At 49.7% G+C, this 57,671-nt stretch carries 40 protein-coding genes (1 of these 40 running past the window's edge); 29 read left to right on the top strand and 11 right to left on the bottom strand.

Annotated elements, in window-relative coordinates:
- Nucleotides 1–228, top strand: the final stretch of a protein-coding gene (gene ubiA / locus ACLJZ5_RS17560) for a 4-hydroxybenzoate octaprenyltransferase (RefSeq protein WP_000455249.1). 645 nt of this gene lie to the left of the window's left edge; the window shows 228 of its 873 coding nt (coding positions 646–873); its start codon lies beyond the left edge, outside the window; the stop codon is at nt 226–228.
- A 98-nt stretch (nt 229–326) separates the two neighbouring features.
- Here the strand turns inward: ubiA and plsB are convergent, their stop codons facing one another.
- Nucleotides 327–2,747: a glycerol-3-phosphate 1-O-acyltransferase PlsB gene (plsB, locus tag ACLJZ5_RS17565; RefSeq protein WP_000017360.1), complete on the bottom strand. Its 2,421-nt coding sequence runs from the start codon at nt 2,745–2,747 to the stop codon at nt 327–329.
- A 170-nt stretch (nt 2,748–2,917) separates the two neighbouring features.
- Between plsB and ACLJZ5_RS17570 the strand changes: the two genes are divergently transcribed.
- From ACLJZ5_RS17570 to ACLJZ5_RS17590, 5 genes are all read left to right on the top strand, one after another.
- Nucleotides 2,918–3,286, top strand: a complete 369-nt coding sequence (locus ACLJZ5_RS17570; protein ID WP_000002900.1) for a diacylglycerol kinase — start codon at nt 2,918–2,920, stop codon at nt 3,284–3,286.
- 108 nt (nt 3,287–3,394) lie between these two features.
- Nucleotides 3,395–4,003 (top strand): transcriptional repressor LexA, encoded by a 609-nt coding sequence (gene lexA / locus ACLJZ5_RS17575; RefSeq protein ID WP_000646079.1) that lies wholly within the window; start codon nt 3,395–3,397, stop codon nt 4,001–4,003.
- 178 nt (nt 4,004–4,181) lie between these two features.
- Entirely contained in the window at nt 4,182–5,507 is a 1,326-nt protein-coding gene (gene dinF / locus ACLJZ5_RS17580; protein WP_001128113.1) for an MATE family efflux transporter DinF, read from the top strand.
- Nucleotides 5,504–5,617 (top strand): hypothetical protein, encoded by a 114-nt coding sequence (locus ACLJZ5_RS17585; protein WP_010989093.1) that lies wholly within the window; start codon nt 5,504–5,506, stop codon nt 5,615–5,617. The genes dinF and ACLJZ5_RS17585 overlap by 4 nt, the downstream gene beginning before the upstream one ends.
- Nucleotides 5,618–5,638: 21 nt before the next feature.
- Nucleotides 5,639–5,848 (top strand): CsbD family protein, encoded by a 210-nt coding sequence (locus ACLJZ5_RS17590; protein ID WP_001030592.1) that lies wholly within the window; start codon nt 5,639–5,641, stop codon nt 5,846–5,848.
- A 99-nt stretch (nt 5,849–5,947) separates the two neighbouring features.
- On the opposite strand, the gene zur is transcribed toward ACLJZ5_RS17590, so the two are convergent.
- Nucleotides 5,948–6,463, bottom strand: a complete 516-nt coding sequence (gene zur, locus ACLJZ5_RS17595; RefSeq protein WP_000416271.1) for a zinc uptake transcriptional repressor Zur — start codon at nt 6,461–6,463, stop codon at nt 5,948–5,950.
- Between the two features lie 246 nt (nt 6,464–6,709).
- On the opposite strand from zur, the gene ACLJZ5_RS17600 reads away from it, so the two are divergent.
- From ACLJZ5_RS17600 to pspG, 3 genes are all read left to right on the top strand, one after another.
- Entirely contained in the window at nt 6,710–8,020 is a 1,311-nt protein-coding gene (locus ACLJZ5_RS17600; protein ID WP_001039337.1) for a conjugal transfer protein TraF, read from the top strand.
- 87 nt (nt 8,021–8,107) lie between these two features.
- Entirely contained in the window at nt 8,108–9,106 is a 999-nt protein-coding gene (dusA, locus tag ACLJZ5_RS17605) for a tRNA dihydrouridine(20/20a) synthase DusA (RefSeq protein WP_001182234.1), read from the top strand.
- A gap of 167 nt (nt 9,107–9,273) precedes the next feature.
- The gene (gene pspG / locus ACLJZ5_RS17610; RefSeq protein ID WP_000891414.1) at nt 9,274–9,516 is read left to right on the top strand and encodes an envelope stress response protein PspG; all 243 of its coding nucleotides are present in this window, start codon (nt 9,274–9,276) and stop codon (nt 9,514–9,516) included.
- 174 nt (nt 9,517–9,690) lie between these two features.
- Here the strand turns inward: pspG and ACLJZ5_RS17615 are convergent, their stop codons facing one another.
- A complete protein-coding gene (locus ACLJZ5_RS17615; protein ID WP_000235555.1) occupies nt 9,691–10,674 on the bottom strand; it encodes a quinone oxidoreductase in 984 nt (327 codons plus the stop codon).
- A 64-nt stretch (nt 10,675–10,738) separates the two neighbouring features.
- On the opposite strand from ACLJZ5_RS17615, the gene dnaB reads away from it, so the two are divergent.
- The 6 genes from dnaB (at nt 10,739) to ACLJZ5_RS17645 (ending at nt 16,448) form a co-directional block, all read left to right on the top strand.
- Complete coding sequence (dnaB, locus tag ACLJZ5_RS17620; RefSeq protein WP_000918353.1) at nt 10,739–12,154, top strand: replicative DNA helicase; 1,416 nt, start codon at nt 10,739–10,741, stop codon at nt 12,152–12,154.
- 31 nt (nt 12,155–12,185) lie between these two features.
- A complete protein-coding gene (gene alr, locus ACLJZ5_RS17625) occupies nt 12,186–13,265 on the top strand; it encodes an alanine racemase (protein ID WP_001147297.1) in 1,080 nt (359 codons plus the stop codon).
- A gap of 185 nt (nt 13,266–13,450) precedes the next feature.
- A complete protein-coding gene (gene tyrB, locus ACLJZ5_RS17630; RefSeq protein WP_024797334.1) occupies nt 13,451–14,644 on the top strand; it encodes an aromatic amino acid transaminase in 1,194 nt (397 codons plus the stop codon).
- A gap of 186 nt (nt 14,645–14,830) precedes the next feature.
- The gene (aphA, locus tag ACLJZ5_RS17635; protein ID WP_000724436.1) at nt 14,831–15,544 is read left to right on the top strand and encodes an acid phosphatase AphA; all 714 of its coding nucleotides are present in this window, start codon (nt 14,831–14,833) and stop codon (nt 15,542–15,544) included.
- Between the two features lie 128 nt (nt 15,545–15,672).
- Entirely contained in the window at nt 15,673–16,089 is a 417-nt protein-coding gene (locus tag ACLJZ5_RS17640) for a secondary thiamine-phosphate synthase enzyme YjbQ (RefSeq protein WP_000270392.1), read from the top strand.
- Between the two features lie 2 nt (nt 16,090–16,091).
- The gene (locus ACLJZ5_RS17645) at nt 16,092–16,448 is read left to right on the top strand and encodes an MmcQ/YjbR family DNA-binding protein (RefSeq protein WP_000155665.1); all 357 of its coding nucleotides are present in this window, start codon (nt 16,092–16,094) and stop codon (nt 16,446–16,448) included.
- On the opposite strand, the gene ACLJZ5_RS17650 is transcribed toward ACLJZ5_RS17645, so the two are convergent.
- From ACLJZ5_RS17650 to uvrA, 3 genes are all read right to left on the bottom strand, one after another.
- Nucleotides 16,449–16,787 (bottom strand): hypothetical protein, encoded by a 339-nt coding sequence (locus ACLJZ5_RS17650; protein WP_024797335.1) that lies wholly within the window; start codon nt 16,785–16,787, stop codon nt 16,449–16,451.
- Nucleotides 16,774–17,229: a hypothetical protein gene (locus tag ACLJZ5_RS17655; RefSeq protein WP_000432211.1), complete on the bottom strand. Its 456-nt coding sequence runs from the start codon at nt 17,227–17,229 to the stop codon at nt 16,774–16,776. The genes ACLJZ5_RS17650 and ACLJZ5_RS17655 overlap by 14 nt, the downstream gene beginning before the upstream one ends.
- 131 nt (nt 17,230–17,360) lie before the next feature.
- A complete protein-coding gene (gene uvrA / locus ACLJZ5_RS17660; RefSeq protein ID WP_000357725.1) occupies nt 17,361–20,186 on the bottom strand; it encodes an excinuclease ABC subunit UvrA in 2,826 nt (941 codons plus the stop codon).
- Nucleotides 20,187–20,433: 247 nt separating this feature from the next.
- On the opposite strand from uvrA, the gene ssb1 reads away from it, so the two are divergent.
- The 7 genes from ssb1 to siiF all read left to right on the top strand — a co-directional run bounded on the left by ssb1 (nt 20,434) and on the right by siiF (nt 45,406).
- Nucleotides 20,434–20,964 carry a single-stranded DNA-binding protein SSB1 gene (gene ssb1, locus ACLJZ5_RS17665; protein ID WP_000168322.1) on the top strand — a complete coding sequence of 177 codons (531 nt, stop codon included), beginning with the start codon at nt 20,434–20,436 and terminating at the stop codon, nt 20,962–20,964.
- Between the two features lie 1,039 nt (nt 20,965–22,003).
- Entirely contained in the window at nt 22,004–22,636 is a 633-nt protein-coding gene (gene siiA, locus ACLJZ5_RS17670) for an SPI-4 type I secretion system auxiliary protein SiiA (protein WP_024797337.1), read from the top strand.
- On the top strand, nt 22,633–24,021 hold the full coding sequence (locus ACLJZ5_RS17675) for a MotA/TolQ/ExbB proton channel family protein (protein ID WP_024797338.1): 1,389 nt from the start codon (nt 22,633–22,635) through the stop codon (nt 24,019–24,021). The genes siiA and ACLJZ5_RS17675 overlap by 4 nt, the downstream gene beginning before the upstream one ends.
- Complete coding sequence (siiC, locus tag ACLJZ5_RS17680) at nt 24,011–25,330, top strand: SPI-4 type I secretion system protein SiiC (protein ID WP_001670706.1); 1,320 nt, start codon at nt 24,011–24,013, stop codon at nt 25,328–25,330. The genes ACLJZ5_RS17675 and siiC overlap by 11 nt, the downstream gene beginning before the upstream one ends.
- Complete coding sequence (gene siiD / locus ACLJZ5_RS17685; RefSeq protein WP_023262289.1) at nt 25,327–26,604, top strand: SPI-4 type I secretion system protein SiiD; 1,278 nt, start codon at nt 25,327–25,329, stop codon at nt 26,602–26,604. Before siiC ends, siiD begins: the two co-directional genes overlap by 4 nt.
- Nucleotides 26,605–26,620: 16 nt before the next feature.
- A complete protein-coding gene (gene siiE, locus ACLJZ5_RS17690; protein WP_024797339.1) occupies nt 26,621–43,300 on the top strand; it encodes a non-fimbrial adhesin SiiE in 16,680 nt (5,559 codons plus the stop codon).
- A gap of 39 nt (nt 43,301–43,339) precedes the next feature.
- Complete coding sequence (siiF, locus tag ACLJZ5_RS17695) at nt 43,340–45,406, top strand: SPI-4 type I secretion system protein SiiF (protein ID WP_000358571.1); 2,067 nt, start codon at nt 43,340–43,342, stop codon at nt 45,404–45,406.
- A 278-nt stretch (nt 45,407–45,684) separates the two neighbouring features.
- Here siiF and ACLJZ5_RS17700 read toward each other — a convergent pair whose 3' ends face one another.
- Complete coding sequence (locus ACLJZ5_RS17700; protein WP_024797340.1) at nt 45,685–45,966, bottom strand: YjcB family protein; 282 nt, start codon at nt 45,964–45,966, stop codon at nt 45,685–45,687.
- 561 nt (nt 45,967–46,527) lie between these two features.
- Between ACLJZ5_RS17700 and ACLJZ5_RS17705 the strand changes: the two genes are divergently transcribed.
- The gene (locus ACLJZ5_RS17705; protein WP_024797341.1) at nt 46,528–48,129 is read left to right on the top strand and encodes an EAL domain-containing protein; all 1,602 of its coding nucleotides are present in this window, start codon (nt 46,528–46,530) and stop codon (nt 48,127–48,129) included.
- Here ACLJZ5_RS17705 and soxS read toward each other — a convergent pair.
- Nucleotides 48,117–48,440, bottom strand: a complete 324-nt coding sequence (soxS, locus tag ACLJZ5_RS17710) for a superoxide response transcriptional regulator SoxS (protein WP_000019483.1) — start codon at nt 48,438–48,440, stop codon at nt 48,117–48,119. The two genes, ACLJZ5_RS17705 and soxS, sit on opposite strands and share 13 nt — an antisense overlap.
- 86 nt (nt 48,441–48,526) lie before the next feature.
- Between soxS and soxR the strand changes: the two genes are divergently transcribed.
- The 4 genes from soxR to ACLJZ5_RS17730 all read left to right on the top strand — a co-directional run bounded on the left by soxR (nt 48,527) and on the right by ACLJZ5_RS17730 (nt 53,438).
- Complete coding sequence (gene soxR, locus ACLJZ5_RS17715; RefSeq protein WP_000412686.1) at nt 48,527–48,985, top strand: redox-sensitive transcriptional activator SoxR; 459 nt, start codon at nt 48,527–48,529, stop codon at nt 48,983–48,985.
- A gap of 292 nt (nt 48,986–49,277) precedes the next feature.
- Nucleotides 49,278–49,946: a glutathione S-transferase family protein gene (locus ACLJZ5_RS17720; RefSeq protein ID WP_024797342.1), complete on the top strand. Its 669-nt coding sequence runs from the start codon at nt 49,278–49,280 to the stop codon at nt 49,944–49,946.
- A gap of 346 nt (nt 49,947–50,292) precedes the next feature.
- Complete coding sequence (ghxP, locus tag ACLJZ5_RS17725; RefSeq protein ID WP_000106907.1) at nt 50,293–51,642, top strand: guanine/hypoxanthine transporter GhxP; 1,350 nt, start codon at nt 50,293–50,295, stop codon at nt 51,640–51,642.
- Nucleotides 51,643–51,791: 149 nt separating this feature from the next.
- Nucleotides 51,792–53,438: a Na+/H+ antiporter gene (locus ACLJZ5_RS17730; protein WP_000402189.1), complete on the top strand. Its 1,647-nt coding sequence runs from the start codon at nt 51,792–51,794 to the stop codon at nt 53,436–53,438.
- A 94-nt stretch (nt 53,439–53,532) separates the two neighbouring features.
- Here the strand turns inward: ACLJZ5_RS17730 and ACLJZ5_RS17735 are convergent, their stop codons facing one another.
- Nucleotides 53,533–54,420 carry a LysR family transcriptional regulator gene (locus ACLJZ5_RS17735; protein WP_000354962.1) on the bottom strand — a complete coding sequence of 296 codons (888 nt, stop codon included), beginning with the start codon at nt 54,418–54,420 and terminating at the stop codon, nt 53,533–53,535.
- A gap of 103 nt (nt 54,421–54,523) precedes the next feature.
- Between ACLJZ5_RS17735 and ACLJZ5_RS17740 the strand changes: the two genes are divergently transcribed.
- Complete coding sequence (locus ACLJZ5_RS17740; protein WP_000257347.1) at nt 54,524–54,934, top strand: CidA/LrgA family protein; 411 nt, start codon at nt 54,524–54,526, stop codon at nt 54,932–54,934.
- Nucleotides 54,927–55,616, top strand: coding sequence for an LrgB family protein (locus ACLJZ5_RS17745; protein ID WP_024797343.1), 690 nt, complete (start codon nt 54,927–54,929; stop codon nt 55,614–55,616). Before ACLJZ5_RS17740 ends, ACLJZ5_RS17745 begins: the two co-directional genes overlap by 8 nt.
- A 38-nt stretch (nt 55,617–55,654) precedes the next feature.
- Here ACLJZ5_RS17745 and actP read toward each other — a convergent pair whose 3' ends face one another.
- Together actP and ACLJZ5_RS17755 are read right to left on the bottom strand one after the other, a co-directional pair.
- Nucleotides 55,655–57,304, bottom strand: coding sequence for a cation/acetate symporter ActP (actP, locus tag ACLJZ5_RS17750; RefSeq protein WP_000832536.1), 1,650 nt, complete (start codon nt 57,302–57,304; stop codon nt 55,655–55,657).
- Nucleotides 57,301–57,615 carry a DUF485 domain-containing protein gene (locus ACLJZ5_RS17755; RefSeq protein ID WP_000999620.1) on the bottom strand — a complete coding sequence of 105 codons (315 nt, stop codon included), beginning with the start codon at nt 57,613–57,615 and terminating at the stop codon, nt 57,301–57,303. The genes actP and ACLJZ5_RS17755 overlap by 4 nt, the downstream gene beginning before the upstream one ends.
- Nucleotides 57,616–57,671 lie beyond the last annotated feature (56 nt).

Consider the following 57,671-nt stretch of genomic DNA (forward strand, 5'->3'; position numbering starts at 1 on the left):
GGGATTCTGCAGCTTGGCGTCATGGCGTTAATGGCGCTGATCGGCTGGTTGAATGGTCTGGGATGGGGATATTACTGGGCTGTGCTGGTGGCGGGCGCGCTTTTTGTCTACCAGCAAAAACTGATTGCGAACCGTGAACGTGAAGCCTGCTTTAAAGCCTTTATGAACAATAACTACGTTGGCCTGGTGCTATTTTTAGGGCTGGCGATGAGTTACTGGCACTTCTGATGTCATGCCGGGCGAACCCGGCCTGCAAAGCCAAAATTTTCAATACGTCATATCAGTCGCCCGATGAGCTTACGCCATCGGGCATTTCAGGCACTGGCTTACTCGCCCTGCGTCGCGCTTTCAATCGTCAGACGGACATCAGAGGTAATCAGATCGGCAAGCATCTGATATATCTTCATCGTTTCTGCCGGTTCGGCATCGCCCGTATCACTGATATAACCCTCATCCCGTAGCGTCAACACGAGTGAACTGAACACCGCTTTGTCGAAAAACTCCGGCGCGTTAATACCGTGCAGGACAGACAGACGTTGCGCCACGGTACGGCTTTCTTTCTCCAGCGTACTGCGGTTGATGGACGGATTGGCGCTCAACAGCCAGAACGTAATGGCATAACGCTGTAGCGTTTCGCGCGCGCCTGCCGCCAGCAGTTGCAGCGTACGGGAATGCGTCGGGTTGATATGCAGTTCATCATCCTGCAGGGTAATTAGCCCCTGACGCTGCATTTCACTGGCCAGCGCGTCAATGACCGAGGCTAACTCCTCGCGCTCCCAGCGCAGGAACAGCTCCGCTTTTAACATCGGATAGAGCGCTTCAACATGCTGCTGCAACGCATCACGCGAAATGCGACGATGCTGGGTGATAATCGCCGCCATCAGCGAAGGCATAATCAACATATGCGCGATATTGTTACGATAATAGGTCATCAACACCGCCTGCTCGCGCGGCAGGATGATGATATCGCCAATGGTGTCTTTCTCGACCTCAAACTTATTCATCTGCAGCGCGTGAGCGATGAGCTCGCCAGCGCTGGCGGCAGGAACGGTTGAGTCTGTGGAATAAGGGACATTGCGCATCAGATCGAGATAGCAATCAAGCTGCTCGGTGAGCTGCTCGCGGGTGAGCGAGCGCTGACGCGACGCTAACAGCGCGGTACAACACAGGTTCATCGCGTTTGCCGCGCCAGCGTTGTTAATACGCACCATCAGATCGGCGGCGATACTATTTACCGTCGGCGTCAGCCAGGCTGGGCGTATGGCCTCTATAGGGTCTATAGATTCGCGCCACTCCGGCACATGCTGGTTCAGGTACGTCATGAGCGGCATCGGTTCGCCAAAGTTAACGTAGCCCTGACCCAGATTGCGCAGCTTGCTCAAGCCTTTCAGCATCTGCGGCAGGCTCTCTTTCTCTTTTGTCGCGCCGCGCAGTTCTTTCGCATAGGTGCCCACTTCCATGACGTGCTCATAGCCGATGTAAATAGGCACTAACGTAATTGGACGGGTACCGCCGCGCAGCATCGCCTGGATAGTCATCGACAGGGTGCCGGTTTTCGGGTCTAACAAACGTCCGGTACGCGAACGTCCTCCTTCGACAAAATACTCAACCGAGTAACCGCGGCTGAACAGCTCGCCCAGGTATTCGCGAAAGACGGTGGAATAGAGTTTATTCCCCTTAAAGGTGCGACGAATAAAGAACGCGCCCAGACGACGGAAAATCGGGCCAGCGGGCCAGAAATTAAGGTTAATACCGGCGGCAATGTGCGGCGGAACCAGTCCCTGATGGTACAGCACATAAGAAAGGAGCAAGTAGTCCATATGGCTGCGGTGACAGGGTACATAGACGATTTCATGCCCGTCGTGCGCCAGTTGGCGTACGCGCTCGGCGTTATGCACGTTAATCCCCTGGTACAGTCGGTTCCAGGTAAACCCCAAAATCCTGTCGGTCAAACGAATCATCTCGTAAGAGAAGTTCGCCGCGATCTCTTCCATCAGCGCAATGGCGTTTTGCTGCGCTTTTTCATGAGAGATTTTTTTACTGCGCGCTTCGTCTTCTACCGCGCGGGCGATCGCTTTCGAGGCCAGCAGTTTGTTAAACAGATCCTGACGGGCGGGCAGGCGTGGGCCAACCGCCGCCAGGCGCTGGCGGGCAAAGTGCATACGCGCCACGCGAGCCAGCTTCTGCGCGATGATTTTATCGGTGCCGTGTTCATCAGCCATGCGACGCAATGAGACGGACGGCGAGAATCGGACAAAGCTATCGCGACCCAGCCAGGAGATGGCAAAGAATTTCTGTACGCCGTTCAGCATACGTAAAGGCGGGTTATCTTCTCCCTTTTCACGACCCGGCGCGCGGCCAAACATCACGGAAACGGGCACCATCTGCACGTCCAAAGCCGGATTACTCCGATGCAGATCGAGATAATCGTGAAAAAGTTTCACCGACTCTTCTTTTGGCGTGTAATAGGTAAAGACACGCGGTCCGCCGTGAATAAATACATAGCGTGGCAGCAGCGCGCCGTCGATCTCCAGCGGCTCCAGCGGATCCGGGAGATCGTGCGCCAGACATTGCGCCCGCAGCGTCAGTAAGTCCGCTTTTGAGTTGTATGGCAAGACATACATAATGGGGCGAGAAGTATCGAGCCCCAATTCCTGGGCGGGTTCCGCCGGAATAGACTTGCTTTTTACCAGTATGCTTAATGGTAAATTCAGTAATTTGTAGTAAATTCGTGGCCAGCCGGACATAAACGATGTAAAGCCTCTGGTTAATAATGCAAATGCGGTGCAAGGATATCAGAAAGTTTAGCGAATTTCTGTTGTATCCCGTCATACTTCGCGCTGCGTTACGGCAGTCCGAATCGTGCAGGGCAACCGTATAATGTCATTGACGTTAATAATGTAAAAAGGTTCTTTTGATGGCCAATAATACCACTGGATTCACCAGAATTATCAAAGCGGCAGGATATTCCTGGAAAGGATTTCGCGCCGCATGGACTCACGAAGCGGCGTTTCGCCAGGAAAGTATCGCGGTATTGCTGGGCGTCATCATCGCCTGCTGGCTGGATGTGGATGCGATTACCCGTGTGTTATTGATAGGTTCCGTTTTACTTATCATGATTGTTGAAATCCTCAACAGCGCTATTGAAGCGGTCGTGGACCGCATCGGTTCTGAATACCATGAGCTTTCCGGCCGTGCGAAAGATATGGGATCGGCTGCGGTGCTACTGTCTATTTTCGTTGCCCTGATGACCTGGGGCATCCTGTTATGGTCACATTTTCGATAAAAGTTCCAAATTTTATAAATCTCTTGTTTTTTGCGCCGTTTGTGGTTCCAAAATCACCTTTAACTGTATATACTCACAGCATGACTGTATATACACCCAGGGGGCGGAATGAAAGCGTTAACGGCCAGGCAACAAGAGGTGTTTGATCTCATCCGGGATCACATCAGCCAGACAGGTATGCCACCGACGCGTGCGGAAATCGCGCAGCGTTTGGGGTTCCGTTCCCCAAACGCGGCGGAAGAACACCTTAAAGCGCTGGCGCGCAAAGGGGTGCTTGAAATCGTTTCCGGCGCATCGCGAGGTATCCGTCTGTTACAGGAAGAAGAGGACGGATTACCGCTTGTCGGGCGTGTCGCGGCGGGTGAACCGCTTCTGGCGCAGCAGCATATTGAAGGCCATTACCAGGTCGATCCTTCGCTGTTCAAACCCAGCGCCGATTTCCTGCTGCGCGTGAGCGGTATGTCGATGAAAGACATCGGTATTATGGATGGGGATTTGCTGGCGGTACATAAAACGCAGGACGTCCGTAATGGCCAGGTGGTTGTCGCTCGCATTGATGATGAAGTGACAGTAAAACGCCTGAAAAAGCAGGGCAATAAAGTGGAGCTGCTGCCGGAAAACAGCGAGTTTACACCGATAGTGGTGGATCTGCGCGAACAAAGCTTTACGATTGAAGGGCTGGCGGTAGGCGTCATTCGCAACGGGGAATGGTTGTAGTCTCTTTTTAATCTCCTTGTAAGCCGTCATCCGGCAATCGTGCAGCCTGATGGCGCTGCGCTTATCAGGCCTACGGGAATGCAGTTCCTGAGATGATTAATTTGTAGGCCGGATAAGGCGTTACGTCGCCATCCGGCAATGCGCTCGTTTCCTTTAACTCCTTGTCAGGCTTTTCTCCATGCCGCTTTTTACCTCCTCTGATAAAGCTCTCTGGCGTCTTGCGCTGCCGATGATTTTTTCTAACATCACCGTCCCCTTACTGGGGCTGGTCGATACGGCGGTGATTGGTCATCTGGACAGCCCGGTTTTCCTGGGCGGCGTGGCGGTGGGCGCGACTGCCACCAGCTTTCTTTTCATGCTGCTGCTATTTCTACGTATGAGCACCACCGGCCTAACGGCGCAGGCATTTGGTGCCAAAAATCCGCAGGCGTTAGCCCGGGCGCTCATTCAACCGTTATTGCTGGCGCTGGGCGCTGGCGTGATGATTGTGCTATTTCGCACGCCGCTTATCGAGCTGGCTTTACATATTGTCGGCGGGAACGACGCTGTCCTGGTGCAGGCGAGACGCTTCCTTGAAATTCGTTGGCTAAGCGCTCCCGCGTCACTGGCGAATCTGGTACTGCTCGGTTGGCTGTTAGGCGTTCAGTATGCGCGGGCGCCGGTTATCTTGTTGGTCGTGGGCAATATTCTCAACATCGCGCTCGACCTGTGGCTGGTGATGGGACTTCATATGAACGTGCAGGGCGCCGCCCTGGCGACGGTCATCGCAGAATATGCCACGTTACTGATCGGCCTCATGATGGTACGTAAAGTTCTCCATCTCCGCGGTGTGTCGCTGGATATGCTAAAACAGGCCTGGCGCGGCAACGTGCGCCGCCTTTTGGCGCTCAATCGCGATATTATGCTGCGCTCATTGCTCCTTCAGCTTTGTTTTGGCGCAATCACGGTGTCAGGCGCGCGGCTGGGCAGCGATATTATCGCGGTAAATGCAGTCCTGATGACCTTACTCACCTTTACGGCCTATGCGCTGGACGGTTTTGCTTATGCGGTGGAGGCGCACTCCGGTCAGGCTTACGGCGCGCGTGACGGTAGCAAGCTACTGGACGTCTGGCGAGCGGCGTGTCGTCAGTCAGGAATTGTGGCCTTGTTGTTTTCCACAGTCTATGCCCTGGCAGGCGAACATATTGTCGCGTTACTGACCTCATTGCCGCAAATACAGCTACTGGCGGATCGGTATCTTATCTGGCAGGTGGTATTACCGCTGGTGGGCGTATGGTGCTATCTGCTCGACGGTATGTTTATTGGCGCGACGCGCGCCGCCGAAATGCGCAATAGCATGGCAGTCGCCGCGGGAGGATTTGCGCTGACGCTCTTCGCCCTGCCGGTATTAGGAAATCATGGTTTATGGCTGGCATTAACCGTGTTCCTGGCGCTTCGCGGTCTGTCGTTGAGCCTTATCTGGCGTCGTCACTGGCGCGAGGGTACATGGTTTGCCAGATCGTGACGGTTAAAAATTCTGAATATAAAACCGAAGGCCGAATTCCTGCCTACAATTATTATCACGTCCAGCAGAAATTGCAGAGCATTTGGGCGAATAACACCTGCTATTCCTAACCGAATGATGAGGACAAGATGATGAATAAAGACGAAGCCGGCGGTAACTGGAAACAGTTTAAAGGTAAAATGAAAGAACAATGGGGCAAACTGACCGATGACGATATGACCGTTATCGAAGGTAAACGCGACCAACTGGTAGGTAAAATCCAGGAGCGTTACGGTTACCAGAAAGATCAGGCGGAAAAAGAGGTTGTTGACTGGGAAACCCGTAACAACTATCGCTGGTAATATGTTTTCCCCTACCAGGAGTACATGGATGTGCTTCCCACTGTTTGCTTATGAATGCGGGCGTGCCCCTCTCTACTGCCGCCCGTTTTTCCGTTCAGGCTAACGCGGTTTTTTCTTCACCAGCACCGAGTGATCGTGACCACAGTCGCCCGGATGGCGACACGCTTCCACTTCTACGCACGCAGGGCACAGACCGTGCGCCTCAATAACGTTATGTCGTAGCGCAAAGCCCATTTTAGCCGCCAGCGTATGCATGATGTCTTCCACGCCCTCGGCACACTCTTCCTTCACCACGCCGCAACGATCGCAGATAAACATGGCCGAGCTGTGCGTCGGCTGGTCGAACAGGTGGCAAACCACATAACTATTGGTGGATTCCACTTTATGGACAAAACCCTGTTCGAGCAAAAAATCCAGCGCGCGGTAGATGGTGGGCGGTTTGGCCTGTGGTTCCGTTTCGCGCAGCAAATCGAGCAAATCGTATGCGCTGATGGCACCCTGTTGCAGACTCATCAGGCGCAGCACTTCGAGGCGCTGAGGCGTCAGGCGCACGTTGCGCTGCGCGCAGAGTTTTTCAGCTTGCGCCAGTAACTCTTGCGTTGTGGTCTTTTCCATGTAGCACCTCGAATGGCATGAAAGTCTAATCCGTTACTTTACCACGAGCTGCTTAAAACTCTGAAATTACCCCGCGACAATATATCGCCTGCTAAGCTTTTCCGCGCCAGTATTCTCATCTATACATAATGAGGGTCGATATTATAACAACAGGATTTAACATCACTATTTCACAGCAATAGTTCGCCTCTGTCCGGTAAAGCGTGGCGGAGGGATTACTTCACCTGATAATAAGATGGGCTAACTGTGAACAAAAACGTCAAACTTTCACTGATTGCTATCGCGGTCTCGCTTTTTATGGCAAAGCAGGCGAGCGCCGCCAATACCTGGACGGAAGCGCGTAATGACGCAATGGGCGGGACGGGCGTTGCGTCCGCGAATTATGGCAGCGGAGTACTATTAAATCCGGCGTTACTGGCAAAAGCCAAACCGGAAGACAATATCACTGTTGTCCTTCCTGCGGTCGGCGTCCAGATTACGGATAAAGACAATCTCCAGGATGAAATTGACGATATCAGCGATAAAGTGGATTACTACGATGAGGTCGTCGATAACCTTACGCTGGGGCAAATTCTGCTCAATCCGCGAGGCGTGCTGAATCAATTTCAGGGCGCCGCGCGCGACCTGGCCGATGAGCTGGAATATCTCAACGGAAAAACCGCCCGCGCCAATGCCGGCGCCGGGTTGGCGGTAAGTATTCCAGGGCAAACGCTTTCCGTGGCGTTTATCGCCAAAGGTTATGCGCATGGGCGCGTGAGTTCGTCCATTGATCAGAACGATATTCAGTATCTGCGCGATATTCAGCATGATGAACGTGTCGCGCTTCGTGAAGCAGGGCGCGCTGCTTTGCTGGGGTCTGACGAAATTACAAAGCATTTAAACTCTACCGCGTCGGGGCGGGTAGCGATTGTATCTGACTACGGTATTGCGCTGGCGAAGCAGTTTGTGGTGGGCGAGGTGCCTGTTTCCATTGGCGTTACGCCAAAACTGCAAAAAACCTGGCTCTATAACTACACCACCTCAATTTATAACTACGACAGTAGCGACTGGAATAGCAGCCGTTATCGCAATGATGATACGGGTTTTAACATTGATGCGGGGCTTGCTGCCGATATCGGTGAAAACTGGACGCTGGGGCTGAGCGGGCAAAATCTGGTATCTCGCGATATCGATACGAAAGATATTTACATCACTAATGGTATGACGGGAGAAACCACCAACTACAAAGATACATACCAAATCCGCCCCCTGGTTACCGCGGGCGTCGCATGGCATAACGATTTGCTGACCGTAAGCGCCGATGGCGATCTGACGGAAACGAAAGGCTTTAAGAGCGAAGACAATTCACAGTACGTTGGCGTCGGCGCTGAAGTTCGACCATTGTCATGGCTGGCGGTGCGCGCAGGGTATCGTGCGGATGTGAAAAATAACGATAGCAATGTGGTTACCGGCGGTCTTGGCTTTGCGCCCTTTAACCGTGTGCATCTCGACTTAATGGGACTGTACGGCGAAGATGAAACCTGGGGGGCTGGCGCGCAGCTTACGATGACATTCTGAGGCGTTTTCACCGGAGGCGCTACGCCTCCAGTTTAGCGTTATGCTATAGTGACGCCCCTTTTTTAACCGGATGCTTATTTATTCGCCATGCAGCCTGAAACCCAGTCCTCCGCTTTACCTGCTTATCGCTTCTCCATCGCGCCTATGCTCGACTGGACGGACAGACATTGCCGCTATTTCCTGCGTTTGCTGTCTCGCCAGACGCTGCTCTACACCGAAATGGTGACCACGGGCGCGATTATTCACGGTAAGGGTGACTATCTGGCTTACAGCGAAGAAGAGCATCCGGTCGCTCTACAGCTTGGTGGAAGCGATCCGGCTCAGCTTGCGCATTGTGCAAAGCTGGCGGAAGCGCGTGGCTACGATGAAATTAACCTCAACGTAGGGTGCCCCTCCGATCGCGTGCAAAACGGTATGTTTGGCGCCTGTTTGATGGGCAATGCGCAACTGGTCGCCGATTGTGTTAAAGCCATGCGTGATGTCGTCTCGATTCCGGTGACGGTAAAAACCCGCATTGGTATTGACGATCAGGACAGTTATGCGTTTCTGTGTGATTTCATCAATACGGTTTCCGGTCAGGGCGAATGCGAGATGTTTATTATCCATGCGCGCAAAGCCTGGCTTTCTGGCTTAAGCCCGAAAGAAAATCGTGAGATCCCGCCGCTGGATTACCCGCGCGTCTATCAGCTAAAGCGGGATTTTCCGCACCTGACCATGTCCATTAACGGCGGCATCAAATCGCTGGAAGAGGCGAAGGAGCACCTGCGCCATATGGATGGCGTCATGGTTGGCCGCGAAGCTTATCAGAATCCGGGTATACTGGCCGCGGTGGATCGGGAGATCTTTGGCGCCGATACCACCGATGCCGACCCGGTTACGGTGGTTCGCGCGATGTATCCCTATATTGAGCGTGAATTGAGCCAGGGAGCGTATCTGGGGCATATCACTCGCCATATGCTGGGGTTGTTCCAGGGCATCCCCGGCGCGCGGCAGTGGCGTCGCTATCTGAGCGAAAACGCCCATAAAGCTGGCGCGGATGTTGCTGTACTGGAGCAGGCGCTAAAACTGGTAGCAGACAAGCGTTAAAAGTTCGCCAAAAATTAGTCAATCTCACCACGCTCTGTGCAGTCTTGCAGGGCGTTTTCTTTATATATCAAGAATATAAATATTGGCATGATTTTTGTAATAGCTTACCTGACCAAACCCGGTAAGCGCCGTGCCGCCGGGCAATGCCATCTCTATGGGGAACGACTATGCTGGAACTACTTTTTGTGCTTGGCTTTTTTCTGATGTTAATGGTGACGGGCGTCTCCTTGCTGGGCATTCTGGCCGCGCTGGTTGTAGCGACTGCCGTCATGTTCCTGGGCGGAATGTTCGCCCTGATGATCAAGCTGTTACCGTGGCTACTGCTGGCGGTGGCTGTGGTGTGGGTGATCAAAGCAGTAAAAACGCCAAAAATCCCACAGTATCAGCGCAATAACCGTCGGTTTTACTAAGGTATTGAGCGGTTCGTCACAACCTGGAACTTTGCCCTCACAGGCAAATAGGAATCGATTATTAAATCTGTCATGATTGCGCAGGTAACGAATTCATCGCGCTGTACCCTACATACAGCCGAACAAAAAAAGAAAGGGCTTCCCGGGTGGAAGCCCAATTTCTTTACAGAGCTATTACGGAATCAGCAGGCTTGAGCCCTGTGTGGCCCGGCTTTCCAGCACCTCATGCGCGCGACGGGCATCTTTTAACGCATAGCGTTGATTTTCAGCCACATCAACTTTAATCACGCCGCTGGCGATCAATGAGAACAATTCATTGCTGGCTTCGGTTAGTTCTTCACGCGTCGTAATATACCCCTGTAGTGAAGGTCGCGTGGCATACAGGGAACCTTTCTGATTCAGAATACCTAAATTCACGCCGGTGACGGGGCCGGACGCATTGCCGAAACTGACCATCAGTCCCCGACGTTGCAGGCAGTCCAGTGAGGCTTCCCAGGTATCTTTCCCCACGGAGTCATAGACCACGCGGACTTTTTTGCCGCCGGTGATCTCTTTTACCCGTTCTACAATGCTCTCCTCACGGTAATTAATTACCTGCCAGGCGCCGGCGTCCAGCGCCCGCTGCGCTTTTTGCGCGCTACCGACGGTACCGATAAGCTTCGCGCCCAGCGCTTTCGCCCATTGGCAGGCGATCAGACCGACGCCGCCCGCAGCGGCATGAAACAGGAAGGGTTCGTCGGGTTTCACTTCATAGGTTTTGCGCAACAGGTAAAAAACGGTCAATCCCTTGAGAAAAGAGGCTGCCGCCTGTTCGAAGGAAATGGCGTCAGGTAAAATCGCGGCTTTATCTGCGGGGACGTTATGGACGGAACTGTAAGCGCCGAGCGTTGACTGCGCGTAGACGACGCGATCGCCCACGCGAATGTGCTCCACGCCGTTGCCGACTTTACTGACCACACCCGCAGCTTCGGTTCCCAGGCCCGCAGGCAACGACGGGGGCGGATAGAGTCCGCTACGGATATAGGTGTCGATGAAGTTGATACCAATGGCTTTGTTCTCAACCTGGATTTCGTGTTCCGCCGGTTCCGTTGGCGTAAACTCCACGGTCTGAAGCACTTCCGGACCACCATGCTTGTGAAATTCAATACGCGTTGCCATGCTTCCTCCAAAAGAAATGTGGTAATCTTTCGACCCAATCACTATCTCGGTAACTCCATTCACTATGGCAGGAAATAAACCCTTCAACAAACCACAGACTGATGCCCGCGACCGCGATCCGCAGGTTGCCGGGATAAAAGTGCCGCCGCACTCGATTGAAGCGGAACAGTCGGTGTTGGGCGGTTTAATGCTGGATAACGAGCGCTGGGACGATGTGGCCGAGCGCGTGGTGGCGGAAGATTTCTATACCCGCCCGCATCGCCATATCTTTACGGAGATGGGGCGCTTGCAGGAAAGCGGCAGTCCTATCGACCTGATTACGCTCGCGGAATCGCTGGAGCGGCAGGGCCAACTGGACAGCGTCGGCGGTTTCGCCTATCTGGCGGAACTGTCTAAAAACACGCCAAGCGCGGCGAACATCAGTGCTTATGCGGACATTGTGCGCGAACGCGCCGTGGTCCGCGATATGATCGCGGTGGCGCATGAAATTGCGGACGCCGGTTACGATCCACAGGGGCGCAATAGCGACGAACTGCTGGATCTGGCGGAGTCGCGCGTCTTCCAGATCGCGGAAAACCGGGCCAACAAAGACGAAGGTCCGAAAAGCATCGACCAGATCCTCGACGCTACCGTGGCGCGTATTGAGCAGTTGTTCCAGCAACCGCACGATGGCGTTACAGGCGTGGATACCGGCTATCAGGATCTCAATAAAAAGACGGCAGGGTTACAGCGTTCGGATTTGATTATCGTCGCGGCGCGTCCCTCCATGGGTAAAACCACTTTTGCGATGAACCTCTGCGAAAATGCGGCGATGTTGCAGGATAAACCGGTACTGATCTTTAGTCTGGAGATGCCCGGCGAACAGATCATGATGCGTATGCTGGCCTCGCTGTCCCGCGTCGATCAGACACGTATTCGTACCGGTCAACTCGATGATGAAGACTGGGCGCGAATCTCCGGCACGATGGGCATTCTGCTGGAAAAACGCAATATGTATATTGACGACTCCTCAGGTCTTACGCCGACAGAAGTCCGTTCGCGCGCGCGGCGTATTTTCCGCGAACATGGCGGGTTAAGTCTGATCATGATCGACTACCTGCAATTGATGCGCGTGCCGTCGCTTTCTGATAACCGTACTCTGGAAATCGCCGAAATTTCCCGCTCGTTGAAAGCGCTGGCGAAGGAACTCCAGGTGCCGGTCGTGGCGCTATCGCAGCTTAACCGCTCTCTGGAACAACGCGCGGATAAACGTCCGGTGAACTCCGACCTGCGTGAATCCGGCTCTATTGAACAGGATGCCGACTTAATTATGTTTATCTACCGTGATGAGGTTTATCACGAGAACAGCGACTTAAAAGGCATTGCTGAAATTATTATTGGTAAGCAACGTAACGGTCCTATCGGTACGGTTCGTCTGACGTTCAATGGTCAGTGGTCGCGCTTCGATAACTATGCGGGACCGCAATACGATGATGAGTAACTCTCCGTCATTCTTTTAACAAGGAATTCAAATGCAAGCGGCAACAGTCGTCATTAACCGCCGCGCTCTGCGACACAACCTGCAACGTCTGCGTGAACTGGCGCCTGCCAGCAAGCTGGTTGCGGTGGTGAAAGCGAACGCTTATGGACACGGTCTTCTGGAGACCGCGCGAACGCTCCCTGATGCTGACGCTTTTGGCGTGGCGCGTCTTGAAGAGGCTCTACGTCTGCGAGCGGGCGGGATCACGCAGCCTATCCTGCTGCTGGAGGGTTTTTTCGACGCCGCCGATTTGCCGACCATTTCCGCGCAATGTCTGCATACCGCCGTACATAATCAGGAGCAGCTTGCCGCCCTGGAGGCGGTGGAGCTGGCGGAGCCGGTAACGGTCTGGATGAAACTGGATACCGGTATGCATCGTCTCGGCGTGCGTCCCGAAGAGGCGGAGGCGTTCTACCAGCGTCTGACGCACTGTAAAAATGTACGCCAGCCGGTGAATATCGTCAGCCATTTTGCCCGTGCGGATGAGCCGGAATGCGGCGCTACCGAACATCAGCTCGACATTTTTAATGCCTTCTGTCAGGGTAAACCCGGTCAGCGCTCTATTGCCGCGTCTGGCGGTATTCTGCTGTGGCCGCAGTCTCACTTTGACTGGGCGCGTCCGGGCATCATTTTGTATGGCGTATCGCCGCTGGAACACAAACCCTGGGGGCCGGATTTTGGTTTTCAGCCGGTGATGTCCTTAACCTCCAGTTTGATCGCGGTGCGTGACCACAAAGCGGGCGAACCGGTGGGCTACGGCGGGACATGGGTGAGTGAGCGCGACACGCGCCTGGGCGTGGTGGCGATGGGGTATGGCGATGGCTACCCACGAGCGGCGCCTTCCGGTACGCCAGTACTGGTCAATGGCCGTGAAGTCCCGATTGTCGGGCGGGTGGCGATGGATATGATTTGCGTGGATTTGGGGCCAAACGCGCAGGATAACGCGGGCGATCCGGTGGTCTTATGGGGTGAAGGTCTGCCGGTTGAACGTATCGCTGAAATGACAAAAGTAAGTGCTTACGAACTTATCACGCGCCTGACCTCAAGGGTGGCGATGAAGTATATTGATTAAATACGCGGCGGGCCGGGTGGCGCTTGCGCTTATCCGGCTTGTATCGCGCATTGGCTGCAGGCCGGATAAGACGTTCACGCCGCTATCCGGTAATATGCGCATCCACCACAACATCCTCTCGATCTTCTCGTCCTTCCGGTTTATTGTGTTATTTCCTGCCCTCTGTAAACCTGGAGAACCATCGCGTGTTTCAAAAAGTTGACGCCTATGCCGGCGATCCGATTCTTTCACTGATGGAGCGTTTTAAAGACGACTCCCGTCACGACAAAGTAAATCTGAGCATTGGCCTGTATTACAACGAAGACGGGATTATCCCACAGCTTAAAACGGTGGCCGAAGCCGAAGCCCGGCTTAACGCGCAGCCGCATGGCGCTTCGCTGTACCTGCCGATGGAAGGACTCAATACTTATCGCCATACTATCGCGCCTTTGCTCTTTGGCGCCGATCACCCGGTTCTTCAGCAACAGCGCGTGGCCACTATCCAGACATTAGGCGGTTCCGGCGCGCTGAAAGTGGGCGCGGATTTCCTGAAGCGTTATTTCCCCGACGCAGGCGTATGGGTGAGCGACCCCACCTGGGAAAACCATATTGCGATATTTGCCGGGGCAGGATTCGAAGTGAGTACTTACCCCTGGTATGACGACGCGACTAACGGCATCCGTTTTAACGATCTGCTGGCCACGCTGAATACGTTACCTGCGCGCAGTATCGTGTTGCTGCACCCCTGTTGTCACAACCCGACCGGGGCGGATTTAACGCCTTCGCAATGGGATGCGGTGATTGAAATAGTGAAAGCGCGCGATCTGATTCCGTTCCTTGATATTGCCTATCAGGGATTTGGCGCAGGCATGGACGAGGATGCTTACGCTATTCGCGCCATTGCCAGCGCCGGGTTACCTGCGTTAGTCAGTAATTCTTTTTCGAAGATTTTCTCGCTGTATGGCGAGCGCGTCGGCGGCCTGTCCGTGGTGTGTGAAGATGCCGAAATCGCCGCGCGGGTTCTGGGACAGCTAAAAGCGACGGTGCGCCGAATTTACTCCAGTCCGCCGTGTTTCGGCGCTCAGGTGGTCGCTACGGTCCTGGGCGATGAGGCGTTAAAAGCGAGCTGGCTGGCGGAAGTCGACGCGATGCGTAACCGCATTATATCGATGCGCCAGACGCTGGTGAAGGAGCTGAAGGCGGAGATGCCTGACCGCAACTTTGATTACTTGTTACAGCAGCGCGGTATGTTCAGCTATACCGGGTTAAGCGAGGAGCAGGTCGAGCGGTTGCGCGATGAGTTTGGCGTTTACCTGATTGCCAGTGGCCGCATGTGTGTCGCCGGGCTTAATACTTCAAATGTACACCGCGTGGCGAAGGCATTTGCCGCTGTCATGTAATATTCAGGCCGGACGGCGATAACAGTGCCCTCCGGCCTGACAATAGCTGTTGTGATCATCCTCTTTTTTCGTAACAAAACCGCAGATAATCCTTCCTTTTGACCGTTACTGGCGTTATGGTCAGATAGTTTTTTGAGCAAAGACTCATCTTGATAATTATAATATTTTGAATTTTAAGGGAAAAGTATGAAAAAAATAACCCTGGCGCTGAGTGCCGTCTGTTTATTGTTTACGCTAAACCATTCCGCGAATGCGTTAGTATCTTCCCCTTCGACGCTCAATCCGGGCACTAACGTTGCAAAACTCGCGGAACAAGCGCCTGTCCATTGGGTCTCTGTCGCCCAGATTGAAAACAGCCTCACCGGACGACCGCCGATGGCGGTCGGCTTTGATATTGACGACACCGTGTTATTCTCCAGCCCCGGATTCTGGCGCGGAAAGAAAACCTACTCCCCGGACAGCGACGATTATCTGAAAAATCCGGCCTTTTGGGAAAAAATGAACAACGGCTGGGATGAGTTCAGTATTCCAAAAGAAGTGGCCCGACAACTCATTGATATGCATGTTCGTCGTGGCGACAGTATTTACTTTGTCACTGGTCGTAGTCAGACGAAAACGGAAACCGTGTCGAAAACGCTGGCGGATAACTTCCATATTCCGGCGGCGAATATGAATCCGGTGATTTTCGCCGGCGATAAACCGGGACAAAATACGAAAGTTCAGTGGCTGCAGGAGAAGAACATGCGTATCTTCTACGGCGATTCGGATAACGATATTACTGCGGCTCGTGATTGTGGTATCCGCGGTATTCGTATCCTGCGCGCGGCTAACTCCACCTACAAACCGCTGCCGCAGGCAGGAGCGTTTGGCGAGGAAGTCATTGTCAACTCGGAGTACTAAAAATCAGGAGAGCGACAGGCTCTCCTTTTTTGCATGATTTTTGCACAAACTTGCCCCGCTGGCTTTTACCTTTTCCAGACTTGCTGCACACTATTCAGGAGACGTTTGTTTTTAGGAAGGAGCAGCCTATGTGGTATCAGCGCACCATTACACTGAGCGAGAAGCCGCGCGGGTTTCATCTGATAACAGATGAAATTATCGATAAATTGTCTGGCTTACCGCCTGTCGAAACGGGTTTGCTGCATCTGTTGTTGCTACACACCTCGGCCTCGCTGACGCTAAACGAAAACTGCGATCCCACCGTGCGCGCTGATATGGAGCGCCATTTCCTGAAAACCGTTCCCGATAATGCGGCGTATGAACATGATTACGAAGGCGCGGATGACATGCCTTCGCATATTAAGTCGTCAGTATTGGGCGTCTCGTTGCTGCTGCCTGTACGCCAGGGGCGTTTACAGTTAGGAACATGGCAAGGTATCTGGTTGGGAGAGCACCGTATTCACGGCGGTCCACGTAAAATCATCGCGACACTACAAGGGGAATGATAATGACCATTTCGGAATTACTGCAATACTGCATGGCAAAACCTGGCGCAGAGCAGAGCGTCCACAGCGACTGGAAAGCGACGCAAATTAAAGTGGAAGATGTACTTTTCGCGATGGTAAAAGAAGTTGAAGGACGCCCGGCAGCCTCTCTCAAAACCAGCCCGGAACTGGCAGAGTTGTTACGCCAGCAGCACAGCGATGTACGACCGAGTCGGCACCTTAATAAAGCGCACTGGAGCACGGTCTATCTGGACGGATCGCTGCCGGATTCACAACTCTATTATCTGGTCGATGCCTCTTATCAACAGGCGGTAAATGCGCTGCCGGAAGATAAACGCAAGCAGTTGCCGCAGTCCTGATTATAGCGCGCCGACCGACAACGCCAGGGCGATATCAATGAGGCGGATGACCGTAGACCGGATACGGCTGCCGAGGGCGATTTGCGCATTATTGGCGCGTAGCCTGGCGAGGTCCCGCTGTCCTTCCAGCAGAATAATCATATCGTCGTCGTCCAGCCAGCCGCGAGCATGTTCCTGAAGCGCGCGGGCGATAAACGCGGCGGACTCGCGGATAGCGTCGTCGCTGTCTTCTCTTGCCTGCTTATACGCCTGGATAAACTCGGCCATCGTCGAGGAGGCTACAGGGTGTTCGGCCCGGGCGGTGGTCATCAGGTTATGTATTTCGTTAATAGACGCCATTTTCTTCTCCCTGAGTACAGCGTGCGCCCCAATGCAGACACTCACCCTGTATGGCTAATTTCCAGACCTGATTATTTTGCTGTTGGTATCTCTCAGCCTGGATGTAAGTAAGTGGTTGCTTACGTTGCATAACCCGCGCATAAAGACGCAAATAGTGATTTTTCAGCAGCGCCAGATTATCGAGTCGGTGTTTATCCCCACCTTGACAGGCGACCCGCTCAGCCTGAAAAAATGTCTGGCGGATATCGCGGTCATCCTTGAGCAGTGTCTCTTTTTGCCACGGTATTCGCGCCGCGTCCTGCAGGAAGCGGGTTGAGCGCGCTTGTAATAGCGTCAGTTGTTGAAAAGCCACGGCGCTAAAGCGGTCAGGCAGCGTACAGGCGGATAAAAACAGGCACAGCAGTAGTGTGATTGCGTAGGGCAACTTCATGGTGTTTTCCATAACAGACCGTTTGCGCTATCACATGTCAGAGCGAGGCGGCACGCAAATCACAAATGCTCAACACGGATACAATGAGGTGGGATGAGGAAAAATGATGCCGCTTCCCGGCGAATCGGAAAGCGGCGTGAAGGTTATTTGAGCATAGGTTTAAGGAAGCGGGCGGTATGCGACGCCTCGCACTCCGCCACGGTTTCCGGCGTACCGGAGACGAGAATTTCGCCGCCGCCGCTGCCGCCTTCCGGGCCGAGGTCGACAATCCAGTCCGCCGTTTTAATGACGTCCAGGTTGTGTTCGATCACCACGATGGTGTTGCCCTGATCGCGCAACTGATGCAGAACGTCAAGCAACTGCTGAATATCGGCAAAGTGCAGGCCGGTGGTCGGCTCGTCGAGAATATACAGCGTCTGCCCGGTGCCGCGCTTCGACAGTTCGCGTGCCAGCTTCACGCGCTGGGCCTCGCCGCCGGAAAGCGTCGTCGCCGACTGACCAAGACGAATATAGGTCAGCCCCACGTCCATCAGCGTCTGCAGCTTACGCGCCAGCGCCGGAACCGCATCAAAGAACTCACGCGCTTCTTCAATGGTCATATCCAGCACTTCGTGGATGGTCTTGCCTTTGTACTTAATCTCCAGCGTTTCCCGGTTATAGCGCTTGCCTTTGCACTGGTCGCACGGCACGTAAATATCCGGCAGAAAGTGCATTTCGACTTTAATGACGCCATCGCCCTGGCACGCTTCGCAGCGACCGCCGCGCACGTTGAAGCTGAATCGCCCTGGCGTATAGCCGCGCGAGCGAGACTCCGGCACGCCAGCAAAAAGCTCGCGAACCGGGGTAAAGACGCCCGTATAGGTCGCCGGGTTGGAGCGCGGGGTACGGCCGATCGGGCTCTGGTCGATATCGATCACTTTATCGAAATGTTCCAGCCCCTGAATATCCCGATACGGCGCCGGTTCGGCGATAGTCGCCCCGTTTAACTGACGCTGGGCGATGGGGAACAGTGTGTCGTTAATCAGCGTCGATTTACCGGAACCTGAGACGCCGGTGATACAGGTAAACAGCCCTACCGGTAGCGTAAGGGTCACATCTTTCAGGTTGTTGCCGCGCGCGCCGGTGAGTTTGAGCACTTTTTCTGGATTTGCCGGCACGCGTTGTTTCGGCACTTCAATTTTGCGTTTACCGCTCATGTACTGGCCGGTCAGTGATTCCGGTACCGCCATAATGGCTTCCAGCGGGCCTTCCGCCACCACCTCGCCGCCGTGAACGCCCGCGCCGGGGCCAATATCAATCACATGGTCGGCGGCGCGGATGGCGTCTTCATCGTGTTCCACCACAATCACGGTATTGCCAAGATTGCGCAGATGAATCAACGTACCCAGCAGCCGTTCGTTATCGCGCTGGTGCAGACCGATGGACGGTTCATCCAGCACATACATCACGCCGACTAACCCGGCGCCTATCTGGCTCGCCAGACGAATACGCTGGGCTTCGCCGCCGGAAAGCGTTTCTGCCGAGCGGGAGAGCGTGAGATAGTTCAGGCCGACGTTCACCAGAAACTTGAGGCGATCGCCGATCTCTTTTAGCACTTTTTCGGCGATTTTCGCCCGTTGCCCGGAAAGCTTGAGATTAGTGAAAAAATCCATCGCATGGCCAATGCTCATATCGGAAATAGCAGGCAGCGGCGTATTTTCCACAAATACATGGCGCGCTTCGCGATTCAGTCGCGTTCCTTCACAGCTGGCGCAGGGGCGATTACTGATGAATTTCGCTAGCTCTTCGCGCACTGCGCTGGATTCCGTCTCTTTATAACGGCGCTCCATATTATGCAGCACGCCTTCGAACGGATGGCGGCGCACGGAGGTATCGCCGCGATCGTTCATATATTTAAATTCAATATTCTCTTTGCCGGAACCGTATAGCACGACTTTATGTACGTTGGCGCTGAGGCTTGCCCACGGCGCATCCACGTCGAACTTATAGTGTTCCGCCAGCGACTTGAGCATTTGAAAGTAGTAAAAATTGCGACGATCCCAACCACGAATCGCGCCGCCTGCCAGCGACAGGTCGGGATTCTGGATCACGCGGTCCGGATCGAAATATTGCTGAACGCCGAGCCCGTCACAGGTCGGGCAGGCGCCTGCCGGGTTGTTGAACGAGAACAGACGCGGTTCCAGCTCGCGCATACTGTAGCCGCAAATCGGACAGGCAAAATTGGCGGAGAACAGAAGCTCCTCCGCTTTCTCATCATCCATATCGGCAACAACCGCCGTGCCGCCGGATAATTCCAGCGCCGTTTCGAACGACTCCGCCAGGCGTTGGGAAAGATCGTTGCGAACTTTGAAGCGATCGATCACCACCTCAATAGTATGTTTCTTTTGCAGCTCCAGCTTCGGCGGATCGGAGAGATCGCAGACTTCGCCGTCAATACGGGCGCGAATGTAACCCTGGCTTGCCAGATTTTCCAGCGTTTTGGTGTGTTCGCCTTTGCGCTCTTTAATAATCGGTGCCAGCAGCATCAGACGTTTGCCTTCCGGCTGTGACAGCACGTTATCGACCATCTGGCTAACGGTTTGCGCCGCCAGCGGCACGTCATGGTCCGGACAACGCGGCTCGCCCACGCGGGCAAACAGCAGACGCAGGTAGTCGTGGATCTCGGTAATAGTACCCACCGTAGAGCGCGGGTTGTGCGATGTCGATTTCTGTTCAATTGAGATCGCGGGCGATAGCCCCTCAATATGGTCGACATCCGGTTTTTCCATGAGCGACAAAAACTGCCGCGCGTAAGCGGAGAGCGATTCAACGTAACGACGCTGCCCTTCGGCATACAGAGTGTCGAAAGCCAGTGAGGATTTGCCTGAACCCGAAAGCCCGGTCACGACAATCAGTTTGTCGCGGGGGATGACGAGGTTAATATTTTTGAGATTATGGGTGCGGGCGCCCCGAACTTCGATCTTATCCATTCACCTTTCCCGGTAGAGACTCGGATGCCTGGTTTGTTTGAAGGACAAACGGCAGAAACGGCTAATTATGACACAATTTAACCTGTTTGAATATACAGTATTGGAATGCATCTTCAGCTAAAGTATGCAACAATATGAGGTTCGCGCGAGTGACCTGGAACCTGCATCGCAGCTATTAAAATGCTACGTGGAAATGGTACACTCACGCGTTTACACTATTTATGAAACGTATTCAGGAGACTCAATTATGGCCAGCAGAGGCGTAAACAAGGTGATTCTCGTTGGTAATCTGGGCCAGGACCCGGAAGTACGCTATATGCCAAGTGGCGGCGCTGTCGCCAACTTAACGCTGGCTACTTCTGAATCCTGGCGCGATAAGCAGACCGGCGAAATGAAAGAGCAGACTGAATGGCACCGGGTGGTGATGTTCGGCAAACTGGCGGAAGTGGCCGGCGAATATCTGCGTAAAGGTTCTCAGGTGTATATCGAAGGTCAATTGCGTACCCGCAAGTGGACCGATCAGAGTGGCCAGGAACGCTATACGACTGAAATTAACGTTCCGCAGATCGGCGGCGTGATGCAGATGCTGGGTGGTCGCCAGGGCGGCGGCGCACCGGCAGGCGGTCAGCAGCAGGGGGGTTGGGGTCAACCGCAACAACCTCAGCAGCCACAGGGCGGTAACCAGTTCAGCGGCGGCGCGCAGTCGCGTCCACAGCAATCCGCGCCAGCGCCGTCTAACGAACCGCCCATGGATTTTGACGACGACATTCCGTTCTGATTTTTGGTAAAAAACTCAAAGCGTTATTTGCATTTTCGCTATAGCTCTCGTCTGCTGAAATGCCTGGTGTAAACCAGGCATTTTCTTACCTGGTATTATTGTCTTTGTATCCCTTTCAAAAAAGAGAAGCGCATATCTTACGGAAAAATGTCGCTTATCGCCTCTGGCCGACTCGCCTCGGCACATCGTTATCCAGCCGAAGTTCATAAATGTACTGCAATAACCCGGATTGTCTTAAATATGAAAGAGAAATCTCATCTGCAAAATATATAATTTATAGCCATTTTTTGACAACAAAAAGATATTATAAAATAACGTTAGAGAATGGTCGGTATTATCAATAGTTAATTAAATGTTTGCTTTAGCTTGTGATGAGCTCAAATATGATATGTGCATCTTGATTTATTTTTAATTGCTGAATATAAAATTGTTACTTATAGCTGGCTTTATATAAAAAATGGTTTTATTTATGTGTTTTTTTACGCAATTCTGATTTTTTACTCCCCACTTATTATATTTTTAATGATTTAAGTTATATTGAAGTCCCTATGACCCTATGTTTTAATTGTGAAAATTCATTTTATCCTCTGGAGGCAAATTTATTAAATACGTATGGTTATAACGCGTATTAAAAAGAAATATGTCCTTAAAATGATTTAGAGTTTCAATGATTAGCTAACAAATATATTTATCGGCGAGTGGTTTTAATTTGCTGATGACTATTTTTTATTTATGAGCTGAGAGCTTATGCGATACCTATTATTGGGGAAGATATAGTTAGTGCAATAATTGATGTCTACCTAATTAAAAAATGAAGAGTGTTTTTAATTAAAGCACTCATCTTTGTTGTGGGCGCATAAAAATGGCGTCATTGTTTTTATTTTTCTGATTACGAGATGTAGGAAAACTGAAATCTATAAAGCGTATTGGTAGCAGGAAGCCAAGGGCGGTAGCGTTCACTTTCTGAATAAGTTGAGCATCCTTTATCCTTTCTAATCCACAAAAACATTTTATTCACAATGTAATATCAGGAGACAACATGGAAGACGAAAGTAATCCGTGGCCTAGTTTTGTTGATACATTCTCTACGGTATTGTGCATTTTTATATTTCTTATGTTGGTGTTTGCACTTAATAATATGATTATTATGTATGACAACTCAATTAAAGTTTATAAAGCAAATATAGAGAATAAGACTAAATCTACTGCTCAAAATAACGGAGCCAATGACAATTCAAATGCTAATGAAATAGTTAATAAGGAAGTGAATACACAAGATGTGTCGGACGGAATTACTACAATGTCAGGTAAGGAGGTTGGAGTATACGATATCGCCGATGGTCAGAAAACTGATATAACGTCTACAAAAAATGAGCTTGTTATTACGTATCATGGCAGGCTGAGAAGCTTTTCAGAAGAGGACATTCATAAAATAGAGGCTTGGTTAGAAGACAAAACTAATAGCAATTTATTGATAGAAATGGTTATTCCTCAGGCAGACATCTCTTTCTCTGACTCTTTACGACTGGGATATGAACGGGGAATTATTTTAATGAAAGAGATTAAGAAGATATATCCTGATGTAGTTATTGACATGAGTGTTAACTCCGCAGCATCAAGTACAACGAGTAAAGCTATTATCACGACTATTAATAAAAAGGTGTCAGAGTGAAATATATAAATCATTACCGCTATTTGTTTGTCTGTTTTTTTCTTGCCATACTCCCTTTTTCCGCTTTATCTTTTCCCGGTATAAGAGAGTATGTTTTTGATAACTTTATGGTTTCTGCTGTTTACAATGGAGTCATTATTGCCATTTATATTACAGGCTCTTTGTGTGCATTATTCACTATTTTTAAAAATATTTCAGCAAAAGACATATTAATATCTCAGGACGCCAGTAGAAAAAATAGCATTCTTTCTAACCTCAATCAGGTTTTGTTTGCCGGGGAACCCAAACAGTGTGATTTCAATTTGCTGATGGAATTAGATGACAATGTGTCTACTGCCCGTAACCAACGATTGTCATTTATTATGAGTTGTAGCAATGTGTCGACGCTTGTTGGCCTGTTGGGGACGTTTGCGGGTCTGTCTATTACGATTGGTTCAATCGGGAACTTATTGAGCTCGCCATCAGATGTTGGCGGTGATAATGCAAGTAATACACTCAATATGATCGTGACAATGGTAGCGTCGCTTTCTGAACCATTGAAAGGGATGAATACCGCATTTGTATCTTCTATCTATGGTGTTGTTTGCGCCATACTCCTGACCTCACAAAGTGTTTTTGTTCGCAGCTCCTATTCCCTTGTTTCTACGGAAATCAAAAAATTAAAAATCATAAGCAACAGATCCAATAATAAACAACGAAGCCTGCGGGTTGAATCAGAGACGCTTGTAGAATTTAAAGAGTTGTTTAAAGCGTTTTTTGATAACTACCTGACAGTTGAAAACTTACGGACGCAGGACGAAGAAAAGAAACGAGTGATTCTATCAGATAGCTTTGTCACTTTGCAAAACCGACTATTGGATAACTCAGCAAAACTGGAACAACTTTCTACGCTGATTGATGGTTATCTGGTAAGCAATAACGTAAATACCAAAAAATTAGTTGACGGTGTAATAACAATTACCTCTCGTTTATCTGAAGGTAATACCCTGCTTGCTGATAATAATGCACGACTGGAGGCAATGAGTACAATACAAAATATTATAGATAAAAAGAATGATTCAATAATGGCATCAGTTGATAAATGTTATCAGGAATCTCTTTCACATGGTAAGACCATAAACGATATTGCCGCTGGCAGTGCCGATATTTCTCATACTCTCGATGGGCTGAGAAAAGAAATGGATGAGGATATGAACAATGTTCATTTAGCGCTATCCGATCTATCGGCTACTGATAAAAAGATTATTGCCAATACTAAAGAGATTAGTGCTGAAATGGTTAGCTACCGTGATACCTATATGCCATTAATGGAAAAAATAACATCTATGCATCAGGAAATAGTAAAGCAACGTTTGTTAAACAAGGAGGAAAAAAATGAAGATTAAGATGTTTTTTCTGACGACTGCTTTTATTACACAAAGCACATACGCCAGCGAGCTTCCGGTCATTCCTCTAAGAGATTTAGTTAATGCCGCATTAACGCATCAGCCCTCTGTTGCTGTTTCATATTATGAGACTGAAAAGAAAAACAGTGACTTAGATCTTTCACGGGCAGCACTTTATCCTACCCTGGATCTAACATCTGGCCTTAATAATAACAGGAAAGAGTCATCAGGTACCGAGAGAAACGTTGAAAATAAGGTGTCTTTATCATACCGAATAACGGATTTTGGAGTGAGGGGGGCTAATATCAGGAAATCTGAATATGAAAGAGATAATAGTAAAACTGATTATGAAAAAACAAAGAATATAGTATCTCAGGAGGTTGTGACAACCTATTACAACATCAGTAAATATCGTGAAATGATTGATGGCGTAAATCTGGAGAAAGAGTTTTATAAAAAGATGCTGGAAACTTTTTCGCTGCTGGTATCTTCCGGTGTAGCTATGCAATCTGATATGCGTAAAGTACAAGTATCTATCGATGCATTAAATACCAGAAGCATTATGTATCAGTCGATGTTGGATGATGAAATGTATAAAATGCAGAATATGACTGGTCTGAATTTATCACCAGATCAGATTCAAAGCGATGAAAAATTCAACCTCTTCAAAAAATATATCTTTGTCGAAAGTCCTGAAAAACTTATGGACATGGTGATGAAATACAACGATGACTATAAGATGCTTGTCAATACCCGAAAAGCCGCGACCGAAGATATTAATGCCGCAAAATCATCCTATTTTCCGACTGTAGATCTCGTGTCCAGCTATGTACAGAATAATCCGAGCGGTAGTGCCAAAAAAAGTGATTATGAAGATGAATTTAAAACGGGTATCAATGTCAGTTTCAACATTTTTAATGGGTTCAGAAATTCAGCCCAGGAAAGAAAAATGGTGGCAAGTTACTCGCAGGCTAAGCTGCAAATTGACGATTTTTTGATTAAAACGCGTTATAACATTGATTCACAACTTTCAAGATACGCCGCTGCAAAAGAGACTTACTCAGTGGCGGAACGTTCACATACAAACGCGTTACAGCTTACTGAATTATATGAGCAGGAGTTTCAGTTAGGGCAAAAAAGTTTGCTTGATTTAATTTCAAGCCGTAATGAAGCATTTCAGGCATATGTAAGCATGATCGACAGCAAATATAGCCTGTATATTTTAAAGCTACAGCAACTCTCATTGATTTTTCATTTAATGGATTATTTAAAAGGAAATACTGAAAGTGAGTTAAATGTGATGAAATGAATAGAAGACAAAGCGATCATCTCATGATGATAATTATTTCTTTGACGATCTTAATTATTATCCTTACCTACTTTATAGAAATTAATTCAGTGGTTCATGGTCAGGGCGTTATCACCACTAAAGATAATGCTCAGTTAATATCTCTTTCTAAAGGAGGGACGATACAAGATATTTATGTGGCCGAGGGTGATACTGTAAAAAAAGGAGAACTCCTTGCAAAGGTCGTTAACCTTGATCTGCAAAAAGAATATCAAAGGTATAGAACTCAAAAAGGGTATCTGGATAAGGATGTTAACGAAATATCTTTCATTCTTGATAAAGAAAGTGAGAGTGGGTTGATTACCCTGGATGGCACCCGTTCTTTAAGCAATAAAGAGGTAAAAGCGAATATTGAATTAGTGCATAGTCAGATAAGAGCTAAAGAGTTAAAAAAAACATCTCTTGATTCTGAGATTAGCGGATTACAAGAGAAGCTGAGTTCGAAAGAAAAAGAACTAGCATTGCTTGCCGAAGAAATAAATATTCTTTCCCCACTGGTAAAAAAAGGAATTAGCCCATATACCAATTTTCTTAACAAGAAACAGGCGTATATAAAAGTTAAGTCTGAAATTAATGATATTGAAAGTAGTATCACTTTAAAAAAAGATGATATTGAGCTGGTTGTTAATGATATTGAGGCGCTTAATAATGAATTGCGATTATCTTTATCTAAAATAATATCTAAAAATCTTCAGGAACTTGAGGTTGTTAACTCTACATTAAAAGTAATAGAGAAGCAGATAAATGAGGAGGATATCTATTCACCGGTTGACGGCGTAATTTATAAAATCAACAAAAGTGCCACTACTCATGGTGGTGTGATCCAGGCGGCGGACTTACTTTTTGAAATAAAACCAAAAGTAAGGACTATGCTGGCCGATGTGAAAATACTACCCAAATACCGTGACCAAATATATGTAGATGAAGCCGTTAAGCTGGATGTCCAGTCAATTATTCAACCAAAGATAAAATCGTATAATGCGACTATCGATAATATTAGCCCTGATTCCTATGAGGAAAATACCGGAGGAACAATTCAGCGTTATTATAAAGTAATTATTGCATTCGATGTTAATGAAGATGATTTACGGTGGTTAAAACCAGGTATGACTGTTGACGCCAGTGTAATTACCGGAAAACACAGCATTATGGAATACCTGTTATCTCCCTTGATGAAAGGCGTGGACAAAGCCTTTTCAGAACCAGTTAATACTAAACGATTAGATACACCTTGAGAGTGAATATAATATTATGGGAAATAAAAGCATACAAAAGTTTTTTGCCGATCAAAATTCTGTAATTGATTTATCTTCTTTGGGTAATGCCAAAGGCGCAAAAGTTTCTCTTTCCGGGCCAGACATGAACATTACCACGCCGCATGGGTCAGTGATCATTGTCAATGGCGCTCTTTATTCAAGTATCAAAGGCAATAACCTCGCTGTTAAATTTAAAGATAAGACTATTACCGGCGCTAAAATTCTGGGCAGCGTAGATTTAAAAGATATTCAACTAGAGAGAATTGACAGCTCATTGGTTGATTCTGCTCAGGTAGAAAAGAAAGGTAATGGCAAACGACGAAATAAGAAGGAAGAAGAGGAATTAAAAAAGCAGCTTGACGATGCTGAAAACGCAAAGAAAGAAGCTGATAAGGCGAAGGAAGAAGCTGAGAAAGCTAAGGAGGCTGCAGAAAAAGCGCTCAATGAAGCGTTTGAAGTACAGAACTCGTCAAAGCAAATTGAAGAAATGCTGCAGAACTTTTTGGCTGACAATGTAGCAAAAGACAATCTGGCTCAGCAAAGCGATGCTTCCCAGCAAAATACACAGGCTAAAGCAACGCAGGCTTCTAAACAGAACGATGCTGAAAAAGTTCTTCCTCAACCTATTAATAAAAATACCAGCACTGGCAAAAGTAATAGCAGTAAAAATGAGGAAAATAAGCTCGATGCCGAGTCTGTTAAAGAGCCGCTTAAAGTCACATTAGCACTTGCGGCCGAGAGTAACAGCGGTAGCAAAGATGATAGTATAACTAATTTTACCAAACCTCAGTTTGTAGGTAGCACTGCTCCCAATGCCACGGTCATTATTAAAATTAATGGTATTGCTGTCGGTCAGGCTGTAGCGGATAGTTTGGGTAACTTCACCTTCACTGCGCCTGAAACATTGACTGATGGAACATACAATCTGGAGGCAGAGGCCAAGACTGCTGATGGGAGCGGTAGCGCCAAACTTGTCATTACTATCGATTCCGTTACCGATAAGCCAACATTTGAACTTTCGCCTGAAAGTAGTGTGTCTGGTCATAAGGGCTTAACGCCGACCTTGACGCCTTCAATTGTTGGTACGGCGGAAGAGAATGCTAAGGTTGACATTTATGTAGATAATAAACTGGTTGCCAGTGTTGATGTCGATAAAGATGGAAACTGGAGTTATGAATTTAAAGATAATGAATTATCTGAGGGCGAAAATAGTATAAAAGTCGTTGCCGTAGATAAAGCAGGTAATAAAAACGAAACGACGGATAGTATCATAACCGACACCATTGCTCCGGAAAAGCCGACGATTGAGCTGGATGATAGTAGTGATTCCGGCATTAAAAATGACAGCATTACAAATAGCACCCTGCCAACATTTATTGGTGTGGCGGAACCCGGTTCTACAGTCTCTATTTATCTTGGACTTAAACATCTTGGTGAGGTCATTGTTGCTAAAGATGGGACATGGAGCTATACGCTTACTACGCCGCTCAAGGATGGCGAATACAATATAACAGCAACAGCTACTGATATTGCCGGACATACCTCAGCGACGGCAAATCTGCCTTTTACTATTGATACACGTATCAGCTATTTCAGCGCTGAGATTGAAACGACGAATGATAGCGGTATTGTCGGAGATAACGTTACTAACAATACTCGCCCAACCTTTACAGGTAAAACTGAGCCAAATGCTATTATCAGTGTCATAAATAGTGAGACCGGCGAAGAGGTTATTTTTAAAGCGAATGACAAGGGCGAATGGACGTTCAAGTTCACTTCCGACTCAGTGGAAGGGATTAACAATCTTACGTTCACTGTTGAAGATGTCGCTGGCAACAAAAAGGATTTTTCCTTTAGTTACGTTATCGATACTGTTGCCCCTGTACCTCCGACGGTTTCTTTGGAGGATTTTGTTGTTTTACCGAATGGTATAATTTTATCAGGGAATGATTTACCGGCTTTAGTCGGTACGGCAGAGCCAAAGTCTACCATCTTATTGATGCGAGATGGTAAATTATATGACAGCATTGAGGTTGACTCAAACGGGACCTGGAATTATCAGTTTAGTAATAAATTTCTTCAGGGCGCCTATGATATTGAAATCATTTCTCAGGATGCCGCCGGTAATAAATCCTCTACTGTTAAATATTCTTTTACTATTCAAACTGAAGTTGTACCTCCAAAAGCGGAACTCGATGCCAGTGATGATTCCGGTGCAAAAGGCGACTGGATTACCAATAAACATAATGCTCTGACATTACTGGGAACAGCGGATAGGTTTGCTACCGTAAATATCCTTATCGATGGTAAAACGATAGGCGTGACGACTGCGGATGCAGACGGTAACTGGAATTTTGATATTTCCCGAAATCTGTCTGACAATGTTTATAAGATTACGGTTGAATCCATCGATCCTTTAGGAAGAACGTCATCTGTAGATTATCAGCTTACCATTGATAGCTTTACGCCGATCCCTACTGTTATGTTGCATGATAGCGCTGATTCTGGCGTTAAAGGCGATATGATTACTAAAATTAATACGCCGTTGTTTACCGGGATGGCTGAAGCTAATGCTAAGGTTTCCATCTATGTCGACGGTGTGTTAAGTGGCGAGGCTATTGCTGGCGATGATGGTGTATGGAATTTTCAATTTACCACAGCGTTATCCGATGGCTCGCATGACGTAACGGTAAAGGTAGAAGATATTGCCGGTAATACTGCCTCCTCATCAGCGTATAATTTCCAAATCGTAACGCAAACGCAAAAACCAACAATAGAGTTGGTCAACGATACGGGGGTTGATAATACAGACCATATTATTAATGAAAAGAATCCTGCACTGACAGGAACCGCTGCACCCTATTCAACGGTTAAACTCTATATTGATGGTGCACTGATCGCTGAGGTCAGAACAAATAAAGATGGCAGATGGGAGTATACCCTGAAAGCCGATCAAGGTTTGGTTGATGGCGATCATAGAATAACCGCTTCAGTTGAAGATATCGCTGGCAACATTGCCCATTCGGATCCTTTCTTAATTAGCGTCGATACTGCTATTTCAATACCGATAGTTTCATTGAGCCCGGATTCAGATTCGGGAATTGCAGATGATAATTTAACGAATATCGTTAAACCTACCTTGCACCTAAAAGATATTGATCCGGACATTATCAGTGTTCAGGTATGGGATGCCGTGTCTGATACGCAGATCGGTGTTGCCACGCAACAACCTGATGGTTCATGGGCCTATACCTTTACTTCAGATTTAACGGAAGGCTTGCATCAGGTTTATGTCAAGGTTGAGGACATTGCGGGTAATAAAGCGAACAGCGCGGTATTCGATTTTACTATCGATACCACAGTATCAACGCCGGTGATTTCCCTGCTTTCTAAGGATGATACGGGGGTTACAGGCGATAACCTGACCAATATCAATAAGCCAGGTTTTGCTATTTCCGGTGTTGATGCTGATGCGCATCGGGTCGTCGTACAGGTGATGCACAATGGCGTGAGCGAAGAGATCGAACTTTCCCACCTCAATGGTAGTTGGTTATTTATACCAGGGAATACGTGGGCGGATGGCAGCTACACGTTAACGGTGAAAGTAGAAGATAAGGCAGGAAATACCAACTACTCAGCGCCGCTGACGGTCGTTATCGATACCCAAATCGCCATTGATGGGGTGGAACTGGTCAACGATAGCGGCGTGAAAGGCGATAATATGACCAACGACGACCGTCCCCACTTTCGTGTGACGGTACCTACGGATGTCAATGAAGTCCGTCTGAGCATTGACGGTGGTAATTCGTGGGTTCAGGCAACTCCGGGCGTGGCAGGAAGCTGGGAGTATATCTGGCCGACAGACCTGGCAGATGGTCAATACACGCTAACGGTGGAAGCGACTGATAAAGCAGGCAATACAGTGACGAAGACCATCGATTTCGCGGTGGATACCACGCTGTCAGTGCCGGTCATCGTACTGGATAGCGCGGACGACACCGGCATCCAGGGCGATAACATGACGAATAGCACCCAGCCGACATTTGCCCTGCAGCATATTGATGATGATGCCGTTCGCGTTACGGTCAGCGTAGAGCATGGCGGCGTCACCACCACATTTGACGCCACGAAAGGCACAGGCGGATGGAGCTTTACGCCGACAGGGGCGTGGGCGGATGGTGATTATACCCTGAGTGTGTCAGTCGAAGATAAAGCGGGGAACACCAGCCATTCTGCATCGCTGACGGTGACGGTGGACACGCAAATCGCCATTAATAACATTGAACTGGTCAATGACAGCGGTATTCCCAACGATAATCTGACTAATAACGTGCGTCCGCACTTCCAGGTGACGGTACCGACGGATGTCAACGTGGTGCGCCTGAGCATTGACGGCGGCAAGACGTGGTTCAACGCTACCCAGAGCGCGACGCCGGGCGCCTGGGATTATATCTGGCCGGATGATGTGGCCGACGGAGGCTATACCCTGACGGTAGAGGCGACCGACAAGGCGGGAAACAAGACGACGCAGGAACTTGATTTCACCATCGATACCACTCTGTCTGTGCCGACCCTCTCGCTGGACAGCGCAGATGACAGCGGCATCGCGGGCGATAATATCACCAATGTTAAAACGCCGGGCTTTACCCTCAACAATATTGATACCGATGTCAGCCGGGTGATAGTGGAGGTAATGCACAATGGCATTAAACAGGAGGTGCCACTGGTTCAGACCGGCGGACAGTGGCGCTTTGCGCCGACCAGCGACTGGGCGGACGGCGACTATATCCTGACGGTGAAGGTAGAAGATAGGGCCGGAAATGTGAAGCAGTCCGCGCCGTTGACGGTGACAGTAGACACGCATATCGCCATTGACCGTATTGAACTGGTTAACGACAGCGGTATCCCCGACGATAATCTGACCAATGAAGCGCGCCCGCACTTTCAGGTGACAGTACCGGCGGATGTTAACGGTGTAAGACTGAGCATTGATGGCGGCAAAACGTGGTTTGACGCCACGCAGAGCGCGACGTCGGGCGTCTGGGATTACACCTGGCTGACGAATGTGGCTAACGGCCCTCACACCCTGATGGTGGAAGCGTCCGACAAGGCGGGAAACAAAACGACGCAGAAACTGGACTTCACCATCGATACCATTCTGTCAGAACCGACGATTACCCTGGACAGCGCGGATGATAGCGCCGCTGGCGATAACATCACCAACGTTAAGATGCCAGGCTTTACCCTCGGTAATATCGACGCCGACGTGACCAAAGTGGTGGTGACGGTGGCGCATGATGGTAAGAACCAACAGATAGAGTTGATTAAGAACGGCGGTGTGTGGCGCTTTACGCCGGGCGCAGCCTGGACCGATGGCGACTATACGCTGACGGTAAAGGTAGAAGATAAGGCGGGTAATACAAATTATTCTGCGCCGCTGACGGTGACTATCGATACGCAAACGTCTATTGATCGCATTGAGCTTCTTAATGACACGGGTATTGTCGGGGATAACCTGACCAATGAAGCACGTCCACAGTTTCATATTACGGTACCGACGGACGTGAACTCTGTGCAACTGAGTCTTGATGGCGGCATCAACTGGGTTAACGCAACGCTGACGTCTGACGGCGTTTGGGAGTATATATGGCCGACAGATCTGGTCGAAAATACGTATACCCTGACAGTGAAAGCAACCGATGTTGCAGGCAACACGGCGACGGAAACGCTCAATTTTATCATTGATACCACATTGTCGACACCGACCATCACGCTGGATAGCGCAGATGATAGCGGCACCGCCAACGATAATAAGACTAACGTTAAAACGCCGGGTTTTATTATCGGCGGTATTGATTCTGACGTGACTCAGGTCGTCGTGCAGGTGATGCGCGATGGTCACAGCGAGGAGGTGGAGCTGACGCAGACTAACGGGCAGTGGCGTTTTGTACCCGGCAGCGCGTGGACTGATGGCGACTATACGCTGACGGTAACGGTGAAAGATGAGGCGGGTAATATTCGCCACTCAGCGCCGTTGACGGTCACCATCGATACGCAAATCGCCATTGACCATATTGAACTGGTCAATGACAGCGGTATTCCCGACGATAATCTGACCAATGAAGCGCGCCCGCACTTCCAGGTGATGGTACCGACGGATGTCAACGTGGTGCGCCTGAGCATTGACGGCGGCAAGACGTGGTTCAACGCTACCCAGAGCGCGACGCCGGGCGTCTGGGATTATACCTGGCTGGCTGATGTGGGAGAGGGTAAGCATACCCTGACAGTGGAGGTGACCGACAAGGCGGGAAACAAAACGACGCAGCAACTGGACTTCATCATCGATACCATGCTGTCAGAACCGACTATCGTGCTGGACAACACGGACGACAGCGGAACAAAAGGCGATAACCTGACCAACGTAAATAAGCCGACGTTTTTACTGGGCAATATTGACGCAGACGCGCGGTATGTCACGGTTGAGGTGCAGCATGGCGGCACGAAAGAGGTGCTGACGGCCACCAAAGACGCGACCGGCAACTGGAGCGTGACACCGACCGGTACATGGGCAGATGGCGACTATACGCTGACAGTGAGGGTGGAAGATGAGGCGGGGAACGAAAAACACTCAGCGTCGCTGACGGTCACTGTTGATACCCAAATCACCATTGATGCTATTGAACTGGTTAATGATAACGGTATTCCCGGCGACAATATGACTAACGACGCCCATCCGCAGTTCCGCGTGACGGTACCGGGGGACGTTAACGAAGTCAGTCTGAGCATTGACGGTGGCGTGACCTGGGTTAAGGCGACACAGAGCGCGACGCCGGGCGTCTGGAATTATACCTGGCCGGGCACCGTGCCGGATGGCGACTATACGCTGAATGTGAAAGCGACTGACAATGCGGGTAATACGGTGACGGAGACACTCCACTTCACTATTGATACCACGCTGTCGACGCCGGTCATCGTACTGGATAGCGCGGACGACACCGGCATCCAGGGCGATAACATGACCAATCGCACCCAGCCGACATTTAACCTGCAACATATTGATGATGATGCCGTTCGCGTTACGGTCAGCGTGGAGCATGGCGGCGTCACCACCACATTTGACGCCACGAAAGGCGTAGGCGGATGGACCTTTACGCCGCCGACATCATGGGGGGCGGGCGATTATACCCTGAGTGTGTCAGTCGAAGATAAAGCGGGGAACACCAGCCATTCGGCATCGCTGACGGTGACGGTGGACACGCAAATCGCCATTAATAACATTGAACTGGTCAATGACAGCGGTATTCCCGACGATAATCTGACTAATAACGTGCGTCCGCACTTCCAGGTGAAGGTACCGACGGATGTTAACGAGGTACGCCTGAGCATTGACGGCGGCAAGACGTGGTTCAACGCTACCCAGAGCGCGACGCCGGGCGTCTGGGATTATACCTGGCTGGCTGATGTGGGAGAGGGGAAGCATACCCTGACAGTGGAGGCGACCGACAAGGCGGGAAACCAGACGACGCAGAAACTGGACTTCATCATCGATACCCTACTGTCAGAACCGACTATCGTGCTGGACAGCACGGACGACAGCGGAACAAAAGGCGATAACCTGACCAACGCGAATAAGCCGACGTTTATACTGGGCAATATTGACGCAGACGCGCGGTATGTCACGGTTGAGGTGCAGCATGGCGGCACGAAAGAAGTGCTGACGGCCACCAAAGGCGCGACCGGCATCTGGAGCGTGACACCGACCGGCACATGGGCAGATGGCGACTATACGCTGACGGTGAGGGTGGAGGATGACGCAGGGAACGTAAAATACTCAGCGCCGCTGACGGTCACGGTTGATACCCAAATCACCATCGATGTTATTGAACTGGTTAATGATAACGGTATTCCCGGCGACAACCTGACCAATGACGTTCGTCCACACTTCCGCGTCACGGTGCCAGGGGATGTCAACGAGGTACGTCTGAGTATCGACGGCGGTAATACGTGGGTTCGTGCAACACAGGGCACGGCAGGGATCTGGGATTACACCTGGCCGAAAGATGTGACCGACGGGCTACATACCCTGACGGTAGAAGTGACCGATAAGGCGGGAAATAAGACGACGCAGACGCTCGATTTTACCATTGATACCCGGCTGTCAACGCCTACCATCGCTATGGATAGCAGGGACGATACAGGTGCCATTGGCGATCATATTACGAGCGTCAAAAGACCGGGCTTTACCATTGGCAATATTGACGCCGATGCGCACTCGGTCATTTTGCGGATCACACAGGGCGGCAATAGCCAGGAAGTGACACTAACCCAGGTTGGAGGACAGTGGCGCTTTACGCCAGATGCTGACTGGGCGGACGGTAGCTATACACTGACGGTAGAGGTAACGGATAACGCAGGAAACGTTCGTCAGTCCACGCCGCTGATAGTGACGGTAGATACGCAAACCAGCATTACTGATATTACATTGGTCAATGATCATGGCGTGCCTGATGACAATCTAACTAACAGCACCCGTCCGCAGTTTGAGATCACGGTGCCGGCGGATGTGAATTCTGTGCAACTGAGCATTGATGGGGGCGCAAACTGGGTGAGCGCGGCGCAGGGTATTGAAGGCGTCTGGGGCTATACCTGGCCAACGGATATGGGCGATGGAAAACACACCCTAACCGTCATGGTCACCGACAGAGCGGGCAATACGGCGACGCAAACGCTTGAATTTTTCATCGACACCCGGTTGTCGACGCCGACTATTGCGCTGGATAGCACGGATGATACCGGTACGCCTGGCGATGATATGACCAATCGCACCCGACCGACCTTTATTCTGCAGAATATCGATTCGGATGTTATCAACGTTACAGTCAGCGTCACGCATAATGGAACGACAACCTCGTTTACTGCGACACAGGGGGCTGGAGGATGGAGCTTTACACCGCCAGCACCGTGGGGCGACGGTGATTATACGCTGACGGTGACAGTGGAGGATCGGGCGGGAAATACGCGTCCGTCTACGCCGCTGACGGTGACAGTGGATACGCAAATAGCCATTGATCATATTGAATTAGTCAACGATAGCGGCGTCCCTGGCGATAATATCACAAAACATGTGCGTCCGCAGTTCCAGATCTCGGTACCGGATGATGTGGAAAAGGTTCTTCTGAGTATTGACGGCGGCACGACCTGGGTTACTGCAATCAAGAGTTCGACGGCTGGCATTTGGGATTACACCTGGCCGACGGATATGCCAGAGGGACAGCATACCCTGATCGTGGAAGTGACTGACGGTGCGGGTAATAAGATGACGGGGACGCTCGATTTCACTATCGACATCACGTTGTTGACGCCAACCATTGAGCTAGCGCCCGATCAGGATACCGGACAGAATAAGAACGATAATCTGACCAGCGTCACTCAGCCGGTATTTGTGTTGGGGAGTATCGATAAAGATGTTCGACACGTGGAATTGAGTATTGAGCATAACGGTACGTTTAAAACGGTGGTACTCACCGAATCAGCCGACGGCTGGCGCTATCGACCAGATTCTGCTTTGGCGGACGGTAGCTACACATTCACCGTGACGGTAACAGATGTGGCAGGCAACCAGCAAACATCCGCGCCTTTAAAGGTGACGATAGACGGTACGTTGACTACGCCGGTGATTGAACTGGCAGCTGGCGAAGATAGCGGTACTGTTGGCGATCGCCTCACCAATCACGATCGGCCTGTGTTCGACATACGCCAGGTTGATTCTGACGTTACGCGCGTGATGGTCAAAGTAACTTACAACGGTAAAACGCACGAGGAAGCGGCGGTATTCACCAATGGTCAATGGCGCTTTACGCCTTCTGCGAGCTGGGCTGATGGCTCATATCAGTTAGCCGTTGTGGTGGAAGATCTGGCGGGGAATGTAAAAGAATCTGCGCCGTTTGAGGTGCGTATTGATACCACGACAACCATTAACAATATCGTATTGCTTAATGATACTGGCGTGCAGAATGATCAATTAACGAATGTTGCCAAACCGTCATTCAGAATTGACGTTCCCGGTGATGTCGTCCAGGTACGCGTAACCCTGGATGGTGGCGCTAACTGGAATGTGATACGCAAAAATGCCGACGGACAGTGGATTTTTGACAGCCCGAATACTCTGGTTGACGGCACATATACCCTTCGCGTAGAGGCCACGGATGAGGCAGGTAATATTGCGAATAAAGATTTAGTATTTAATATCGATACTAATATACAGGTTCCGACTATTGCTTTAGACGCAGGACAAGATACCGGAGCGAATACAGCCGATAATATCACTAATATTTCACGACCCACCTTTACGATTGGTAATGTTGACCCCGATGTTATCAAAGTCGTGGTGACGATTGATGGTCATGATTATAACGCGACTAAGGTTGGGGCTGGTTGGCAATTTACGCCAGGCAATGCCATTCCGGATGGTTCTTATAATATTACCGTTACGGTTGAAGATAAGGCCGGAAATACCGCGACATCGAAACCATTACCTGTTGTGATAGATACGACGGCTGAAATTGAAAGCGTCACGTTGGTTACAGATAGCGGCGATAGCGATGTAGATAACATTACCAAAGTCGACAAGCCGCAGTTTAGTATTGTTACCGCTGATGATATTACCCATGTGCGCGTTAAAATCGATAACGCCGCTAATTGGATTGAACTCACAAAAGGAGGGGATGGCCGCTGGATATTTAATGTCGGTTCGGCATTACCTGATGGGCAACACACTCTCTTGGTTGATGTGACTGATATCGCCGGCAACGTTGCGCAAGAAACGCTGCAGTTTACGATTGATACGACTCTGCGAGAGCCGACAATTGTACTCGATCCCACCCATGATACTGGTGATGATACTAATGATAATCTTACCAGGATTAACAAACCGGTGTTTATTATCGGTAATGTCGATAATGATGTATCACACATTGTGGTTCATATTGATGGTCGGGATTACACCATTGAAAACACAGGGGGGAATTTAACCTTTACGCCGGATCAACCGCTGTCTGACGGTCAGCATACGATCTCTGTTACCGTAACGGATATTGCTGGTAATACCAAAACATCGGCCGAACTGCAGATTGAAATCGACACGCAGGTTCAGATTGACAGTGTTACGTTAACAACAGATAGCGGCGTCAACGATCACGATAATGTCACCAATGCTACCCGTCCCTCTTTTGAAATTGCAACGCCTGATGATGTGACATCGGTGCTGGTTTCTTTCGATGGCGTAAACTGGACGCCCATCAGTAAAAATGCGGCCGGGCAGTGGGAATTTACTGCAGGTAGCGCATTGCCTGATGGTCATTATACTCTCCATGTCCAGGCGACGGATCGGGCAGGGAATACGGCAAATTCCACGCTGGGCTTCACCGTGGATACGCAGATTGACGGCCTGAGCGTCGTGATGCTGGACGACGCCGGAAAGGATTCTACGGATGGTATTACGAATATTACCTCTCCACGTTTTGAAATTTCAGCCAGAGAACCGCTGCAGAGCGTGACGGTAATTTTAAACGGGAAATCCAGCACACTGACTCAGGGGGCAGGTAATAAATGGCTGTTTACCCCTGATACACCGTTAGTGGATGGAACTTACAAAATAGAAATAGTGGCTGAAGATATCGCAGGTAATAAAATTAGCAAAGAGGTATCATTCACAATAGACACTATTGTTTCTGATCCCAGTATTGATTTGCTGGATGCGGATGATACTGGCGAAAGCGCTGTTGATAATATTACGAGTGTCACTAAACCACGTTTCGTTATTGGCAATGTACCCGCCGATATTGATACTGTTGTAATCAGAATTAACGGCGTTTCTTATCCGGTTACGGCAAATGGCAATAACCTCTGGGAATTTCAGGTTCCCGTTGCGTTAAACGATGGCGTATATGAAGCCGTTGTTGTCTTCAGAGATATTGCCGGAAATACTTCTGAAACTAAGCTGCCCTTTACCATTGATACCACGACAAGCGTCAGTGTCAGAATGGAGCCAGCGTCTGATACCGGAAATTCCAATAGCGATAACCTTACGAATAAGCAAAATCCCAAATTCGAAGGTACTGCAGAGCCCAATGCGAAACTGGTGATTACCATTGTTGACGATAAGTCAGGTCGGGAGGTTTTAAAACAAACTATTACGGTTGGCGCTGATGGCAACTGGAGTGTGACGCCGAATATACTGCCGGATGGCATGTATACCATCAACGTCGTCGCAACAGATGTCGCGGGAAATACTGCGCAAACGCAGGAAAGATTCACTATCGATACGGTTACGATCGATCCCACCATTCGCCTTTCGGATCCATCTATTGATGATCAGCATGAAGCAACCAGCCTGCGTCCTGAGTTCAAAGGGTTTGCCGAAGCGTTCTCGACGATTATGATTCAGTGGGATGGGAAAGTGGTCGGCTCCGCAAACGCCAATGCGAATGGCGAATGGAGTTGGACGCCGCCATCAGTATTAGCGCCAGGCTCCTATGTTGTGAGCATTGTTGCCAAAGATAAAGCGGGTAATGAATCGTCGCAGGTCGACTTTCCTGTAGTAATACCTGTTATTGATGTCACGCCTCCAACCATAAAGCTCAGCGAGGAGAGCGATAGTGGTGCCTTAGGAGACTTTACGACGAATAATAAAACGCCGACCCTGATTGGGAGCACGTTACCTAATACGATTGTGAGTATTTATGTGGATGGCGTGAAGGTCGGCGAGGCGACAGCGGATACAGCGGGTCGATATACTTTCCAGTTATCGGAAATGAAAGATGGCCATTATGTCGTCCAGGTGGGTATCGTCAACCCTCGCGATAATAGCGAACTGCGTTCTACCGCCGTTGATGTCACTATCGATACCGAGGTTGCTGAACTGGTATGGAATATATCTGGAATGCATGAGGGCGGATATATCAACACGGTGACGCCGGAGATTGGCGGCACCAGTGAGCCAAACAGCAAAATCACTATCTTTGTGAATGGCGTTGAAAAAGCGATTGCTTATACGACAGGCGCAGGACACTGGGGCGTAGTATTACCCGCTTTGGGTAATGACGGTAATTATGAATTAACGTTTAAAGTTGAAGACGTTGCCGGCAATATCAGAGAGTTTGGTCCGCAGAATGTGATACTGGATACGGTAATTTCGCCGTTAACCGTGGTATTGCGCGAAGCTGATGACAGTGGCAAAGTTGGCGACTGGATCACCAATAAATCTCATGTCACCATCGATGGTACTGCCGAAGCCGGAAGTACTTTAACCATCAGGAATCCGCAGGGAGTGGTTATTGCTACCCTGGTGGTAGGCAATGATGGTCGATGGAGCGCAGAATTAGATCTGCGTGAAGGTAGTAATGCCTTTGTCGTGGTATCGGAAGATAAAGCGGGCAACAGCCAACAAAAAGATATTCTGATAGAACATGATACGCAGATTGAAATCAGCGATATTTCATTAAGTCGGGATACTAATAGCGGTGATAAATATGATCTGATTACCAATAATAAGTCTCCGGTACTGGTTGCCATGACCGATCCCGGCGCGACGGTACAGGTTTATATTAATGGTGTGTTACAAGGCACAGTAGAGGCGAGTTCGTCAGGTAATATTAGCTATACCATGCCGGCAAATAGCGCCGACGGCGAGTATCAGGTGCAATTTGTTGCTACGGATACTGCTGGTAACCGGGTTGAGTCTGCGATTACAACCGTGACAATCGATTCTCAAATTGCTGTCTTTGACATTGATGAAGATTCATTACCGGCCCTCTCTAATAACCGGGCGTTGTCAGTCTCAGGTGTCGGGGAGGCTGGTTCTCAGGTCAGCATCTTTGTCGATGGTAAATTAGTCAACGTTGTTATGGTTGAGGCTGATGGCACATGGCGCGCGCCGATACTGCTGCAAGATGATGGTACGTTTAATATTCATTTCAGCATTACTGACGTTGCTGGCAACACTGAAGTGAGCAAGGATTATAGCGTGGATGTCGATTCATCAACCGACTTCCCAACGCTCAACCTTGAAGATGCGAGCAACTCTGGTTCACTTGACGATCTGATTACTAGTCACAACAAGCCTGTGTTAGTTGGCACCGCAGAAGCGGGAGCCACAATCCATATTTATGTGGATGAAAAGATCGTGGCAAATGTTCTTGTGCTTGAAGATGGAACCTGGTCCTATCAGTTTGATAATGCGTTAAAAGATGGTGAATATTCTATCCGAGTGGTTGCCGAAGACCCGGCAGGTAATACAGCAGAATCGCCTCGCTTACTCGTCACGATAGATACCAGTACGTTTATCGATAATCCTGTTATGATGGCAGGTTCTGATAACGGTATTTTCAGTAATGATAGTATAACGAGTCAAACCCGGCCTGCGTTTAGTATTTATGGAGAAATGAACCAGAGTGTTCAGATTTTCATTGATGGGGTGTTAGTCGATACGATCACGGTGACCGACAGAAATCAAGTTTATCGACCTGAGTCACCGTTGGGCGATGGTTCCCATAGCATTTATTATGTTATCACCGATAAAGCAGGCAACACGGCTACCTCGAAAACGCTAAACTTTACTATCGATACCTTAAATACGACGCCTGTCGCCATTGATTCTATCGGTGGACAAACGTTAGCAGAGATGACCGGTAGTGATGGCAAAATATATATAACGGACACGACACGTAACTTATTGTTTAGTGGCAGTGCCGAGCCCAATAGCAAAATAGAAATCATCATTAATGGCTTAAATGTGGGGGAAGTTTGGGTTAATGACAAAGGCCACTGGCAGATGCCGGTGAACCCGCTTTATTTCACAGAAGGCCAGCTGGATATCACTGTTAAATCTACGGACCGTGCTGGTAACGTAAATCAGGAAAAGTATTCCATTTGGGTCGATACGCATATCCAGGTATTTACCAGCGAGCTTGATGACAATAAATCATCATCGAAAACGGACTGGTGGAGTAATAGCTCCACTATTACCATGAGAGGTATGGGGGAAATTGGCGCTACGGTATCATTAATCGTGGCAGGGGTCACGCTGGCAACCGCTGTCGTTGCGGCTAATGGGCAGTGGGAGTTATCGACCGATCAGCTTCCGGAAGGGAAATACGATATCACTTTGAGTATTGAGGATAACGCAGGCAACCGTAAGGAAGAGGTACATGAAATATTTATTGATCGAACGCCGCCAAACGCTCCGGTCGTAACTTATTCAGATATTGTCAACGATCTAATTATTATGCAGGGGACGGCGGAAGCCAAATCTCAGCTAATAATAACCGATAGTAATGGGAATACTTATACGTTAACTGTTCCTGATAATGGTAAATGGAGTATGGCGATCCCGTATCCATCGGAAGGGAAGTTTACCATTACGAGTGTGGATGCGATTGGTAACCGGAGTGATGATGTCCCTCTCGATATCATGAAAGAGGTTCCCGTTATTTCATTATCTCCAGACTCGGACAGTGGTACGGTGGGCGATAATATTACGCGAGATAAGCAACCTACCTTTATTATCGGGAATCTGGAAAGCGATGTTGTGGTCGTTCAGGTCGATATCAATGGGACCGTATATAATGCTGAAAAAAATGCCGATGGCGTTTGGTTCTTTACGCCAGGTACACCGTTAGCTGATGGTTCCTATACGATATCGGTAATCGCAAGCGATGCCGCGGGTAATCAGAAAAACTCGTTACCCATTACCGTTACGATCGACAGTACGCTGACCGTGCCAGAGATTGCGCTGGCAGCAGGTGAAGACAATGGCGCTTCAGACAGCGATAACGTGACGAATCACACCCAGCCTAAGTTCACGCTGCAGCATATTGATGCTGATGTGACCGGGGTGACCGTAAACGTGACGCATAATGGCGTGACAGACATCTATCAGGCGACGCAAGGCGCGGATGGCTGGACCTTCACGCCGCCAGCCGCCTGGAATGACGGTACCTACACGCTGAGCGTGACGGTGGTGGATCGCGCGGGGAACTCACAGCAATCTGCTTCGCTAGCGGTGACGGTTGACTCAACGGTGACGGTAACAGCGGATAGCCAGCGTAACGATGCGAGCGATGACGCCACGGCAACAGCGGTTACTCCACCGGAGTCTGAAACAGTGAATGCCGAAAGCGCTACGCATCTTCGTACAGTGCCGTCTGTGGCGGAAGAAAGCGTGGTGAAGGAGACAGCCTATAGTATTACATTGTTAAACGCTGACTCTGGGGATGAAATAGATCGTTCAATTAGTCAGACACCTTCTTTTGAAATATCAGTACCTGAGAATATTGTTAATGTCAGTGTTATGTTTGAAGGAGAAGAGTTTACTCTGCCGATAACTAACCAGAAAGCAATATTCGAAGTTCCGCTATCTTTGGAAGATGGTGAATATACTATGGACGTGAAATTCATTGATAAGGACGATGATTTCCTGATTAAGGAGAAAACATTCTCAGTCGATCACTCCTCGGCGGATATTGTGAACGCAATGAATGCAAGAGGAAAGACCGAGGATGATATTAATGATTCCCCTTCAACGAGTTCTGTAGGGCACAACAATAACGGCGCTATTGATGTTTTCGCCGTTAATGAAGTTACGTTACCTGTAGATAATCAAGAAGAACACGCATAATAACGGAGGCCCCTCACCTTTGGGTGAGGGGGTTTACTTATGGATAAAAAACTAGAACCTTATTATTTAAGTGCGGAAACGGCATTATCTATAGTGTCTAAAAAATTCAACATAAAAATTGACATCAAAGAGGATGATATAAATTTAAGATTTAAAAAGTACGACAGAAATAACACTGACGACTCTATACAAATGAAGAATTTCTTTTTGTCGTTAGGGCTTTCTCTACAGGATATATTATTTAATAATGGTGAGGATTTACTAAATGAGCCTATGCCGATTTTACTATTAACGCCAGAAATGAAGTGGATGGTGTGTGTGAGCGGCGGGCAAAAAATAAAGTTGGTAAACGCGCGCGGTGAACTCTGTTATGTTGAAATTGAAGATGAATATTTAAAAGAGTTATCTGCATTTAGTATACTACCTTTAAATAAAGTTGTTGATAGTATAAGAGTAAAAAATATCATAAAAAACTCTTTATCGATGAACAAGATTTTTTATACTAAATACTTCTTTTCATCTCTTTTTATGGCAATTTTTGCGTTAACTATCCCAGTATTTAGTAATCTGTTCTATGATAAGCTTGTTCCAAGTGCTTCGGTTTCATCTTTATTTGGCGTGGCTATAATTGTTGCTGTATTTATTGTTTTTGAGTTTATTCTTCGTACTTCGAAAGATATTTATCAGTCTATCACAGCAAGGCAGGATGACGTCGATATTGATATCGCATTTCTTGAAGCGGTCCTTTATAGTAAAAAGAAAAATGGCAGATCCATGTCATCAGCATTTGTGCTATGGAATGAGTTTCAGAAAATTAAACCCGTTTTATTAAACTCGATCTTTCAACGTATAGCCGATATTCCAATATTTATTATATTTCTCATTGTTATATATGTAAATTTAGGTCTGGTTGTTATTGTACCTGTTACCATGTTTATCGTCTCTATTATTATTTCCATCGTTAACCACCATTATACTAATGAGTTAATGAACAAACAAAAAGAAGGACAGAAGAACAGGAATATTTTCATCTCAGAAGTTTTCTTATCTATTAAAATGATCCATACCTTAAATAATCAAGGTTTACTTTTTGATTGGGTTAATACATCAAATGAACAGTCGTATCTTAACCTGAAGATAAGAAAATTAAATCTTATCTATCAATCTATATTGGGTAGTATGTCATCTATTACCCAAATAACTATTATGGTAATAGCCTTTTTTATGGTAATTAAGGGTGATGTTACCACTGGCGCAATTGTTTCATCTGTCATTGTCTCTGGCCGTATCTCCGGGATCATTTCGAATTTTTCTTCTACATTAATCTCTATTTTATCAGCAGAAAAAACCGGTAAGGATCTGCTTTCTTTTTTTGATGAAGATCAGGCAGAAAAAACACCGGCATTACAGTCCATATCAAAGTGCAATGGCGATATCTCTATCCGGGGCGTGAGTTATCAGTATGATGCTCAATCTCCGATGATTATTAACCGACTGTCTATAGACATACCTGCGGGGCAACGTGTCGCGGTGGTAGGCGAATGCGGTGCAGGAAAAAGCTCATTACTGGGAATGCTATCTGGCTACCTTTCGCCAACAGACGGTGCCATCTTATATGATGGATATAACTTAGGACATTTATCGCAGAACTTTTTTTCTCAGCATTTAAGTGTGGTGACGACACATGATGTTTTATTCACCGGAACCATTGAAAGTAATTTCGCGTTAAAACCGCAAAACGACAGGGGCCGGGTACTCAAGGCGCTTCATCTGGCGAACTGTGGTTTTATCTTGCAACATCCTATGGGGCTGAAGTTTCCGGTGAATTTTATGGCTAAAAACCTGTCATCCGGACAGCAGCAGCAGTTATTATTAGCACGCAGTCTGAGCAGTAACGCCAGCGTCTTTTTATGGGATGAACCAACATCAAATCTGGATGAGAATACCGAGAAGCAAATTTTTGATAACTTAGATGAGTTTATTCATGGGAAAACGTTGATCATGGTGACGCATCGTCGATACCTGATAAAGTATTTTGACCGGGTCCTGGTAATGAAAGGTGGGAAAATAATCCGTGATTGTTCTCCGGATAAATTATTAATGTAAAATAAGCAGCGCTTGTCGCTGTTATCAGGCGGTACTATTTAATAAAAAAGACCCGTTGCACAAACGGGTCTTTTTTTGTCATTTAACGAGTCGGCAATGTTTTCAATAAGTTTAGCTCGATTCTGTTAGGGCTATTCCACTTGCCATTTTTGGATAACCACACCTGGCGGCCCTCATCAACGGTTATGTGAGGGACGTGATGATGCGCAAGGCTACCCCTGGCGCGCGATTCCGCGTTGAGATAACCGGTGGGCGACTTCACCGGCTGCGATAGCGTATCAGGTCAGCACCATCGGCCATTCTGGCGGGGTCTGGCTCATCGTTTCGACCATTACGGCTTCAATGTTATGCCAGATCGCGGCGAGATCCATCATGGTAATACCGAGTAAACCGGTGGCAAACCAGCAGGCGAATACCACGCCCAGACCGCTACTGATCACTGCCAGACCAATATAATCTGATTTACGGAAACGGATATTGAGCGTGCTGGCTAAAAACATGAGCACGGCGCTCAACAGTTGCCAGCGGAGAAGAACGACACCAGTGGTTATGGCAGCCATGAAACATTTCCTCTGAATAGACCTTTGTCCAGGACAGCGCGGCGTTGTTCCCGGGAAACGTGGGACATTCTGGCTATCAACGGACGTCACATCAACATCGAATGAAACATTGTTTCTGTTTCATTATTTTTGTGAACTATATCACAAAAACCAGCTTGTTCGCCAGATGGACAATGTATTTTTTGTGCGTTTTATAACCGTATTTTTTGTGTGACTTCTGCGCGTCCGTAGAGAAACTGCCGGAAAGCAAAGATGTATTATTACTACTCTTTTATTTTTTTCGTGAAATTCAGACCTGATAAAAATATCAAGTTATTTATCAAAAGAAAGGAGTAAAGATGTATACCCCATCGTTTACTTAGGTATAAATCTGATATTATCAAAAATATTTAGCGTCCTGCCAGGTATGCGAGAGAGATTGCGCGTGGTTATTAATGGTAAATGTTGAACGGTAAAAGTCTGTTGCTAATATTGATAAATTCATGCACCGTAAACCTCCGTTTGGTTCACGTCTTATTTTGCCAATAATAGTCACAAATAATGCAGGGAAATAGGCTGAAAATGAGTCAAAGCACACGACGCAAGGTGTTGAGATTTCTCGGAACGATCATTGTGGTGTTACTTCCTGTATTGCTGGCGATCTGGTTTGCTCATATCCGGGCAGTCTCTGAAACCAGAAATCAGTTACATTCATTTGCGCAGTTGGTATTAGATAAAACGGAGCGGGTTATCCTACAAGCAGATTTAGCCCGCGATGCCGCTGAACAATATCAGGGGCAAGCCTGTACGCCAGCCCATCAACAGCGAATGCTGAATATTATCCGCGGTCGTTTGTACATTTATGAGTTGATTTATGCTAAGGGCCAGCGTTTTCTATGCTCTACGGTTATGACGCCAACAAGTCCTTATTTTATTCCCCGCGCTGACTATAAACGAAAGCCTGACATCGCTATTTATTACTATCGTGATACGCCTTTTTTCAACGGTTATAAAATGACATATATGCAGCGGGGAAACTATGTCGCGGTTATCAATCCCTTATCTTATAGCGAGGTGATGTCAGACGATCCGGCGTTGGCCTGGGGAATGTATGATACGGTGACCAACACCTTTTTCTCCCTGAGTGAACAGGCGCAGGCTGATCAGCTATTACCTTTGGTACGACGGAGTGAACCTGTGTTCCAACAGGGTGAGCGTTTTTATACTCTGGTTAAATCAGCAAAACGACCGGTTGCCGCGATTGTGTCAACCTCAAAGCAACGCTTTTACCAGAACCTCTTTCATCAGCTTACGTTAACGCTACCGTTAGGGATCATCTGTAGCATTATCGTCTTATTTATGTGGTCACGATCCCGGCAGGCATATTACTCACCGCGTCGATTGCTGCAACGGGCCATTACCAGGCACCAGCTTTGCCTTCATTATCAGCCGATCATTGATATCCGAAACGGGACATGTGTAGGTGCCGAAGCGCTATTGCGTTGGCCGGGCTATCACGGTCCGGTGATGAGCCCGTGCGAATTTATTCCGCTGGCGGAAAAAGAGGGGATGATTGAGCAGATCACCGATTATGTCGTCGAAGAGGTATTTAATGATTTAGGTGGTTTTCTGGCCGCGCACCCGCATCTTTATGTCTCTATCAATCTCTCTGCCGCTGATTTTCTCTCTTCCCGGCTAATTGTGATGATTCATGAAAAAACGCGTCAGCATTCAGTGCTTGCGCAACAGATAAAGGTTGAAGTGACCGAGCGCGGATTTATTGATGTGCCTAAAATGACGCCGATTATTCAGGCGTTTCGCCAGGCGGGATACGAGGTGGCAATTGATGACTTTGGTACCGGCTATTCGAACTTGCATAACCTGTACTCATTAAATGTCGACCTTTTAAAAATTGATAAATCTTTTGTCGATACGCTAACCACTAATAGCGCCAGCCATTTGATTGTGGAACATATTATTGAAATGGCGCAAAGTTTGCGGCTAAAAATCATTGCGGAGGGGGTTGAAACGGCTGAACAGGTTAGCTGGTTGCTAAAACGCGGCGTTCAGTATTGTCAGGGATGGCACTTTGCGAAGGCGTTACCACCGCAGGAATTCATCGCCTGGTTACAACAAACGCCCGCGCCTCTGACGATACGCGGGCAGACGCCCTACAGGCGGTGACGGTAATCGCTGGGAGTGCGATCGAACTCGCGGCGGAATACACGCGAGAAGGTTTGCTGCGATACATAGCCCAGGTCCATCGCGATATCAAAAATCGGGCGCTCGGTCGTTCGTAGCTCAACGGCCGCCAACAGGAGACGGCGCTGGCGAATATACTCGCCTAATGTTTGATGCGTTACCGTACGAAACATCCGCTGCAAATACCACTTGGAGTAGCCCGATTTTTTTGCCACCACATCAATGTTTAGCGGTTGGTCGATATGTTCATCAATCCATTCGATAAGGGTCTGAATTATCTGCTGATGCGACATATTGTTGCCTCTTAAACAGTATTCGATTCGTCGTTTTGTCTGCGGGCGAGTATAATTCCTCAAGTTAACTTGAGGTAAAGCGATTTATGGAAAAAAAATCTCCCCGTTTAAAAGCCTTACTGACGCCGGGGGAAGTTGCGAAACGTAGCGGTGTTGCTGTGTCCGCCCTGCACTTCTATGAAAGCAAAGGGCTAATTACCAGTATCCGTAATAGCGGTAACCAACGGCGATACAAGCGTGACGTGTTGCGTTATGTCGCGATTATCAAGATCGCCCAGCGTATCGGCATCCCGCTGGCAACTATCGGCGACGCGTTTGGTATCTTGCCGGAAGGGCATACGTTAAGCGCGAAAGAGTGGAAGCAGCTCTCCTCGCAGTGGCGCGAAGAGTTAGACCGACGTATTCATACGCTGGTGGCGTTGCGCGATGAGCTGGACGGTTGTATCGGCTGCGGCTGTTTATCGCGTAGCGACTGTCCGCTGCGAAATCCAGGCGACAGGCTTGGCGAACACGGGACGGGTGCCCGGCTGCTTGAAGATGATTAACATGCACTCGGCCATCGGGCTGAGTTCACCTAAAACTAAAGCGCCGCTAAGGGCGCTTTAGTTTGTTTCCGGTCTTTGTCTTTCGCTCTATCCCGCTGATTACAGGAGGGTTTCCCCCGACGTCAACACCCCTCATATCGAGCACGTGGTGGAGGTTCCGGTTTGTGTTGATACTGTAAGTGTAAGCGACGACGCCCTGTTCGCCAGCGAAATGCTGATTTTTTAGCCGAAATTTTTACGGCAACTGCCATAATTTTCTATAGTTAGTTGGCATACCTTACAGGAGACAGCCATGCTGACGGTGCACCATTTAAATCAGTCTCGTTCGCAGCGCATCCTCTGGGCGCTGGAAGAGCTGGCGTTGCCTTACCAGATTGTGCGTTACCAGCGTGAAAAGACCATGCTGGCGCCGCCGGCATTGAAAAAAGTGCATCCGCTGGGCAAGTCTCCGGTTATCGAAGATCACGGTATGGTTATTGCGGAATCGGGCTCCATCCTGGAATATTTGCAGGACACTTACGACAGTATCGGACGCTTTAAACCTACGGATGCGCAGGGGAAACAACACTATCGATTCTGGCTACATTACGCTGAAGGTTCGCTCATGCCCTTGCTATTGATGAGACTGCTCTTTACCTCTCTGGGTAAACCGCCGGTACCATTGGGCCTGCGAACGTTGGGCGGCGTTATCGGTAAGGGCGCGCAAAAAGCGTACCTCAATCCGCAACTGGAAACCCATGCGCGCTTTATTGACGGGCATCTGGCAAATCACCCCTGGTTTGCCGGAGAGCAGTTAAGTATGGCGGATATTCAGATGAGCTTCCCGCTATTTGCGCTGCTTGCCCGAGGCGGGATCGCTCATCTCGACCATATCAACGCATGGAAAGCGCGGGTAGAAATGCGTCCAGCCTGGCAGCGAGCGATTCAGCAGGGCGGTCCGTTTACCATTCCCGGCGGATAATGGCGTTTTTGTGAGCAGATTGCGCAACGTATTTGCTAACAGCGATGCGAAAAATTGTTGCTGGATTGCGCAGGGACGATAACGTTTGCGCATCGTCTGGCGATTTATTGAGCATACTAAGCAGAAAAGCATAAAAAGCGGCAAAGTTCAGTTGAAAAAGCGTTGATGATCGCTGGATAATCGTTTGCTTTTTTTTGCCACCCGTTTTGTATACGTGGAGCTAAACGTTTGCTTTTTTGCGGCGCCCCGGTTGTCGTAAATGTAGCACAAGGAGATAACGTTGCGCTGTTAGTGGATTACCTCCCGCGTATACCGACGAATAATAAATTCTCAGGGGATGTTTTCTATGTCTACGCCTTCAGCGCGTACCGGCGGTTCACTCGACGCCTGGTTTAAAATTTCACAACGCGGGAGCACCGTTCGCCAGGAAGTCGTTGCTGGCTTAACCACGTTTCTTGCGATGGTTTACTCCGTCATCGTGGTGCCAGGGATGCTGGGTAAAGCCGGGTTCCCGCCTGCCGCCGTCTTTGTAGCGACCTGCCTGGTCGCCGGCGTCGGCTCTATCGTTATGGGGCTTTGGGCGAATCTGCCGCTGGCTATCGGTTGCGCTATCTCGTTGACAGCGTTTACCGCGTTTAGCCTGGTCCTGGGGCAGCATATTAGCGTCCCGGTCGCGCTTGGCGCCGTATTCCTGATGGGCGTACTGTTTACCGTTATCTCCGCCACCGGCATTCGTAGCTGGATTTTGCGTAACTTGCCACAGGGCGTGGCCCACGGAACCGGTATCGGTATTGGCCTGTTTTTGTTGCTGATTGCCGCCAACGGCGTCGGCCTGGTCATTAAAAACCCGCTGGATGGCTTGCCGGTCGCGCTGGGCGATTTCGACACCTTCCCGGTGATTATGTCGCTTGTGGGGCTGGCTGTTATTCTCGGTCTGGAAAAGCTGAAAGTCCCCGGCGGCATTCTGTTGACCATTATTGGCATTTCTATTGTGGGTTTGCTCTTCGATCCTAACGTCCATTTTTCCGGCATTTTCGCCATGCCTTCGTTGAGCGATGAAAACGGCAACTCGCTGATCGGCAGCCTGGATATTATGGGCGCGTTAAACCCTGTCGTTCTGCCAAGCGTACTGGCGCTGGTGATGACGGCGGTGTTTGATGCGACCGGCACGATCCGTGCGGTCGCAGGGCAGGCTAATCTGCTGGACAAAGACGGACAAATTATCGATGGCGGCAAAGCGCTAACCACCGACTCCCTGAGTAGCGTTTTCTCCGGCCTGGTCGGGGCAGCGCCCGCCGCGGTGTATATCGAGTCTGCGGCCGGTACGGCGGCGGGCGGTAAAACGGGCCTGACGGCGATTACCGTGGGCGTGCTGTTTTTGCTGATCCTGTTTCTTTCGCCGCTCTCTTATCTCGTTCCCGTCTACGCAACCGCCCCGGCGCTCATGTATGTCGGTCTACTGATGCTGAGTAACGTGGCGAAAATCGATTTTGCTGATTTCGTCGATGCGATGGCGGGGCTGGTAACGGCTGTATTTATTGTACTGACCTGTAACATTGTCACCGGGATTATGATTGGCTTTGCCACGCTGGTCGTCGGGCGTCTGGTTTCCGGCGAATGGCGTAAGCTGAATATCGGAACTGTCGTCATTGCGGTCGCGCTGGTCGCTTTTTATGCCGGCGGTTGGGCTATCTAGTTTTGCCTTCATTCTGAAAAACGGGCGGCGTTGGTCGCCCGTTTTCATTTTCAGGACACATCACGTTACCTTTTGCGTTAATCTGAAGAAGGTGAAACCGAGGCATGATGCCTTTCTCCATCATAAAAAACATCGCAAACAGGGAACGCATGGAAATTTTCTTCACAATACTCATCATGACCCTTGTGGTCTCGCTGTCGGGGGTATTTACGCGTGTATTACCCTTCCAGCTTCCTTTACCCCTTATGCAGATCGCCATTGGCGCGCTGTTGGCGTGGCCGACGTTTGGTTTGCATGTGGAATTCGACCCGGAACTCTTCCTGGTGCTGTTTATTCCGCCGCTGCTGTTTGCGGATGGCTGGAAGACGCCGACCCGTGAATTTCTTGAGCATGGACGAGAGATTTTCGGGCTGGCGCTGGCGCTGGTCCTGGTAACGGTCGTTGGAATCGGCTTCCTGATTTATTGGCTGGTGCCCGGCATTCCGCTGATCCCCGCCTTTGCACTGGCCGCCGTGCTGTCGCCGACCGATGCGGTAGCGCTCTCCGGAATTGTGGGCGAGGGGCGCATCCCGAAAAAAATCATGGGCATTCTGCAGGGAGAGGCGTTAATGAACGACGCCTCCGGCCTGGTATCGCTGAAATTCGCCGTCGCGGTGGCGATGGGGACGATGGTCTTTACCGTCGGCGGCGCGACGCTGGAATTTTTTAAGGTCGCTATCGGCGGTATTCTGGCGGGTTTTGTGGTCAGTTGGCTGTATGGCCGCTCGCTGCGTTTTTTGAGCCGCTGGGGCGGCGATGAACCCGCGACGCAGATCGTCCTGTTGTTTCTGCTGCCCTTCGCGTCTTACCTGATTGCCGAACATATTGGTGTCTCAGGCATCCTGGCCGCGGTTGCCGCCGGGATGACCATCACCCGTTCTGGCGTAATGCGCCGCGCGCCGCTGGCAATGCGTTTGCGCGCGAACAGTACCTGGGCGATGCTGGAATTTGTCTTTAACGGTATGGTCTTTCTGCTGTTGGGACTGCAATTGCCGGGTATTCTGGAATCTTCGCTGGCGGCGGCGGAAGCTGACCCGAATGTCGAAACCTGGATGCTCTTTACCGATATCGTGCTGATTTATGCGGCATTGATGCTGGTTCGCTTCGGCTGGCTGTGGACCATGAAAAAGTTCAGCCTGCGCTTTTTGAAGAAGAAACCGATGGAGTTCGCCAGCTGGACGTCGCGTGAAATTCTGATTGCTTCCTTCGCTGGCGTTCGTGGGGCGATCACCCTGGCTGGTGTGCTCTCTATACCGTTACTTTTGCCGGATGGCAGCGGATTTCCGGCGCGTTATGAACTGGTATTCCTGGCGGCTGGCGTCATTCTGTTCTCGTTGTTTGTCGGCGTGATCATGCTGCCGCTGCTGTTGCAACATCTGGAAGTCGCCGATCATGCGCAACAGTTGAAAGAGGAGCGTATCGCCCGCGCGGCGACGGCGGAAGTGGCGATTGTCGCCATTCAGAAAATGGAAGAGCGTCTGGCGGCGGATACCGAAGAAAACATCGATAATCAGTTGCTTACTGAAGTAAGCTCGCGTGTCATTGGTAACTTGCGTCGCCGTGCCGATGGGCGAAACGATGTCGAAAGCTCCATACAGGAAGAAAACCTGGAGCGACGTTTCCGTCTTGCCGCGCTGCGTTCCGAACGCGCCGAGTTGTATCATCTGCGCGCCACACGAGAAATCAGCAATGAAACATTGCAAAAGCTGCTGCACGACCTGGATTTGATGGAAGCGCTACTGATAGAAAATCAGTAGTCCTTGTGGCCCGGTGGCGCCATGCTTACCGGGCCTACAAGTAGGCCGGATAAGGTGCTTGCGCCGCCATCCGGCAAGGGTTTTAACCCATGGTTTACGGTTGTTTCAGCCAAAACCCTTCGCAACAGGTTAACCATGCCCGGGCGCTGTGCGACAGATACACGCCCTCTCGCCAAATCATGCCTAACTGCCAGCGGAGATCACTTTCCAGCGGTAGCCAGCGCAGCGTGGCCTTATCCAGACGCTGACAAATCGGCTCCGGCAAAATGGCGATGCCGACGCCCGCTTGCACCATGGCGGCGAGAAAATCCCATTGCCCGCTGCGCACGGCAATCCGTGGTTTTACGTCATGCTGGCTAAATAAGGTCATCAACTGGCGGCTCAGGGCAAAGTCTTCGTTATAGATAAGAAGAGGATGCTCCGCCAGAGCTTCAGGCGCGATGGAGTCGCAGGTTGTCCACTGACCTGAACGGGGAACCAGCACGCACAGCGGATGACTGAACAGCGATAATGTCGTCAGCCCGCTCGCTTCTTCCACCGGGAGCGCGGTCATCGCAACATCCAGCTCGCCATTCATTACCGCCTGCTGTACCGTCAGGCCGCCAAACTCCGAAATTTTGAGTTCAACGCCAGGGTAGCGTTGTCGAAACAAACTGATTGGCCCGGCCATCAACATGCCGACCATCGGGGGAATACCCAGCCGCAGCACGCCCTTATTGAGATGGTTAATATCGCTCAACTCGGCCTCTAACTGGCGAAACTCAGCGAGGATCGCCAGACCGCGTTCAAACACCACGCGTCCGGTATCGGTCAGCAATAACTTACGTCCGTCGCGGATCAGTAGCGTACAGTTAAGCTCATCTTCAAGATTTTTCAGCATCTTGCTAATGGTGGGCTGGGTGACAAATAACTTCTCCGCTGCGCGGGTGAAACTTTGCTGGCGCACCACCTCGACAAAATAACGCAGCGTTCTGATATCCATGATTATTCCTTCCGACTATGCCTGCAATGATTTTAATTCATTTCTGCCCGTGACGGAGGTTCTCTATACTGGCGCTCCGTATTATTTTTCAGGACATTCCCTCATGGCTGTGGCGATAAGCCGCGTTACGCCTGCCGTTGTGCAACGACTCCAGGTACCGGTTCAGGTACTGCTCTATGCAGGTTTATTCATTTTTTCCCAATATCTTGTCTCCTGGCTGCACCTGCCGTTGCCCGCGAATCTGGTCGGCATGGTGCTTATGTTGGCGCTGATCGTTTGCCGGATTATTCCGCTTAGCTGGGTACGCGCAGGCGCACGCTGGCTGCTGGCGGAGATGCTGTTATTCTTTGTTCCCGCCGTCGTGGCGGTAGTGAACTATGCCCATCTGTTACTGGTGGACGGCTGGCGCATTTTCTCGGTGATAGCGATCAGTACCTTAATGGTACTCGGCGCGACGGCGTGGGTGGTGGATAAAGTGTATCGCTATGAGATGAGTAGGCTAAACCGTGAATAACGTTCAGTTAAGCGTACTGTGTCTGGTGATTACGCTGGGGATTTACTTCGCCAATAAGCGTCTGTATCGCCGTTTTCGCAAACTGCCGTTGATGCCATTAGTGTTGACGCCGGCACTGCTGGTGTTAATGCTGGTGTTCGGTCATATCTCCTGGCAAAACTATATTGGCGAATCGCACTGGCTATTGTGGCTGCTCGGCCCGGCGACCATTGCCTTTGCGGTGCCGGTGTACGATAACCTCGCGATTATCAAACGTCACTGGATGTCGCTCACCGCGGGCGTAGTGACGGCGACGGTGGTGGCGGTCACCAGTTCCGTTTGGCTGGCGCGTCTGTTCACGTTATCGGATGAGATTCAGCGTAGTCTGGCGGTACGTTCCGTTACCACTCCATTTGCGCTGGCGGCGGCAGAACCCCTGGGCGGGCAGCCGGATCTGGTGGCGCTGTTCGTGGTCGTCACTGGCGTGTTTGGCATGGCGGTCGGCGACGCGCTATTTTTGCGTCTCTCTATCCGGGAAGGCATGGCAAAAGGGGCAGGATTCGGCGCGGCGTCACATGGGGCGGGCACGGCGCGTTCCTATGAACTTGGTCAGCAGGAGGGCGTCGTCGCCAGTCTGGTCATGATGCTGTCCGGCGTGGTGATGGTACTGGCTGCCCCGCTGGTGGCGAGGATAATGTTCTGATTTTCCTCCGACCCACAGGGCCGGAGGAAACGGTAAGATTAATGCGCACGCCCTTGTTGTACGCCGAATCCCGTTTGGGAGCGGATAAACTGAGCGCGGAACTGCTCACGTTCACGGTTGCCTTCTGCCGAGTTATCGGTGGCCGAGAAAAACCAGATCCCCAGGAACGCCACGCTGATAGAGAACAGCGCCGGATACTCATACGGGAAGATCGCTTTTTCGTGACCGAGGATCTGCACCCAAATGGTAGGGCCAAGAATCATCAGCACCACCGCTGTCAGTAAACCTAACCAGCCGCCCAGCATAGCGCCGCGCGTGGTCAGTTTTGACCAGTACATGGAAAGCAGAATGATGGGGAAGTTGCAGCTCGCGGCGATAGCAAACGCCAGGCCCACCATAAAGGCGATGTTCTGATTTTCAAACAGGACGCCGAGGATAATGGCGATCACGCCCAGCACCAGGACGGTGATTTTCGACACCTTCAGCTCTTCACGTTCGGTTGCGCCTTTGCGGAACACGTTGGCGTACAAGTCATGCGACACCGCCGATGCGCCCGCCAGCGTCAGACCGGCGACCACTGCCAGAATGGTGGCAAACGCCACTGCCGAAATAAAGCCGAGGAACAGGTTGCCGCCTACCGCGTTGGCCAGATGCACCGCCGCCATGTTATTGCCGCCAATCAGCGCGCCCGCGGCATCTTTATAGGCGGGATTCGCCCCCACCAGCATGATAGCGCCGAAGCCGATAATAAAGGTCAGAATGTAGAAATAGCCCATAAAACCGGTGGCGTAGAACACGCTCTTGCGCGCTTCGCGGGCATCGCTGACCGTAAAGAAACGCATCAGAATATGCGGCAATCCGGCGGTGCCGAACATCAGTCCCAGACCCAACGACAATGCCGAAATCGGATCTTGCACCAATCCTCCTGGGCTCATAATCGCCGTGCCTTTCGGGTGTACCGCCATGGCTTCGGTAAACAGATTATTGAAGCTAAAGCCGACGTGTTTCATCACCATAAAGGCCATAAAACTGGCGCCAAACAGCAACAGGACGGCTTTGATAATTTGCACCCACGTTGTCGCCAGCATCCCGCCGAACAGCACGTACATCATCATCAGCACGCCGACCAGTACTACGGCGATGTGATAGTTGAGGCCGAACAGCAGTTCAATCAGTTTACCGGCGCCGACCATTTGGGCGATGAGATAAAGCGCCACCACTACCAGGGAGCCACAGGCCGAAAGAATACGGATTGGCCCCTGTTTCAGGCGATAAGAGGCAACGTCAGCAAAAGTATAACGTCCCAGATTACGCAGGCGCTCGGCAATCAAAAACAGGATGATTGGCCAGCCGACAAGGAAGCCCAGCGAATAGATCAGCCCGTCATAACCGGAGGTAAACACCAGAGCGGAAATGCCGAGAAATGACGCGGCAGACATATAGTCGCCGGCAATCGCCAGGCCGTTCTGGAACCCGGTGATATTGCCGCCTGCGGTGTAGTAGTCGCTACGGGAACGTACGCGTTTAGAGGCCCAGTAGGTAATACCGAGCGTAAACACGACGAAAATCAAAAACATGATAATCGCCTGCCAGTTGGTGGGCTGGCGTTCAACCGCGCCGCTAATGGCATCCGCCGCATGAGCGGCGAAGGGGAGTGCGGCGGCAAGCGCCGTCAGAACTCTCTTCATAATGCTTTCACCTCATGCAGTACGGCGTTATTAAGACGATCGAATTCGCCATTCGCCCGCCAGATATAAATTCCGGTCAACACAAAAGAAATCACAATCACCCCGACGCCAATGGGAATTCCTCGGGTGACGCTGGTTCCCGCATGTAGAGGCGTGCCCAGCCAGCCAGGCGCGAAGGCGATCAGTAAAATAAAGCTGATATAAACCGCCAGCATGATAACCGACAGAATCGTGGCAAACCGTTGCCGTTTTTCAACTAATTCCCTGAAACGCGCACTGTCTTCTATCCGCTGATAAATTTGGTCATTCATCACAGAGCTCTCCAGAGGTCCCCCTGCGTCTTTCGCGCTACAGGCGCGTTGGCCGC

Source organism: Salmonella sp. 5800 (assembly GCF_046558195.1).
Taxonomy (GTDB): domain Bacteria; phylum Pseudomonadota; class Gammaproteobacteria; order Enterobacterales; family Enterobacteriaceae; genus Salmonella; species Salmonella enterica.

What these genes read in the sequence shown, in the direction of transcription:
- siiE (WP_024797339.1), top strand. Translation starts at nt 26,621, where the DNA reads ATGGGAAATAAAAGCATACAAAAGTTTTTTGCCGATCAAAATTCTGTA.
- ACLJZ5_RS17655 (WP_000432211.1), bottom strand. Translation starts at nt 17,229, where the DNA reads ATGGAAAACACCATGAAGTTGCCCTACGCAATCACACTACTGCTGTGC.
- ACLJZ5_RS17645 (WP_000155665.1), top strand. Translation starts at nt 16,092, where the DNA reads ATGACCATTTCGGAATTACTGCAATACTGCATGGCAAAACCTGGCGCA.
- siiC (WP_001670706.1), top strand. Translation starts at nt 24,011, where the DNA reads ATGAAGATTAAGATGTTTTTTCTGACGACTGCTTTTATTACACAAAGC.
- ACLJZ5_RS17650 (WP_024797335.1), bottom strand. Translation starts at nt 16,787, where the DNA reads ATGGCGTCTATTAACGAAATACATAACCTGATGACCACCGCCCGGGCC.
- pspG (WP_000891414.1), top strand. Translation starts at nt 9,274, where the DNA reads ATGCTGGAACTACTTTTTGTGCTTGGCTTTTTTCTGATGTTAATGGTG.
- ACLJZ5_RS17570 (WP_000002900.1), top strand. Translation starts at nt 2,918, where the DNA reads ATGGCCAATAATACCACTGGATTCACCAGAATTATCAAAGCGGCAGGA.
- ACLJZ5_RS17705 (WP_024797341.1), top strand. Translation starts at nt 46,528, where the DNA reads ATGAGTCAAAGCACACGACGCAAGGTGTTGAGATTTCTCGGAACGATC.
- ACLJZ5_RS17755 (WP_000999620.1), bottom strand. Translation starts at nt 57,615, where the DNA reads ATGAATGACCAAATTTATCAGCGGATAGAAGACAGTGCGCGTTTCAGG.
- ACLJZ5_RS17730 (WP_000402189.1), top strand. Translation starts at nt 51,792, where the DNA reads ATGGAAATTTTCTTCACAATACTCATCATGACCCTTGTGGTCTCGCTG.
- dusA (WP_001182234.1), top strand. Translation starts at nt 8,108, where the DNA reads ATGCAGCCTGAAACCCAGTCCTCCGCTTTACCTGCTTATCGCTTCTCC.
- siiF (WP_000358571.1), top strand. Translation starts at nt 43,340, where the DNA reads ATGGATAAAAAACTAGAACCTTATTATTTAAGTGCGGAAACGGCATTA.
- plsB (WP_000017360.1), bottom strand. Translation starts at nt 2,747, where the DNA reads ATGTCCGGCTGGCCACGAATTTACTACAAATTACTGAATTTACCATTA.
- siiA (WP_024797337.1), top strand. Translation starts at nt 22,004, where the DNA reads ATGGAAGACGAAAGTAATCCGTGGCCTAGTTTTGTTGATACATTCTCT.
- aphA (WP_000724436.1), top strand. Translation starts at nt 14,831, where the DNA reads ATGAAAAAAATAACCCTGGCGCTGAGTGCCGTCTGTTTATTGTTTACG.
- ACLJZ5_RS17640 (WP_000270392.1), top strand. Translation starts at nt 15,673, where the DNA reads ATGTGGTATCAGCGCACCATTACACTGAGCGAGAAGCCGCGCGGGTTT.
- alr (WP_001147297.1), top strand. Translation starts at nt 12,186, where the DNA reads ATGCAAGCGGCAACAGTCGTCATTAACCGCCGCGCTCTGCGACACAAC.
- dinF (WP_001128113.1), top strand. Translation starts at nt 4,182, where the DNA reads ATGCCGCTTTTTACCTCCTCTGATAAAGCTCTCTGGCGTCTTGCGCTG.
- siiD (WP_023262289.1), top strand. Translation starts at nt 25,327, where the DNA reads ATGAATAGAAGACAAAGCGATCATCTCATGATGATAATTATTTCTTTG.
- actP (WP_000832536.1), bottom strand. Translation starts at nt 57,304, where the DNA reads ATGAAGAGAGTTCTGACGGCGCTTGCCGCCGCACTCCCCTTCGCCGCT.
- ACLJZ5_RS17700 (WP_024797340.1), bottom strand. Translation starts at nt 45,966, where the DNA reads ATGGCTGCCATAACCACTGGTGTCGTTCTTCTCCGCTGGCAACTGTTG.
- soxR (WP_000412686.1), top strand. Translation starts at nt 48,527, where the DNA reads ATGGAAAAAAAATCTCCCCGTTTAAAAGCCTTACTGACGCCGGGGGAA.
- soxS (WP_000019483.1), bottom strand. Translation starts at nt 48,440, where the DNA reads ATGTCGCATCAGCAGATAATTCAGACCCTTATCGAATGGATTGATGAA.
- ACLJZ5_RS17740 (WP_000257347.1), top strand. Translation starts at nt 54,524, where the DNA reads ATGGCTGTGGCGATAAGCCGCGTTACGCCTGCCGTTGTGCAACGACTC.
- uvrA (WP_000357725.1), bottom strand. Translation starts at nt 20,186, where the DNA reads ATGGATAAGATCGAAGTTCGGGGCGCCCGCACCCATAATCTCAAAAAT.
- ACLJZ5_RS17720 (WP_024797342.1), top strand. Translation starts at nt 49,278, where the DNA reads ATGCTGACGGTGCACCATTTAAATCAGTCTCGTTCGCAGCGCATCCTC.
- dnaB (WP_000918353.1), top strand. Translation starts at nt 10,739, where the DNA reads ATGGCAGGAAATAAACCCTTCAACAAACCACAGACTGATGCCCGCGAC.
- ACLJZ5_RS17615 (WP_000235555.1), bottom strand. Translation starts at nt 10,674, where the DNA reads ATGGCAACGCGTATTGAATTTCACAAGCATGGTGGTCCGGAAGTGCTT.
- ACLJZ5_RS17735 (WP_000354962.1), bottom strand. Translation starts at nt 54,420, where the DNA reads ATGGATATCAGAACGCTGCGTTATTTTGTCGAGGTGGTGCGCCAGCAA.
- ghxP (WP_000106907.1), top strand. Translation starts at nt 50,293, where the DNA reads ATGTCTACGCCTTCAGCGCGTACCGGCGGTTCACTCGACGCCTGGTTT.
- ssb1 (WP_000168322.1), top strand. Translation starts at nt 20,434, where the DNA reads ATGGCCAGCAGAGGCGTAAACAAGGTGATTCTCGTTGGTAATCTGGGC.
- lexA (WP_000646079.1), top strand. Translation starts at nt 3,395, where the DNA reads ATGAAAGCGTTAACGGCCAGGCAACAAGAGGTGTTTGATCTCATCCGG.
- ACLJZ5_RS17590 (WP_001030592.1), top strand. Translation starts at nt 5,639, where the DNA reads ATGAATAAAGACGAAGCCGGCGGTAACTGGAAACAGTTTAAAGGTAAA.
- zur (WP_000416271.1), bottom strand. Translation starts at nt 6,463, where the DNA reads ATGGAAAAGACCACAACGCAAGAGTTACTGGCGCAAGCTGAAAAACTC.